47 protein-coding genes and 1 pseudogene (1 of these 48 running past the window's edge) are annotated in these 57,671 nt (G+C 41.4%); 13 read left to right on the forward strand and 35 right to left on the reverse strand.

What is annotated here, in order from left to right:
- Window positions 1-43: 43 nt before the first annotated feature.
- The 8 genes and pseudogenes from FIB07_09480 to FIB07_09515 form a co-directional block, all read right to left on the reverse strand.
- Complete coding sequence (locus tag FIB07_09480; protein ID NJD53083.1) at window positions 44-769, reverse strand: hypothetical protein; 726 nt, start codon at window positions 767-769, stop codon at window positions 44-46.
- Window positions 770-1,198: 429 nt separating this feature from the next.
- Window positions 1,199-2,467, reverse strand: a complete 1,269-nt coding sequence (gene thiC, locus FIB07_09485; GenBank protein NJD53084.1) for a phosphomethylpyrimidine synthase ThiC — start codon at window positions 2,465-2,467, stop codon at window positions 1,199-1,201.
- A gap of 323 nt (window positions 2,468-2,790) precedes the next feature.
- Window positions 2,791-4,260: pseudogene (locus tag FIB07_09490) on the reverse strand (ATP-binding protein).
- A gap of 67 nt (window positions 4,261-4,327) precedes the next feature.
- Window positions 4,328-5,497 carry a citrate (Si)-synthase gene (locus FIB07_09495; GenBank protein ID NJD53085.1) on the reverse strand — a complete coding sequence of 390 codons (1,170 nt, stop codon included), beginning with the start codon at window positions 5,495-5,497 and terminating at the stop codon, window positions 4,328-4,330.
- A 74-nt stretch (window positions 5,498-5,571) separates the two neighbouring features.
- Window positions 5,572-6,381 carry a flavodoxin gene (locus FIB07_09500; GenBank protein NJD53086.1) on the reverse strand — a complete coding sequence of 270 codons (810 nt, stop codon included), beginning with the start codon at window positions 6,379-6,381 and terminating at the stop codon, window positions 5,572-5,574.
- Window positions 6,353-6,580 carry a DUF2769 domain-containing protein gene (locus FIB07_09505; GenBank protein ID NJD53087.1) on the reverse strand — a complete coding sequence of 76 codons (228 nt, stop codon included), beginning with the start codon at window positions 6,578-6,580 and terminating at the stop codon, window positions 6,353-6,355. The genes FIB07_09500 and FIB07_09505 overlap by 29 nt, the downstream gene beginning before the upstream one ends.
- A gap of 108 nt (window positions 6,581-6,688) precedes the next feature.
- Window positions 6,689-8,065 (reverse strand): B12-binding domain-containing radical SAM protein, encoded by a 1,377-nt coding sequence (locus FIB07_09510; GenBank protein NJD53088.1) that lies wholly within the window; start codon window positions 8,063-8,065, stop codon window positions 6,689-6,691.
- Window positions 8,062-8,964: a hypothetical protein gene (locus tag FIB07_09515; protein NJD53089.1), complete on the reverse strand. Its 903-nt coding sequence runs from the start codon at window positions 8,962-8,964 to the stop codon at window positions 8,062-8,064. The genes FIB07_09510 and FIB07_09515 overlap by 4 nt, the downstream gene beginning before the upstream one ends.
- A gap of 110 nt (window positions 8,965-9,074) precedes the next feature.
- Between FIB07_09515 and FIB07_09520 the strand changes: the two genes are divergently transcribed.
- The 7 genes from FIB07_09520 (at window position 9,075) to FIB07_09550 (ending at window position 15,562) form a co-directional block, all read left to right on the forward strand.
- Window positions 9,075-10,331: a 3-isopropylmalate dehydratase large subunit gene (locus FIB07_09520; protein ID NJD53090.1), complete on the forward strand. Its 1,257-nt coding sequence runs from the start codon at window positions 9,075-9,077 to the stop codon at window positions 10,329-10,331.
- A complete protein-coding gene (locus tag FIB07_09525; protein ID NJD53091.1) occupies window positions 10,332-10,820 on the forward strand; it encodes a 3-isopropylmalate dehydratase small subunit in 489 nt (162 codons plus the stop codon).
- Between the two features lie 207 nt (window positions 10,821-11,027).
- Entirely contained in the window at window positions 11,028-11,927 is a 900-nt protein-coding gene (locus tag FIB07_09530) for an STAS domain-containing protein (protein ID NJD53092.1), read from the forward strand.
- 6 nt (window positions 11,928-11,933) lie between these two features.
- Complete coding sequence (locus tag FIB07_09535; GenBank protein NJD53093.1) at window positions 11,934-12,305, forward strand: STAS domain-containing protein; 372 nt, start codon at window positions 11,934-11,936, stop codon at window positions 12,303-12,305.
- Window positions 12,298-12,711 (forward strand): anti-sigma regulatory factor, encoded by a 414-nt coding sequence (locus tag FIB07_09540; GenBank protein ID NJD53094.1) that lies wholly within the window; start codon window positions 12,298-12,300, stop codon window positions 12,709-12,711. Before FIB07_09535 ends, FIB07_09540 begins: the two co-directional genes overlap by 8 nt.
- Window positions 12,701-13,342 (forward strand): stage II sporulation protein E (SpoIIE), encoded by a 642-nt coding sequence (locus FIB07_09545; GenBank protein ID NJD53095.1) that lies wholly within the window; start codon window positions 12,701-12,703, stop codon window positions 13,340-13,342. The genes FIB07_09540 and FIB07_09545 overlap by 11 nt, the downstream gene beginning before the upstream one ends.
- 6 nt (window positions 13,343-13,348) lie before the next feature.
- A complete protein-coding gene (locus FIB07_09550) occupies window positions 13,349-15,562 on the forward strand; it encodes a PAS domain S-box protein (GenBank protein ID NJD53096.1) in 2,214 nt (737 codons plus the stop codon).
- On the opposite strand, the gene FIB07_09555 is transcribed toward FIB07_09550, so the two are convergent.
- The 12 genes from FIB07_09555 to FIB07_09610 all read right to left on the reverse strand — a co-directional run bounded on the left by FIB07_09555 (window position 15,551) and on the right by FIB07_09610 (window position 26,191).
- Complete coding sequence (locus FIB07_09555) at window positions 15,551-16,771, reverse strand: FAD-binding oxidoreductase (GenBank protein ID NJD53097.1); 1,221 nt, start codon at window positions 16,769-16,771, stop codon at window positions 15,551-15,553. The two genes, FIB07_09550 and FIB07_09555, sit on opposite strands and share 12 nt — an antisense overlap.
- A 27-nt stretch (window positions 16,772-16,798) precedes the next feature.
- A complete protein-coding gene (locus FIB07_09560; protein ID NJD53098.1) occupies window positions 16,799-17,422 on the reverse strand; it encodes a pentapeptide repeat-containing protein in 624 nt (207 codons plus the stop codon).
- 4 nt (window positions 17,423-17,426) lie between these two features.
- Window positions 17,427-17,891 (reverse strand): PspC domain-containing protein, encoded by a 465-nt coding sequence (locus FIB07_09565; GenBank protein ID NJD53099.1) that lies wholly within the window; start codon window positions 17,889-17,891, stop codon window positions 17,427-17,429.
- 98 nt (window positions 17,892-17,989) lie between these two features.
- Complete coding sequence (locus tag FIB07_09570) at window positions 17,990-18,376, reverse strand: flavodoxin family protein (protein NJD53100.1); 387 nt, start codon at window positions 18,374-18,376, stop codon at window positions 17,990-17,992.
- Window positions 18,373-19,716, reverse strand: coding sequence for a PAS domain S-box protein (locus FIB07_09575; GenBank protein ID NJD53101.1), 1,344 nt, complete (start codon window positions 19,714-19,716; stop codon window positions 18,373-18,375). Before FIB07_09575 ends, FIB07_09570 begins: the two co-directional genes overlap by 4 nt.
- A gap of 43 nt (window positions 19,717-19,759) precedes the next feature.
- On the reverse strand, window positions 19,760-21,196 hold the full coding sequence (gene tgtA / locus FIB07_09580) for a tRNA guanosine(15) transglycosylase TgtA (protein NJD53102.1): 1,437 nt from the start codon (window positions 21,194-21,196) through the stop codon (window positions 19,760-19,762).
- A 68-nt stretch (window positions 21,197-21,264) separates the two neighbouring features.
- Window positions 21,265-21,837: a hypothetical protein gene (locus FIB07_09585; protein NJD53103.1), complete on the reverse strand. Its 573-nt coding sequence runs from the start codon at window positions 21,835-21,837 to the stop codon at window positions 21,265-21,267.
- Window positions 21,837-22,535: a hypothetical protein gene (locus FIB07_09590; GenBank protein NJD53104.1), complete on the reverse strand. Its 699-nt coding sequence runs from the start codon at window positions 22,533-22,535 to the stop codon at window positions 21,837-21,839. The genes FIB07_09585 and FIB07_09590 overlap by 1 nt, the downstream gene beginning before the upstream one ends.
- Window positions 22,536-22,636: 101 nt before the next feature.
- Complete coding sequence (locus FIB07_09595) at window positions 22,637-23,575, reverse strand: ribose 1,5-bisphosphate isomerase (GenBank protein ID NJD53105.1); 939 nt, start codon at window positions 23,573-23,575, stop codon at window positions 22,637-22,639.
- Window positions 23,575-25,029 carry a cobyric acid synthase gene (locus FIB07_09600; protein ID NJD53106.1) on the reverse strand — a complete coding sequence of 485 codons (1,455 nt, stop codon included), beginning with the start codon at window positions 25,027-25,029 and terminating at the stop codon, window positions 23,575-23,577. Before FIB07_09600 ends, FIB07_09595 begins: the two co-directional genes overlap by 1 nt.
- A complete protein-coding gene (locus FIB07_09605) occupies window positions 25,026-25,541 on the reverse strand; it encodes a hypothetical protein (GenBank protein NJD53107.1) in 516 nt (171 codons plus the stop codon). Before FIB07_09605 ends, FIB07_09600 begins: the two co-directional genes overlap by 4 nt.
- Window positions 25,542-25,564: 23 nt before the next feature.
- On the reverse strand, window positions 25,565-26,191 hold the full coding sequence (locus FIB07_09610; protein ID NJD53108.1) for an orotate phosphoribosyltransferase-like protein: 627 nt from the start codon (window positions 26,189-26,191) through the stop codon (window positions 25,565-25,567).
- Window positions 26,192-26,705: 514 nt separating this feature from the next.
- On the opposite strand from FIB07_09610, the gene FIB07_09615 reads away from it, so the two are divergent.
- Window positions 26,706-28,322, forward strand: a complete 1,617-nt coding sequence (locus FIB07_09615; protein NJD53109.1) for a thermosome subunit — start codon at window positions 26,706-26,708, stop codon at window positions 28,320-28,322.
- Between the two features lie 50 nt (window positions 28,323-28,372).
- Here FIB07_09615 and FIB07_09620 read toward each other — a convergent pair whose 3' ends face one another.
- The 4 genes from FIB07_09620 to FIB07_09635 all read right to left on the reverse strand — a co-directional run bounded on the left by FIB07_09620 (window position 28,373) and on the right by FIB07_09635 (window position 39,404).
- Entirely contained in the window at window positions 28,373-28,819 is a 447-nt protein-coding gene (locus FIB07_09620) for an ester cyclase (GenBank protein ID NJD53110.1), read from the reverse strand.
- 55 nt (window positions 28,820-28,874) lie between these two features.
- Window positions 28,875-29,555 (reverse strand): DUF1614 domain-containing protein, encoded by a 681-nt coding sequence (locus FIB07_09625; GenBank protein ID NJD53111.1) that lies wholly within the window; start codon window positions 29,553-29,555, stop codon window positions 28,875-28,877.
- 25 nt (window positions 29,556-29,580) lie between these two features.
- The gene (locus FIB07_09630; GenBank protein ID NJD53112.1) at window positions 29,581-30,912 is read right to left on the reverse strand and encodes an NAD(P)/FAD-dependent oxidoreductase; all 1,332 of its coding nucleotides are present in this window, start codon (window positions 30,910-30,912) and stop codon (window positions 29,581-29,583) included.
- Between the two features lie 314 nt (window positions 30,913-31,226).
- Window positions 31,227-39,404: a hypothetical protein gene (locus FIB07_09635; protein ID NJD53113.1), complete on the reverse strand. Its 8,178-nt coding sequence runs from the start codon at window positions 39,402-39,404 to the stop codon at window positions 31,227-31,229.
- Between the two features lie 465 nt (window positions 39,405-39,869).
- Between FIB07_09635 and FIB07_09640 the strand changes: the two genes are divergently transcribed.
- Window positions 39,870-40,391 carry a hypothetical protein gene (locus FIB07_09640; protein NJD53114.1) on the forward strand — a complete coding sequence of 174 codons (522 nt, stop codon included), beginning with the start codon at window positions 39,870-39,872 and terminating at the stop codon, window positions 40,389-40,391.
- 69 nt (window positions 40,392-40,460) lie between these two features.
- On the opposite strand, the gene FIB07_09645 is transcribed toward FIB07_09640, so the two are convergent.
- The 6 genes from FIB07_09645 to uvrB form a co-directional block, all read right to left on the reverse strand.
- Window positions 40,461-41,555 carry a hypothetical protein gene (locus FIB07_09645; protein NJD53115.1) on the reverse strand — a complete coding sequence of 365 codons (1,095 nt, stop codon included), beginning with the start codon at window positions 41,553-41,555 and terminating at the stop codon, window positions 40,461-40,463.
- 13 nt (window positions 41,556-41,568) lie between these two features.
- Window positions 41,569-42,549, reverse strand: a complete 981-nt coding sequence (locus FIB07_09650; GenBank protein ID NJD53116.1) for a hypothetical protein — start codon at window positions 42,547-42,549, stop codon at window positions 41,569-41,571.
- A gap of 172 nt (window positions 42,550-42,721) precedes the next feature.
- Entirely contained in the window at window positions 42,722-43,918 is a 1,197-nt protein-coding gene (thrC, locus tag FIB07_09655; GenBank protein ID NJD53117.1) for a threonine synthase, read from the reverse strand.
- Window positions 43,919-44,014: 96 nt separating this feature from the next.
- Window positions 44,015-44,506: a hypothetical protein gene (locus FIB07_09660; GenBank protein NJD53118.1), complete on the reverse strand. Its 492-nt coding sequence runs from the start codon at window positions 44,504-44,506 to the stop codon at window positions 44,015-44,017.
- A gap of 1 nt (window position 44,507) precedes the next feature.
- Window positions 44,508-45,887 (reverse strand): recombinase RecF, encoded by a 1,380-nt coding sequence (locus FIB07_09665; protein ID NJD53119.1) that lies wholly within the window; start codon window positions 45,885-45,887, stop codon window positions 44,508-44,510.
- 82 nt (window positions 45,888-45,969) lie between these two features.
- Window positions 45,970-47,901, reverse strand: coding sequence for an excinuclease ABC subunit UvrB (uvrB, locus tag FIB07_09670; GenBank protein ID NJD53120.1), 1,932 nt, complete (start codon window positions 47,899-47,901; stop codon window positions 45,970-45,972).
- Window positions 47,902-47,984: 83 nt separating this feature from the next.
- Here uvrB and FIB07_09675 point away from each other — a divergent pair, with 83 nt between their 5' ends.
- A complete protein-coding gene (locus FIB07_09675; GenBank protein ID NJD53121.1) occupies window positions 47,985-49,424 on the forward strand; it encodes an amino acid permease in 1,440 nt (479 codons plus the stop codon).
- Between the two features lie 150 nt (window positions 49,425-49,574).
- On the opposite strand, the gene FIB07_09680 is transcribed toward FIB07_09675, so the two are convergent.
- Window positions 49,575-52,424: a hypothetical protein gene (locus FIB07_09680; protein NJD53122.1), complete on the reverse strand. Its 2,850-nt coding sequence runs from the start codon at window positions 52,422-52,424 to the stop codon at window positions 49,575-49,577.
- A gap of 288 nt (window positions 52,425-52,712) precedes the next feature.
- On the opposite strand from FIB07_09680, the gene FIB07_09685 reads away from it, so the two are divergent.
- Window positions 52,713-52,892: a hypothetical protein gene (locus FIB07_09685; GenBank protein NJD53123.1), complete on the forward strand. Its 180-nt coding sequence runs from the start codon at window positions 52,713-52,715 to the stop codon at window positions 52,890-52,892.
- Between the two features lie 114 nt (window positions 52,893-53,006).
- On the opposite strand, the gene FIB07_09690 is transcribed toward FIB07_09685, so the two are convergent.
- The gene (locus tag FIB07_09690) at window positions 53,007-54,662 is read right to left on the reverse strand and encodes a glutamate--tRNA ligase (protein ID NJD53124.1); all 1,656 of its coding nucleotides are present in this window, start codon (window positions 54,660-54,662) and stop codon (window positions 53,007-53,009) included.
- Between the two features lie 564 nt (window positions 54,663-55,226).
- On the opposite strand from FIB07_09690, the gene FIB07_09695 reads away from it, so the two are divergent.
- Entirely contained in the window at window positions 55,227-55,523 is a 297-nt protein-coding gene (locus FIB07_09695; protein NJD53125.1) for a photosystem reaction center subunit H, read from the forward strand.
- A 33-nt stretch (window positions 55,524-55,556) separates the two neighbouring features.
- Window positions 55,557-56,282, forward strand: a complete 726-nt coding sequence (locus FIB07_09700; GenBank protein ID NJD53126.1) for a tRNA 5'-guanylyltransferase — start codon at window positions 55,557-55,559, stop codon at window positions 56,280-56,282.
- 3 nt (window positions 56,283-56,285) lie between these two features.
- Here the strand turns inward: FIB07_09700 and FIB07_09705 are convergent, their stop codons facing one another.
- The 3 genes in view from FIB07_09705 to FIB07_09715 are tightly spaced (at most 29 nt apart) and all read right to left on the reverse strand, a layout consistent with a single transcriptional unit that may run on beyond the window.
- A complete protein-coding gene (locus FIB07_09705) occupies window positions 56,286-56,954 on the reverse strand; it encodes a ribonuclease HII (GenBank protein NJD53127.1) in 669 nt (222 codons plus the stop codon).
- An 8-nt stretch (window positions 56,955-56,962) separates the two neighbouring features.
- The gene (locus tag FIB07_09710; GenBank protein NJD53128.1) at window positions 56,963-57,490 is read right to left on the reverse strand and encodes a cysteine hydrolase; all 528 of its coding nucleotides are present in this window, start codon (window positions 57,488-57,490) and stop codon (window positions 56,963-56,965) included.
- Between the two features lie 29 nt (window positions 57,491-57,519).
- Window positions 57,520-57,671: the final stretch of a TIGR03663 family protein gene (locus FIB07_09715; GenBank protein NJD53129.1), read on the reverse strand. The gene runs 1,846 nt beyond the window's last position; 152 of the gene's 1,998 nt are visible here — the last part of the coding sequence; its start codon lies off the right edge, out of view; its stop codon occupies window positions 57,520-57,522.

Below are 57,671 nucleotides of genomic sequence, written 5' to 3' on the forward strand. Positions count from 1 at the left end.
GAATTTTAAAAAACGATAAGCATAGGACTAACCGTTTGTTAGGCTAACACACATATGGGCAATAGATAGCGGATTTTCGATCATCTTTGAAAGGTGAGTCAAACTTATTTATGGGAACCGCAAATGTCAGTTCATCTGCGGAAACATAGGGGCGTGCTGAAACATCGAACATCCCGATAATCCCTTTCGAGCTATCTGAATCCTTTTCAAGATAGGGGTTCTGGATAATAGAAGCGCATCCTGCGCCAAATGGCGCAATAACCCCATTGGGCTCGGATTCATCAAATCCACACAGGGTGAAAAGTCCTGACATGACATCAGGTCTTGCAAAGAAGATTACCACTTCGGGATTATCCGATTCTTCAAGCATATCCCATCTCTTAAAAACAATGTACTTTGCAGGCGCCCTGAAAACAGGCTGCTTATTCATCAGTTCCTTTACGAGTTCGGGGGATTTCTTGTACCGTTCGCCTTCCATTTCCCCGGGAATGCCGCATGAGAGGAAATATTCGAAGCTGGGCATTATCGTTTCAGAAAAACCAAGATATCTTTTTCCGCCGAAGCATCCAATGGACCCGATGTCGAAACAATAAGATTCACCTTTTCTTACATTCTGCAATGCACCAATAACGCATCTCGGGACAGTACCGGGTTTAACGAGCCTGGCATGACCCTCTTCCCCGGTATAATAAAATGCCATGGGAAGTTCTGCGTTATCGAAATATTTCTTCCAGAGTTGAATGAAGTTATTTTTGAAATTTATATCCATGAATTATTGCTCCTGTGTGTACTTAATTTCAATTATGTATCTCAATCATATACAATAATGCTTACGAACGATAAATTAAATGCATAAGTACGTGGCGTCATCATGAAAAATCCGAGAAGCACATCCATTAAAACAAGGATTGAAACTTAAAAATATAAACAAGCGGCTGCTGTGGCGGCGGCACAAAAGATATGTTGATTGTGTTGATGGTCATAGTAGTTTTAGCAATAAAATATTTTACAAGAGGATGAAAAAGAATCTCATCATTTTTTTGGATAAATCCTCAGGAAGATTTATATATAAAAAATTATTATATTCAATAAGACTTTTTAAAGTCAGGAGGCAAAAACTAATGGCAAAAAAAATGACAAAAGGAAAACCAAAACCCAAGAAATAATTAATTTGATTTAATTTCTTTTTTTTATATTCTTATTTTTTTCCCATGACATCTCTCATCATCTTGATCGAGCACAATTCCCCGCACATGCTACAGGTATCAACATTCTTGCTTCTTGCATGGATCGCTTTTGCTTTATCAGGGTCTATTGCATTTCCGAACTGACCGCTCCAGTCAAGATCGCGCCGCGAAAGTGCCATCTTGCGGTCATGGGCGCGCGCCCGTTCCCTTACCCCTTCTTTTGTAAGGTCGGCAGCATGCGCCGCAATTCTTGTCACGATCGTTCCTTCTTTTATATCCTCAACATCTGGCAGGGCAAGATGCTCGGCAGGCGTGGTCATGCACAGGAAATCCGCTCCATGCATTCCTGCAACCGTCCCGCCTATGGCTGCGGTAATATGGTCATATCCGGGCGCGATATCAGTGACAAGAGGACCAAGAAGATATATCGGTGCATTTCCGGTCAGGTGCTTCATTGCAGTTACTGAAAGTCCGATCTCATCAACAGGAACATGTCCCGGACCTTCAACAATAGTCTGGACACCCGCTGCCCGTGCTCTTTTAACGAGTTCGCCAAGGATTATGAACTCCTCAAATTTCGCCCTGTCCGATGCATCGTTTATGCAGCCAGGGCGCATGCCATCTCCAAGGCTTATGGTCAATTCATATTCCCTTGCCATCTCAAGCAGGTAATCATATTCAGAATAAAAAGGGTTCTCCCTGTTATTATGTTCCATCCATGATATCGTAAAAGCCCCTCCGCGGCTCACTACATCAAGTATCCTGTCGCTGTTTTTCAGGCGCTGGAATGAGGATAATGTCACCCCTGCATGTATCGTGATAAAATCAATCCCGTCTTCTGCATGTTTCCTTACTGCATTGAACATATCATCAGAAGTCATATTTTCGATACTATTGCCAGCAGCCTGGTATATCGGGACAGAGCCGACAGGAACGCTCACCGAATCCATGATACGCCTGCGGATCAGATCAAGGTTTCCACCCGTAGATAAGTCCATAATGGTATCTGCACCGTATTTTTCAGCTGTCCTGGCTTTTTCAACTTCAGCTTCGATATCAACATTATCCCTGGATGTACCCACATTGGCGTTGATCTTTGTCCGCATCATTTTACCTATGCCGATAGGATGAGATCTGCTCTTCAGATTCCGCGGGATGACAATTAACCCCTGCGCAATGAGTTTTCTTACAATCCCGGCATCAACCCCCTCTTTTGCAGCTACGCTTTTTATCTCTTTTGTTACTATCCCGGAGTGTGCCATTTCCATTAAAGTTGTCATTTCTTCCTCGATCCGAACATTTTGCGATACAGGCTTGTTTCGCGTTTTCCCTTTTTTCGTTCTATTTGCTCTTTGATCTCTTCATGCTGCCGGGGCTGTTCAGGTTTTTTTAGTTCTGGTTTTGATTCTGGTTTTGGTCCTGCTTTTAGTTCTGGTTTTGGTTCTGGTTTTGATTCGATAATTGTTTTAGCTTTATCAATAATAGCCCTGGGAGATTCGAGAATATTCCTTGCATTGTCAATTATTTTCCGGGAATTAATAATCGATTTCTCATCAATTCCTGTCGGTACTACTCTTGTCTCCGGAATTTGATCAAGATGGTCTTTGACGACAGGAACACTTGCTCCACCGTGCTTGCTTTTTCGTGTTCGTATATCCACAAGGATGGGGCGCTCAATGTAGGTGCTTACGATCATCGCCACACCGGGTGAAAGACTTTTGATATCATCTTCAACATCAGAACCTATGCCTTCAAGCCCTTTGCTGATGGCTTTCAAGTCGTTGGGATTTGTCACTTTCATTATGATCTGGGTATTGCACTGCGAAAGGATATTCTTGTCAACACGCGCAGGACGCTGCGAAACAACCATGAGACCAAGCCCGAATTTTCGCCCTTCGGAAGCGATCGTCCGAAGAATATCGGTGCTGACGGTTCTCTCAAATCCTTTTTCGGGGCAGAAATTATGCGCTTCTTCAATTACAAGCATGCACGGGGGAACTGTATTGAGTTTTCTTGCATCGAAAATATCGGCACATAATTTCGCCACGATCATGGCCTGGAGGTCGGGATTAACGCCTTTCATATCGATTATCGAAGCCCGTCCGTCCTGCACAAGTTCATTTATCGTAGTTGGCTTATCTGCAAGAATCCCGGTTTCCCGAAGCGTTTCAAGCTTATTGATCACATTCCACTTGGCTTTGCTCTTATTCTGGCCAACCTCAAATATAATGTCGTCAATAGTATAATTCTGTTTTTCGACTTTTAGTTTTGAGACCGCTTCGAACAATATGCCTGTCTCGTTCTGTGATCGTTCATCCGAGAAAAACTGCGATAATTCCTTAATACTAAGATTAATTCCGTTTAACCTGAAAAGAGAATCCGCAGCAGGATTGAGTACCTTATTCGCTGGCGTATAAACTGTTACCTGCGATGCATACCCTTTTGGGGTTAACCCATAGCGTTCAAAAGATGAAGGTTTATCATCATTCGGGAGTTTAAGGGTTGCATATTCCCCGTGAGGGTCGATTATCAGAAGCGGAACGCCCTTATCAAGAAGCTCTTCAAGAATTACGCCCCCTGTATAGGATTTCCCAGCTCCTGTTTTTGCAAGGATGCTGCAATGTTTCTGCACAAGATTATTTGCATCAAGATTTACCCGGACGGTTTGCCCGTCAAGAAGCCCGATATAAACATCCCCGCGCATAAGACCCAGGGTCTGTTTAATCAGGACATCATCTGCCTTGAATATTTTATCACCAGGGCTGAAAGGTGATTTGGGGACGCGTAGCACGCCGTCTTTATCCCGCACACCTATTACAGTAGCATCAGCGATAATATGTTCATCCATATCGCCTATTTTTGATGTGCCCTCAGCAGCGTCCACAGCTTCTTCCACCGAGAAATCCTCGCTTGAACTTGTGATCGTTGAGACCTGGGCAAGCGCCCAGCCATCAGATTCATGCCAGACCTTGATATAGTCAGCTCTCCTTGTTGCCAGGCTGTCAGAAACAGCAAACCTGAAACCTGTTGAACTTGTCTTTCCGAATATTACGCCGATTGAGTCCTTCGCCATTGTGCACTGAAATTAATTCAGGAGAGTATTATACTTTCGATAAGGCAGCTTTTGTAATGTAATTTTCCTACTCACGTTCTCCTGCAGGCGCGTATTTACATCCTTCAAGTCCGCAGTATCTCCCGACATAATCAGCTTCAGGCCTGTAAATGACAGCTTTTGGCTGCGCCTCGGCAAATATCTCTTCGATAATGTGCGCGCACCATCCGGAGATTCTTGAAAATGCAAAAACCGGGGTAAAGAGGTCCGGATCAATTCCCATAACGCAGTAAATGGAAGGACTATAAAAATCCACATTCGGATATATTTCCTTTCCTTTGCGATTCTTAAATTCCGTCCGGACTACATTTTCAATTTTCCTGGATAATTCAAACCATTTTGTATTTCCTGTCCTTTGCGCGAGTTTTTCCGAAATATCGGAAAGTATCTTTGCACGGGGGTCCCATGTCTTATAAACCGCATGCCCCATACCCATGATCTTTTCTCCCGCATCCAGTTTTGAATTTATCCACCTCTCTACTCTTTCGGTTTTATCAATATCAAAAAGCATTTTCATTACCTGGGCATTGGCGCCGCCGTGAAGTTCTCCTGAAAGCGCAGCCAGCGCCGCGCCAGTACATGCGTACATATGCGCCCGTGTCGAAGCCACAACCCTGGCAGCGAAAGTAGAGGCATTAAAAGAGTGTTCCGCATGAAGCACAAGACATATATCAAAATCCTTTGCAGTCTGCATATCAGGTATTTCCCCATTAAGCATATACAGGAAGTTTGCAGCAGATCCCAGTTTTTCATCCGGTTTTCTGATTTCAAGATTTTTCCTTATCCTGTCCCAGTATGCAACAATGGTTGGCATTTTGGCGATTAGCTTTAAGGAGGTTTTTACCTGTGATCCTTTTGTATTCAGTCTTGCCGCATCATCGAAATCTGCAAGCATCGGTATCACTGATTGGAGAACATCCATGGGATGGGCAGTCTTTTTCCTCTTTTTCATGTGCCTGACAATCCCTGCAGGAAGGTTCCTTTCAGAAGCGAGCATTTCTGTAAATATTTCTAATTCTTTCCTGTTAGGAAGGTTCTCATAAAGCATTAAATAGGCCGTTTCCTCATAAGTTGAGTTCTCAGCAAGTACTTCTATATCATATCCACGATAGATCAATCTGCCATTTTCCCCATCTACCGCGCTTATTCTTGTATCAGCGACCGGAACGCCTCTTAGTCCGGTATCCTTGGTTTCCAGCATTATATAACCCCGCTTTTTAGAAGGGTTCGGCAGCTAATAAGTTTTTTGGACAAATAGGCGTCTATCGTACATCATTCACAGACAGGAATTATCCTGTCTTTCAGTTTTGTTTCAAGATCCTGGTTCATTGTTTCAATAACATTGCTGATAATACCCTCGACATCTTTTTTTAATCTTTTGTCATTTTTAAAAAAATCATTGTCTGTCTTTGAATTATATTGTGCACCATGCGTTGCATATATGAATCCGAACGGAGCAAGGATATAACCCATTTGTTGAAAGTAAAGAAAAATGTCCATTGCTGTTTTCACTCCTCCATCCTCATGGCCATTGACTAAGATCCCGACAACTTTCCCTGTAGTTAAGCCTTCTTTTTTCAGCAAATAAAGGTTTTGAAGGCATGTCAGCCTGTCCAGGAAATCCTTTAATCGCGCAGACATATTATTCCAGTTAATGGGAGAACCGATAATCACTGCCCTGGAATCAACAATCATCTCATGGAGTGCAGGCGCATCATCAAGCTGGTTCCTGCACGGGTATGTGCATGCTGAATCCCTCATACTGTAGCAGCACCAGCAGTGCTGGATATCCAATTCGTTCAAATTCAACCGCCTGTAATTCACTTCTTTTCTTTTAAGGGCTTTTTCCGCCAGATCCACTAAAAGGCCAGTATTGTGACCCCTGTGAGAACTTCCGTTTATCAATAATACTTCAAACTTTTCTCCATCATATTTGAGTTTTTGTTTATCCTTTAGTTCCGAATATTCTTTAAAAGAACTGCTGCACTGGGGACATTCGTCAGGAGGTTCGTTTCCCGTATGAATATAACCGCATACGCTGCATTTCCAGGTTTTACTTTTTTGCAAGCTGATCCTCTTCATTTCCACGGATGCAATAGAAAACATGTTTAAATCCCATTTTATCATGAACCGGACAGCCTGGGCACAGACATCCTTTTTCCACTTTAATACACTTGCTTTTTCCTGTTGTTGAAAGACAAAATGCTATTTCTTCTTTGCATTCGATATAAGTGGGACATCCCCTGCACATGCATAGCTTTACGGCTGCTTTTTTATCCATATTAAACCTCTTATAAAGATTTCAATATTGATTCTATTGATTTCGACATATTTGTATATTTGGGTTGGAATGACAAAAATATATTTTCACAGTAATGGTATAAACCGTCTAATCCATTAGTCTGAATATAATGTTGGTCAATATCTCGAAGGGTTTAGTAACTAGGAATGAATACTTCCCCGATCTCTTCGCCATCTCGAACTGCATTTCTCCCTTTAATATCGCGAACTTCATTTTTGTCTCGGAGAAGTCTGTATCGAAGGTAAGGACATGATCCGAGATCAGGCTGTCCGGGGCTTCCCATTCCTTTTTTATCCTGCTTTTTACCCTCTCATAAAGGGCAGTTCCAGGCAGAGGATAAGGCATGGTGAAAGAGAGGTAATCAAGAGGAAGAGAGACAGCAAAACGAAGTGTATCAAGCACAGTATCATCGTCTTCTCCTGGATAGCAGAGAATGAAAAAAGCCCCGGTCCGAAGACCGGCTTCATGGGCTGCATAAACTGCCCTGCGTGCTTTTTCCAGCGTGATCTTCTTGTTCATAAGTTTTAACACCGAATCGTTGCCAGACTCTATACCGAAGTATATCTTATCACATCCTGCGTCCTTCATAGCATTAGAGAGTTCTTTATCGATCGAATCGACTCTTCCCAGGCATTCCCATTTGAATCGAATACCCCTTTTCCTGATCTCGTCACATATCTTGAGCACACGTTCCCTGTTGAGCGTGAATACGTCATCAGCGAAGTGAATGCGATCGTATCCGAAGGAAAGAGCCTGTTCGACCTCATCCACTACATTTGCAGGGGATCTTTCTCGATAAGAAATCCCAAAGACAGCATTACTGCAGAACTCGCAACTAAAGGGACAGCCCCTGGTTGTGAATACGGTGGTCGTAGCATGCCCGAACCTTTTCTTCCAGTAGTCAATGTATCTGTCATTTGGAAACAAATCCCTTGCTGGAAAAGCAATTCTATCCAGGTCAGGTTCTAATTTGCGCGGTGCTGTGAAAACTATTTCACCTTGCGTCCCTCCCGACCAGCCATTATTCCCTCTGCGGTATACGATTCCCTGTATGGACTCAGGATCACAACCGTTCTCATATACCCTGAGCAGTTCTAACATAGCATATTCCCCTTCTCCCTTCACAACAACATCAAAGTCTTTCACGAATGAGCCAGGATCACAGGAAGGAAGCGGACCTCCGGCAATAAGAAGATCACAGCTATCCCGTAAGTGTCTTGCGAACCAGATGCTATCATTGCGCATGGTCACCATGCTGTATATCCCTACAACATCCGCTTTAATACTCATGGCTTTCTTTAGGGCATCGTCCCTTTTCATAAAGGTACAATCAAGGAAATCTACATGGTACCCTGCGTTCCTGAGGGATGCTGCCACATATCCTAACCCAAGTGGAGGAAAGCGAAAACTCGTCCTTTTGTGCGGCTGATTGAAATAAGGGTATATGAGGAGAACGCAGGTCATTTCGGCGCTCCAATCCGGATATCGTAATCAAAACAAATAATGCCCTGAGATAACAAATAGGCGAATCCGGACCAGGCCAGGCGTTCCTCTACAAGCTCCCGTCCCCTGAACATCCTGGCTCCCTTTACTTGGTTAAGTGTGAAAGCTATGTTATCGCAAGAATCAACGAGTGATGCCTCATCCGCAAATATCTCATCCCATGTCCCTATTGCATTTCCCCTGAGGAATAACCCGTTTGAATCGCGGTAGCTGTCAAAGTTGTTTGCGCCCAGTTCGTTCATGATATTTACCTCTGTGCATCTTTCTTTTTTCACATTGTTTATATCCACACTAACATGAATCGTGCCCTTTTTGATATTGATTGTATTAACAACACTTGCAATACCTTTAGATGCAACCTTTTCGAATCTGGTCTTTATATCACAGGTACGCCTTAATGAATTAGAAGATCGTACGAGGAATCCTCTCAACAGTGGATATTCCCGGTGCAACCAGGAGAAATATTCCTTTGTTTTGTAAAAAACTTTGCTGTCTATCCTCTTGCAGCTTTTCACGGCCATTCTCTCTACTAAGTTCATATCATAATCGATCTTAACCACTATTATATCACTATCTTTTTCAGCAGTTACGCACTTATTTCCCGGAAAAATAGTCTCATGCCCGAACTTGAGTACAGGTACTCCGAATCCAATACCCTCTTCAGATAGATCTCTATTTTCATGAAAAAGCACAAGTCCCTTCTGTATCCTGCTGGCAGGATAGTCTCCATGTTCAATTCCAGTATCATTGATATGGAGACATAATCCTTTTGTTATTTCGATTCCCACCCCTGCGGGGATGTCGCTGGTCATCAAGAAATTATCAAAGGGTTCTTTCATATCTGCCGTGGTCACTTCCATAACAATGTCTTCCAAGATTTTTTAAGTTAACTGGATTCTCATTCAACACAGCACAAAAGGAAAAGCTATTTAATCATTGGTGAATGGATATTAAGCGGAGGTTAGAAAACATGGCAGGTAAAACCCTTTCAGAGAAGATAATTGGGAATCATTGCGGTAAAGCTGTAAATGCAGGGGAAACCGTTATCGTTAATGTTGATCTGAGCTACGTGCAGGATGGCACAGGCCCTCTTACTATACGAAGAATGAAAGAGATGGGGATAGAAGTGGCGTATAACCCGAAAAAGACCATATTTTTCCTTGACCATGCTTCTCCAAGCCCAAGGATGGAGTTGAGCAACGATCATGAATTCATGAGGGATTTTGCAAGGAAGTCAGGCATAATATTATCCAATGTAGGAAATGGCATATCACATCATAATTCCCTGGAAAAATATGCCTGCCCGGGTGATGTAATTGTCGGGGCTGATTCCCATACATGCACGAACGGGGCCCTGGGCGCATTCGGGACAGGAATGGGAAGTACTGATGTGGCAGCAGCAATAGCCCTCGGAAAGACCTGGATGAGGGTACCTGAAACGTATCTCGTTGAAGTGAACGGGAGACTGCAAAAAGGAGTATATTCCAAAGATATAATTCTCTATCTCATAGGCACTATCGGCAGCAACGGGGCTACTTATAAAGCGCTGGAGTTTACGGGTGATACGATTAATGATATGAGTACTGCAGGCCGGAGCACAATGGCAAATATGTCAGTCGAAGCCGGAGCTAAAGCCGGTATTTTTCCACCTGATGAGGAGACCCGGAATTTCCTGAAAGCCATGGGCAGGGAAGAGGCATTCAGGGAATTGAAGTCTGATGAGGATGCTGTTTTTGAAAAGAAAATACAGATTAAAGCAGATGAGCTTGAACCTTTAATCGCAGTTCCGCATCTTGTTGATAATGTCAAAAAAATCAGCGAGATCGGAAAAGTCAAAGTCCATGAGGTTTTTATAGGTACTTCATGTAACGGTCGCCTTGAAGACCTCCATATTGCCGCATCGATACTGAAAGGCCATACGATCAATCCCGATACGAGGGCCATTGTGACTCCGGCTTCAAGGAGGGTTTATATTGAAGCATTAAAAGATGGGACAATTGAAACATTTATGGAAGCAGGCGCACTGGTTACAGGTGCGGGATGCGGGGCATGCGATGGCGTACATATGGGTATCCTGGGAGATGGAGAGGTTTGCCTGGCCACGCAGCCCCGGAATTTTAAGGGAAGGATGGGAGATCCGGACTCTTTTATTTATCTTGGTAATCCGGCTGTTGCCGCAGCTACAGCCCTGGCAGGAGAAATATCCGACCCCAGAGAGGTGATGTAAATGGGAAAAGCATGGAAATTCGGAGACAGCATCAGCACGGATGTAATTGCTCCCGGCAGGTATTTCCATCTGCGCTCTAATCTTCCTGAACTTTCAAAGCATGTGCTGGAACCGGCACGACCTGAGTTCGCCCTGGAGGTGAAGAAAGGAGATTTCGTTGTCGCAGGGGAAAATTTCGGCCTGGGTTCAAGCAGGGAACATGCCCCTATGATAATAAAAATTGCGGGCGTAAAAGCAGTTCTGGCAAAGAGTTTTGCAAGGATATTTTACAGGAACTGCATAAATATAGGACTTCCAGCCATAACCTGCAATACGGATGAAATAGGGGAGGGGGATGAGCTTGAGCTGGATATGGAAAAGGGTTTGTTAAGGAATAAAACAAAAGGGATCGAATTGGAATTTCCACAGCTCCCTCCTGTCATGAACAGGATATTGCGGGAAGGCGGCCTTGTTGCTTATATAAAAGCGCATAAAAGCCTGGAAATTTGATCAATTCCTGACTGTATTTATTTTCTTATTCATTTCTTATTTATTTCTTATCAGTTCGATGCAATATTATACCAAACTGTAATGTGGCGACTTCTGTCGTAAAGTATTTATTCAATCTATATCCTTAACATTTAGTCATGGCCCTGAGTAATGTGACCTGGGCTTTAACAAAACCGCATTATGAATTTTATTATGAAGGGAGAAGTAATGAAAAAGAAAAAGACAAACGGACAAGCCAATAAACCGAACGATAAATTGCGGCAGGAGTTAGTGGATCATTTCCGTGAAAAGCGGGAACTTCTGAGGCAGCAATGGGTAGAGCAGATGATTACCAAGGGATTGCTCGCGGGTCTGAACCAGGAAGAGATTGAGACCGAATCGATCACGATCTATGATACCTGTATCGTCTGCCTGGAAACAGGAGAATATGACGGCGCCCAGACCTATGCCATACGCATGGCCGAACGCGGCGTGCTGCGGGGAATGACGAGCGAACAAATAATCGGCGGTTTGCTCACTCTTCGCGATGTGTATGGACGCAGCCTGTTTGAGCGATATCAGCAGGATATGGAGAGATTATCATCAGCACTGGATATCTACGAACCTGTTGCCAATAAGATTCTTTCCATCGTTGCACTCGCTTTTGTCGAAGAGCGTGAAAAAATAGTCCGCCAGCAGCAAGAGGCTATCCAGGAACTCTCAACTCCGGTATTGCAGGTTCGTGACCAGATGCTCATCCTGCCGATCATCGGAGTGATCGATACGCATCGTGCCCGCCAGTTAACCGAGCAATTATTGCGCACCATCCGCACCAGCCGGGCCAAGGTCGTAGTTATGGATATTACCGGTGTGCCGGGAGTGGATTCTAAAGTGGCTAATCATCTGGTGCAGACGGTGGATGCATCGCAGCTTATGGGTGCAACAGTCATCGTTACAGGTATATCACCTGAGATTGCCCAGACCCTTGTCACTCTTGGTGTGGACCTGACCAAAATGAACACCGTAGGCGACCTGCAAGGCGGGATTGAAGAAGCAGACCGGTTATTAGGCTACAAGGTTGTCAGGATAGATCCGGGAACTGGCTTTATTCGTAACGAAAAGGTGTAACGAAAAATGTCGGTTCCAATTCTTAAACAGGGTGATTACCTGATCGCTTCTGTTCAATCAGAGTTGAGCGATGCCGATTTGCTGAAATTACGGGATGACCTGGTAAATCGTGTAGGCGAGTTCCGTTCACGCGGAGTCATAGTGGATGTCACTATCCTGGATGTAATGGACTCGTTCGCGACCCGGACCCTGCGTTCCATGTCGCATATGATCATGCTGCGCGGTGCAAAAACAGTCATTGTCGGGATACAACCTGAGGTTGCATTTTCGATGGTGCAGCTGGGCCTGAAGCTGGAAAATGTAGCGACAGCGCTGGATCTGGAAGAGGGAATGGCACTCCTTGACCGTCAAACAAAAGGAGATACCAGGCGTGGCTGATGAAAATTGCATACCTATCAATTCCGAGATAGATATAGTGACAGCTCGCAAGAAGGGGCGGGAAATGGCCTCACAGTTAGGCTTCTCATCAACAGAATTGACCCTTATCGCCACTGCCATATCCGAGATAGCGCGTAACATCGTGGAATATGCCAGGAAGGGTAAAATCTCCCTGAGCATCGGCAAGCAGGGTGATAAACGAGGTATCATTGTAATCGGCTGCGATGAAGGACCAGGCATTCCCAATATTAAGCTGGCTATGCAGGATGGCTATTCGACAGGGAAAAGTCTGGGGCTGGGCCTTCCCGGAGCGAAGCGGTTGATGGATGAGTTTGAAATCGTTTCTGAAGTCGGGAAGGGAACAAAAGTAACTATGAAGAAATGGGTGCAAAGCCATGCCCGGTGAAGTGACCGATCCACTCGGGTTGATTGAATGGGGTTCTTCCATGATGCCATTTCCAGGACAGAATGTCTCAGGCGATAGTTTATTGATCAAATCGTTTAAAAGCGGCATCCTCATAGCTGTCGTGGACGGGTTAGGACATGGCTATGAAGCTGCTGCAGCTTCCAGGATTGCAATTGAAACGCTTGATACCAATACTAATACCAATACCGGTGCTAATGAACAAATTACCGCGATGGTCAGGCGCTGCCATGAGGCTTTGAAGGGAACACGCGGAGTGGTGATGAGCATTGCATTCCTGGATTTACCTGATAAGAAGATTACATGGCTTGGTGTTGGTAATATCGAGGGTATGCTGCTGCGGCAGGATACAAATTCAGTTATCACGCACGAGAGATTGCTGTTACGCGGCGGAGCATTAGGTTATCAACTCCCGCCACTAAAGGAAGCCGTTATCCCGTTTATACCGGATGATACGTTGATTTTTGTTACAGATGGTATTAAAAGCAGTTTTGAAACCGATATAAACTTGAGTGAAAAGCCGCAACAAATTGCTGATAATATCATGGCACGGTTTGCCAGAGGTACAGATGATGCACTGGTTCTTGTTGTGCGGTATGCAGATAAGAAATAACAATATATGCAAATAAGAGACAACACTGCGGATGAATTAAAAAAGCAATACATATCAGCGCTCCAGGATTACCTTGAAGAAGGAGAGGAAAAGTCTCTGGAACATGCGTATGAGCTTGGTCGAAAAGCAATAGCCGACGGGAAAGGTATCCTGGATATGGCAGCGGTTCACCAGGATGCGCTGGTTACGGTCCTGCCGCAGACAATAAAAAGAGGAGAGATAAAAGAAATTTTAAAAAAAGCAGCGCAGTTCTTCTCTGAGAGCATTGCACCGTTTGAAATGACCTTTCGCGGGTTCCAGGATTCTATTACTGAATTATATAACCTGAATAAAATTTTGGAACAATCAGAGATGAAATTCCGCTCAGTGGTACAGGCAGCAAATGATGCGATCATTTCAGGTAAGAGCAATGGAGACATCATTTCATGGAACAAATGCGCAGAAACCATATTTGGCTATTTCGAAGGGGAAGTAATTGATAAACCGCTAATCATCCTGATACCTGAACGGCTCAGGTATACCCTTTCCAGAAGACTGGAACGATTAATGTCGGCAGGTGAATCCGAATACAACAAAAAAATGTTCGAATCTTACGGGCGCAAGAAAGATAGAAGTGAATTTCCAATTGAGATTTCTATTGCAGCCTGGAAAACAGAAGAAGGAACATTTTACACCTGTATCATCCGCGATATCACTGAACGTAAGAGAGCGCAGGAGAAAATACGCGAACGTGCATCGCTTCTTAATATAACGCACGACGCTATTGTGGTCAGGGACTTAGAACACAGGCTTACCGACTGGAATAAAGGTGCGGAGAAATTATATGGCTGGACCGAAGATGAAATCAAAGGAAAAAATGCAAATGAGCTTCTCTATAAGGAAGAATCGCCAGGTCTTATGGAAGCCAGAAAGACCGTTATTGAAAGGGGCAAATGGACAGGCGAGCTTCGCCAGGTAACAAAAGATGGTAAAGAGATCGTTGTGGATAGCCGCTGGGTACTTACTTACGATCGTGAAGGTGCACCAAAATCTATTCTTATCATCAATACTGATATAACCGAGAAAAAGAAGCTTGAAGCGCAGTTCCTGCGGGCTCAGCGTATGGACAGCCTGGGTACGCTTGCAGGAGGAATAGCGCACGATCTTAACAATATACTGACGCCAATAATGCTCTCGCTGCAAATATTAAAAGAAGAACGCCTGGAAGGGGATAAGCTAAAAATGTTCGATATACTCGAAAGGAATACAATGCGCGGAGCTGATTTGATAAAACAGGTGCTATTATTTGCGCGGGGAGCAGAGGGGGAACGCAGGACTATTCAGGTAACATATCTTATCTCAGAAATTGGGAAAGTTACAAAAGAGACGTTCCCAAAATCTATCGAAGTAAGGTTCAATATATGCACCGGGCTGTGGGAAGTCACCGGAGATGCCACACAACTATATCAGGTTCTCATGAACCTGTGTGTGAATGCACGGGATGCGATGCCAGAAGGTGGAATCCTGACCATATCTGCTGAAAATCTTTTCATTGATGAAAACCATAAGCGGATGAATATCGAGGCTAAAATCGGTCCTTACATTGTAATTACTGTCACTGATACCGGGACAGGAATCCCTCCTGAAATACTGGATAAGGTTTTTGAACCGTTCTTCACTACAAAAGCGCGCGGTAAAGGCACCGGTCTTGGTCTTTCAACGTCTATCGGGATCATAAAAAGCCATTCGGGATTTATAGAAGTAAACAGCGAAGTTGGAAAAGGAACAGCATTTAAGGTATATTTGCCATCTGCTGCAACAACAGGAACGCAAAAAATAGAAGCACAGGAGCTTAACCCGCATACTGGAAATGGGAAAGTGATTCTTGTAGTTGATGATGAAGTTTCAATTCGTGAAGTTACAAGGATGATTTTAGAAACAAATGGATACAGGGTAATCACGGCCGCTGATGGAGCTGAAGCTATCTCATTGTATAAGGAGAAAGGAACGGAAATCAAAATTGTTCTTATGGATATGGCAATGCCAGTTATGGATGGCTATTCATGCATTCGGGCGCTTCTTAAAATTAACCCGGAAGTCAAGATAATAGCAGTAAGTGGTTTAATAGAAAAAGGGAATTTTTCGAAAGTTGCAAAACAGGTAAATACTTTTTTAAAGAAGCCTTACAGTGCTGAAGAATTATTGAAAACCATAAAAGATATCTCAGGATCAAATTATTAAATCTTCCTTTTCAACATCCCTATCTCGCAATGAAAGTCCGGATACCTTGAACTTTGACCCGTCCGCAAGAAGTGCTTCCTCGTGACCCTGCATCCGTGCGGCTGCAATCCGGCCGATGGCATCGGCTTTCATTATACCGCTTCCTGAAGTCCCGCTGGCCCATGTAAGGTTTGCTACAGACTCAATAACAGGGGTCATATCAGGCCAGTGGTAATCATAATATCCTGCCCATTTAAGGGACAATGTAAAATCCAGTCCCGGGAAATAGTGGCCTAAGACAGGCTCTATTGCGTTCCGGAAATAAAGAGGATCAGGTTCCGGGTCTGACATCAGGAAGGGCTGGCCCAGGTCATCAGCGCAGCCAACTATTATAATATTTTTATCAAGTACTGGTTTTATATAAACCCCGCCTGCCGGAAGTATTATTGCAGGTCTTATTGTTGATATTGAATCCACAAATCCGGCATTGTTTTTTAACTTTAAAGCGAAGAGCTGCCGCTTTTTGGGAAATATGCCTGAAGCGATACCAACAGGTGCAAGCAGTTCATGCGTCCAGGCGCCGGTCGCTATGATGAACTCTTTTGCATAATAGGTATTTCCTTTCCGATCTATGATCCCATCAATAAAAACGTCATCCCAGGGTGCATAGCAGCTGTTTTGTCCTGTTATAATAAACTCTTTAATGTCTGTATTGAAATTTATTTCTCCTCCCATGGATTTAAAAAGAGATGCATAGTGCTGTGCAAGTGCCGTTGCAGAAAGAGAACCGCATAGATGGCAGAAAATCCCGGAATTAACATCAGGGAAATGACCTTTTGCCTGATAGTTTATACTGAGAATGCCTGCAATTCTGTCCCTGTCCAGGATTTCAAATTTATTCTTTTCAGGATCAAGCTTCTGGATGGCTTTCTGGGAGGCATTCCATTGTTCTTTCGAGAACAACCAGAGATAACCTATCGGATCAATCTGGATTTTTGAGCCCAGTTCAAGATAATAGCTGATAGAGCTACCCGCAAGCACCCGGTTTGTACGAGATGAAAAAAAGTTCCTGAACAGAGCCGCACTCCTGGCTGTATTTCCTGCACCTGCTGTGTGATTCCTGTCAATGAGCAGGATCTTACTGCCAGGTAGCGCTTTTTTCAAGTAGCAGGCAGTTGCGCTCCCTATGACGCCAGCACCGATGATTATAAAATCAAAGTTCATGATCATAAACCCCTGTACGTGGATGCGTGCGGATTACCAGCACGGTCCATTTCTCGAGTCAGGGCATATCGTGGATTTAGAGGTTCTCGCAAATCCATAATTCGCACCTTCCATCCTGGCGCCTGTCATGTTTGCGCCATCAAGATTGGCGAAATTTAGATTAGCGCCATCAAGATTCGCATAGCTCAGGTCTGAATATTTCAGGTCGGCAAAATTCATATTTGCGCCATCCAGGCTTGAATTACTAAAATTTGCATTTTGCATGCTTGCAAAATTCATATTTGCGCCATTTAACATTGAATTACTAAAGTCTGAATTATCAAGATCGGCAAAGTCAAAATTATTATCCCCGGGATGGCTATTATTAAATATAGACCACCTCAGGCTCTTTTCCAGTGCATCCGGTGCAGGGTAACCATTCCAGGCCAAAAAAATGGTTCCGGTGATCAACAAAATACTAAGAATTACCGCTAATACATACATAATACCGGATTCGGAACGCCTGGCGAGTATCTGGATGCCAGACAATATGAGTATTACAGGCCAGTATTGCCATAAGCTGCCCCATATCTCCCATGGAAGTGATCCCAGGTTATTGAACAACAGGATAAAGCCAATGGTCAGAAGAAGAAGTGGCCCCACGTATCCCGGTTTCATATTATCAGCTCCAACGCTTTATCAGCAACCACACTCCAACAAGAATAATAATTATCGGCCAGAGAATATCTCTATCAATCCATGGTATCAAATGAAGATTTTCAAGAAGGAAATAGATACCAAGCAGAATAAGGATTATACCGAACCAGACTGCACGCTTTGAATGTTTTTCTTCGGTTTTCCTTGAAAAAGCCTGCCCCAATCCTTCGCCAGTTTCTTTTACACGTTCACCTATTTCCTGTACATTCTCCTGGATAGTTTCTTTTGGCGGCTGGCCGGCTTGCTCAGCGTTTGGCATTATTATGACTAATATTATGTATAGCAGCAAACCGATGCCATTTAAAAATACAAGCACGACGAAGATAAGCCTGACAATGACTGAATCAATCCCGAAATACTCGGCAATTCCGCCGCATACACCATCAATGACCTTGTCTGTTTTGCTTTTTGTAATGCGTTCCCCATGCATATTAATGATACCTCCTTAACAAATTAAATAACGATAGTATCTTCATTCAAGATAAAAGTTTTTACATCAGCTCGATGAACTCCTGAACCTGACATGATTTATTCATCTACAACAATCTTTTTCATCAACCATGCCATATTTTCTCCGAGATTCTTCATTGTCCGGATTCCCTCTTCATCTGTCCGGACATCCCCGATCTGTCTTCCAAGACCCATGTTCCAGTAACTCGCACCCGGAACGATCATCTGGCTGATATGAAAGAAATGATTGATCGAGTCAAATCCATGGATCGCACCGCCTCTTCGATGCCCATCTTTTTTGTCTAAACATTTATAACAGGCTGTGCATCCCCGGATTTTTTCTCCTGAAAGTTCTATCAGTTCTGTTTCTATCCCGGCTTTCTCCAATTCATTCAACACATATTTAATAAGAATTGCAGTATTTCCTTGCTTTCTGGCGCTTCCATTAATTGCTATTACTTTCATTTTATCTTTTCCTCTATTCTTATCGTTTCAAGTTGTGCTATCCTCTTTTTAAGTTCGATCATCTTGAGTTCACGCCCCACAAAGAGCCGGTTAATGCGTTCAATCTCTACTGTTTTCTTTTCGAGTTCCGCAGTTCGCTCCTTTACCATATCCTCAAGATGTTCGCGGTATTTTTTTAGTTCTTCTTCCACTTTCTTACGCCCGGTCAGATCAAGACCGAAGGTCCAGTTCTGTTCGCCCGTCGAAATGAAACTCCATGAGATGTATTTCTTTGAACCATCTTTGCAGGTAACGACAACTTCCATCGGTTCTATTTCCGATTTTGTTTCGATCGCCTGCCTGATCTTAGTTTGCCATTCTTCTTCGACCCTTGCGCGGTATTTTTCGTCAGGATAAGCCAGATTACACCATTTTTCCGCAGTTGGAACATCTTCTAATGTATAACCAAATAATTTAGTGAATGTGGGGTTTATGTATTCGGCTTTTTGCTTTATTCCAACTGACATGCATATAGCCAGAGGTGATGTTTCAGCCATAGCCCTGAACTTTTCCTCGCTCTCGCGCAGCATTTCTTCCCCACGCTGGATATCGGTGATATCTCTTCCTGTAGATAGTGCCCCGGTTACATTTCCATTTGAATCTTTGAGAACACGGCACCACCATGCTAAAAGACGCCGTTCGCCATCTTTTCGTCTCTGCCAGCTCCCAACATAAATAACATCTTCTCTTCCAGCAAATAAAGGCTGTACTATGTTGTAAGTTTTTTGTTCACCTTCAAAATAGAAAGAAGCTTCTTTTCCGATAACATCATCACCAAAGAATTCAAAACCAGCTTTGTTTGCCCATGTGTATATTTTGTTAATATCAACTTCCATAATAATATCCGGGACAGCAGACAGTATTGCTTCATAACGTAAAGATAAGGATCGCAGTGCCTCCCCGGTAATTTTCTGTTTTAGCCTTCCTGCCGCTTCTTCAAGTTCCCGCTCAATAGCAGGATTCAGGCGCCTCAGGTCGTCCTTCCTGACATAATCCTGTGCCCCTGCTTTCATAGCATCAACCGCCATATCTTCCCCGATCCTGCCTGAAACGAGGATAAAAGGCACATCGATCTCTTTTTTTTTCAATAATTCCAAAGCGGAAAGTCCGCTAAATCGAGGCATGACATAATCAGAGATAATGAGATCCCATTTCTTTGAATCAAGAGCTGTGCTCATAGCATCAGCATTATCAACACGCTCATATTCTGGTTGATAGCCTCCCCGCTTTAATTCTCTTATCAGGAGCAGAGCATCGTTCTGCGAATCCTCGACTATCAGAACCCGGAGTTGTTTGCTCATATTTTATCTTTTTTATTAATTGAAGTTATAGAACTATAAAGTTTTATTTATCATTTATTTCCTTTATTAAAGGGTGTTCAGGCAGATCATCCAAAAGAATTGTAAATTCAGAATCCGGGTTTAGTTCGATCAAATGAAGCGTATTTTGAAGGGCAACAGTCAGTGATTCATAATCCGGATCATTCATCACTTCTGCATTGAAAGGAAATGTTTCTTTGAGTTCTAATGGATATGGGCCAAAAGGGGGCTTGAAATCAAACACCCAGTCAAATTCAGCCTCATTTTCAAGTCTTTTATTCCTGACAAGGACCTTTCCATTAATATTCAGATTTTTGAGTTTATTCCTGTGCCTCAAAACCTCAGGCCTCAGGGACGATTCCGGTCCGCTGTAAAAGAATGTTGACCTTGATAAAGGCTGGGTTGTTTCGATCCATCCTGAGTGTTGTGATAGCGCCCTCTTCAGCCCGGATAATAATTGAGGGTGCGCCCTGCATCTATTTTCCACAAGTTCCCACAGGCTTCCTTCCTGTATCGCCTGTTTTACAACTCGTATTTCCTCAAAGGTCACATAAAGATTATGGCGCGCCAGCAGCTCTTCACGCTTTTCGCTTTCAAACAATTCCCGGGCACTCAGGGAACTGCATACCGGGCAGGAACAGGGCAGGTACTGGAGATTTTCAATATGATACGTACCCCGCGCTGTCATGTATCTCCCATCCTTTGCGTAGAGGGCATAAGATGCGGAATCAAAAAGATCACAGCCTAAAGCCACGGCAAGAGACAACATCATTGGATGCCCGGCTCCGAAAAGATGCACCGGGGCTGCTGGTGATAGTCCTTTTTTAGAAGCAACAATAACATCCACAAGTTCAGAAAACCGATATGATTCCATAAGAGGTACAACTGCCCCAAGAGGATAAACATCAAAATCAAGCAAGCTTAACTCGCGCGCACATCTCTCCCTCAGGTCAGCAAAATTAGAACCCTGGACAGGCGCAGCAAGAAGCATATCCTTTCTTGATCCTAAAGCCTCTTTTTCCCGGGCTATTGTTTGTTCAAGTTCAGACTCGGCACGAATTCGTGAAACGTCCGGAGGTGTAGGAATATCAAGAGGTACGCCAATATCTGAGCCAATATCTTGCTGGAATTCGACTATCTGTTTATTATTTACTTCTACTTCCCCGTATATCGATAACTGGTATGAGCCTGAGTCTGTCATTATAGGGCCATCAAACCCGATAAGCGAATGTAAGCCTTCCTTCAGTGCGCGTTCCCTCAGTTCCGCATTTCGGTAAATTATATATGAGTTTGTTATGATGATCCGGGCGCCGAATTTTTGAAGTTCTGATGGCTTGATCGTCTGGATATTGGGATTTACTACAGGCATGATCGTGGGTGTCTCGATGATCCCGTGACGGGTTTCTATCCGTCCGATACGACCGGCACAGTCCTTCTGGAGAATTTCGAAGATTGGAGGCATTATAGCCTGATATTGGAATGAGGAGTATATTAGGATGAGGTATTAAAATCCAATATTTTTTCCAGATATCAGGAAATATACGAGGCCAGGTCAAAATCATATTCCTTTTCTTTCCCGTTTGCCTTTACCCCTATGTGCATTACCGGATCATCGTTTTTACTTACTACCGGAAAACATATCCCTGTTTTTTTATTGGCATTTGGGAAAAGCTTGAAGAAATTTTCAGTATCGCATTGACTATTTAATTGTTTAGTATTATATAACCCACCGTATTTATCAAGTTGTTTTCCATCTTTTGTGACAATAGTCCTTCCTGTAATTTCAAAAGTTACACTGTCATTCTGATTATTCTTAATATCGAGATTAACGAGTGTACAGGGCGATTTAGCATCAAGGGAAATATCAAAACAGTCTTTCAGTATCCTGGCCTCGCTGAGGTTGATATCATAGTTTGGCGGTTTGAGGTTTTTATCCATGAAGTCGTTATAAACCCTGATGATTTCCAGATAGGCATCAGTGTATAATTTCGAGATTTTATCCACTATTCCATTAACACCTGATTTTTCAACAACTGATCCGATGCTTCCTGAACTGAGCACTAATAAGATAGAAACAAAGAGAAGAATGCGGATATATTTCATTATTTCACCGGCACTGATTCTGCTTTTACCGCTTTTTTCTTTCGGACTCTTTTTTTCCCTGGCTTTTCAGTTTCCCCGATCAACGGTTTAGCTGGTGAAACTATGGATTTCTTAATCGTTGAACCTGATTTCTTCGTGGAGATCTTTCTTCGTCTCTTTTTTTCTTCTTCGATCCCTGTCAACGTGTCTTCAAGCTTAAGCCCCGAAACATCTTCCGTCATTGTTACTGTTACATTAATGTCTTCTTTTGCATCAGTTTTTGTGATATCTGGTTCTGTTTTCGGAATTTCATCTTTGGTTTTACTCTCCTCCTGGATATTATTTTTTATCTCGTGTATTTTATTATCCACGTCCGGAGAGATTTTTAAATCTCTTTTCTGCCTTCGGATTTTCTCTTCAATACTGATTGTTTCCCGGTCCGGTTCTGTTATACCAGCATCTGTTGCAGGTTTCATCAAATCCTTGATCTGATGAATATCTACGTTATTCAATCCGGGATTTTCAAACCTGAATTCCGGAGAGATCTCAGCGATATCCTTATATTCAATTTTTTCTTGTTCTTGTTCTGATTCTTGTTCCTGCTCTTGTTCTTGATATTGTTTTTTTTCATGGGATTTCCTGAGCAATACAAATAGATAAATCGCAATAATAAAAAGAAAAACAATAATGATGAAAAGCGCGATTTCAGCTGTACTCATGGCATCTCCATGATATATATGATTATAATGATCATATTTAATTCTTTTGATTACAAAATATCATAGGATTATACAATAAATATTATACAGTATCATATAATTTATTTATCCCCCTGATCCATATCACCTAATTTCCAGCCCAGGTATTCCTTTATTATAATATATGCCATTTCAGGAGGGATCGCCCCGACCTCCGTACATATAAGATCGATATATTCGCGCGGCGTTACATCAAAAGCAGGATTTTTCACAGATACGTTTGAGAATTCCCGTAATTTTTCATCTGCTATTACTTCAGAACTGTTTCGTTCTTCTATCTCAATAAGCTCACCCAATAATGATTTTGGGCTGAATTTATAGGTCTCGGCTGCAATTATTACATTTTTCCTTGCTTCATGCGCAGCAAGGGCAAGCTGGGATGTGCCTATTTTATTTATAACTGAACCATTAGCCGTAACGGCATCTGCGCCCATCACCACAAGGTCAGCTTCCTTCATGAAATACCGGACAGCAGAGTCTACTATTAATGATGTTTTTATCCCGGTTTCATCAAGCTGCCTGATGGTCAGGTGTCCCTGCCATCTCGGACGGGATTCCGTAGCTATGACAGTGATATTTTTCCCATGCTTATGTGCGGCAGCCATTATTGAAATTGCGGCACTGGAGTTGCAGTGCGTCATTATCGTGTCGCCATCCCGTATCCTGTGTGCGCCGATTTCGCCAATTTTTAGCACGGCAGTTTCCGAATTTAGGATAAATCCATCTGCAAGTTCTTTGATATTTGCTTTTGCTTCATCGATGCTGTTGCCTTTATATTTCATCACAGCACGGACAGCATTTGGCAGTGATACTGCTGTGGGGCGCGTACTGATAAGAAGCCAGGCAGCTTCAGTCATCTTTTTATTGAATTCTTCAAGATTTTGTGTTCGGATGCGCTTGCTATAATCGCGAAGTTCGGCTGCCGCTGCCCGTGCGATTCTTCCTGCGCCCCTTATTTCCATATTCTTTATCTTTTTTGCTGTTTCTGAAAGCTGTTTCATTATTCCTCCAGCATCCGGTAAATCAAATCCATATTCACATGTGACCTGATAATTGCTGCAAGCTCCTCAATGCCATCTGCGCGGATTTTATTTTCATATATCAATCCTTTTTGATTATATAAATAACTGAGGAAAGAATTCCGGAAATTATCGTTCTCAAACAGCCCGTGAAGATAGGTGCCAATGATAATCCCATTCTCACTCACGCTTCCGTCATCCCCGAAAGCGGGCTTTCCTCCTTCTGTTTCACCCATATGGATCTCATATCCTGTAACGCGCTGGTCTTTTATTGGTCCAAGTATCGGTCCGTTTCCCGTAACTGGTTTTTCAACCTGGCGGGTTTGTTTTTCATATTTCCCAAACCGCGTAGAAACATTAAGGAGTCCAAGTCCCTTTATAGAACATGCGCCGCCTGATCCTTCTATACCACTGTCTGTTATTTCGTTGCCAAGCATCTGGTAACCCCCGCATATACCTATAATTGGAATCCCTTTTTTGGCCTCAGCGATGATCCTCTGTCCCACTTTGCCTGATAAAAGGACTTTCACATCATCCATTGTGTTTTTTGTTCCCGGTAATATGATGGCATCTGATCCGGAGAGTTCTTCACCGGGTTCAACATATTCAATATCGGCACAATGTTCAAGAGGCTCAAAATCAGTAAAATTTGATATATGGGGTAATCGTATCACTGATATCTTAACCGGATTGCCGTTATGGGTTTTGTCTCTAATGGAAACAGAATCCTCTGATGGTATCTTCAGGTTGGTATAAGGAATTACGCCCAGGACAGGGAGTCCGGTGATTTCTTCAAGCTGTTTTATTCCAGGAGTAAGTAGCTTTATATCTCCCCTGAATTTGTTTATGATAAGACCGGCAACAAGGGGTTTGATATCAGCAGGGAGCAATTGCAGGGTTCCGTAAATACTTGCAAAAACCCCGCCCCGCTCGATATCCCCGACCAGTATTATCGGAGGCTTGACCAGTCTTGCCATACCCGTGTTCACGATATCCCGGTGATACAGGTTTATTTCAGCGGCCCCTCCTGCTCCTTCTATTATTATTAATTCGTGCTGATCGCATAGACGCCCGAAAGCCCCGGAAACAATCGACATGACATCATCTATCGAATCGTAATAATCCCCTGCTTCCTTATCGGCTACAGGCTTTCCAAGGATTATCACCTGTGACATGTGATCTCCTTTAGGCTTCAGTAACACCGGATTCATGTCTGCTGTTGGTTCGATCCCTGCTGCTTTTGCCTGGATTGCCTGTGCTATCCCGATTTCGCTGCCATCATGCGTTATCCATGAATTAAGGCTCATATTCTGCGCCTTAAATGGGACAACGGAATATCTTTTTGAGAGGATCCTGCAGAAGGCTGTTACAAGTATGCTTTTTCCCACATGTGATCCCGTACCCACGATCATGAGGCTTTTTGTATTTTTTTTCATTTATTTTCCTTTTCGAATATCCTGCCCCTGTAAGCTTTCCAGATACCTGCTGCCAATATAAATACAAGGGAACCAGTCCCCACGCTGTCTGAAATATAACCATAAGCGGTCTTCCAGTTCTCACCATAACTGCCAAAACCATAATCAAATGTCCATAATAATTGATTTGTCTTGCTCATTTCAAGGCTTGCATCAATAAAGGCTATTTCATTGTACACCGGATAAAAAAGTACTACTCCGCCGTCGAACATATCAAGAATAACATGAGATGCAAAATATACGGCAGCTATTAAGAATATTGCCCGCATTTTCTTAATTGACAGACCAATAAAAAATAGTATTGCAGGAATAAAAATATTATGTAAAAGCGCCCTGTGTTCAGCCGCAAAAGTGTCAATATCAGGCAAAACCGCAAGTGGTAACAGCAAAAGGATATATTTATAATCCTCTTTCCTGCCCACCATTATAAGGGCAAGAAAAGGAATTATTAAATGTATAGCCCAATTTGGCATTTTAGAATATTTTCCTTATCTATTCATTCGGTTTTGTCAACTCTTGTAACTCGCAGCAATGCATTAAGAGGAACGCCTGAAATCTCATCAAGTCCTTTTTTATCAATAAGTACCGCTATCGCTACTGGTTTTGCCCCAAGGTTCTCAAGAACTGCTATGGCTTCTGTAAGAGTCGTTCCTGATGTTACAACATCGTCAATAAGTACGCAATTCTTTCCTGTAACCTTTGCAAAGTTCTGGCTTACTGTTCCGCCTGTTTCCTTTGATTCCGGCTCCCATTTCTGTTTATTCGGATGGTATGTAGCAAATTCAACCCCTAATTCATCCGCTATCAGGTTAGCAAGAGGTATACCGGAAAGTGCAACGCCCACTATTACATCAATATCGTTTTCTGTCTTGCTCAGGCATTCAATGACCATATCGGTCAATGAGCTGGCGATGAATCTCTGCCTGTTTGAGCTTCTTCCGATGTTGCTCCAGTCAATATAAATATCCTTGGGAGCTGCGGTGGCATCACCCTTTTTGGAATGGACAAGAAGCCATGTTGCTGTTTCACGGGATACATTTAATTCATCAGCGATCTGGCCTGTCAAGAGCCCGCCAGCCTGGAGTTCTACAGCTTTCTGGATTAATTCATCGATTGTTTTCATAAAGATTTCACCGGAGGTGATAATAATACTTTTTCTTTGTATTTAATAGATTGTCTGGCAACCCCCGAATTTATAAAATATATCCTGCCACTCCAATTTATATTATTTTTTGATCTGGGATATGATTTTTTTACCGGGAATTTTATAAGCCCACCTATTGAAACTATTTATATAGTATATTTTATCATGGCTGCTATTTTCAACGTATTGTATATCTCCTTCATGTACTTCGCCTGACTCAAGTTTAAATCTGACAACATCCCCAATAGTGTATTTCATATATTCACCCCACAAGGATAATCAAACATGATGATTTCCTGTTCCATAAAATGTAATATTTTATAATAACATAAAACTTTTGGTCTATCAGGATTAGGATTTTTAGGCGGATACAATTTGGTATGCGAAATCTTTTTATAGAACTATAAACATGAAACAACGGAACGTCAAGGGTAAATCCATTATTGGAACCAGGGACGCATTTCATTTAATTATCTGATACAGGAGAATATCTATGCAAGGTCAAACCGGCGGACAGCCGATCATTATTTTAAAACAGGGAACAGAAGAAACAAGAGGAGACGAAGCAAAGAGAAGCAATATAATAGCAGCGCGCGCTGTGGCTGAAGCCGTGCGGACAACTCTTGGTCCAAAGGGATTGGATAAGATGATTACAGATCCTGCCGGACTTGTAATTATCACAAACGATGGCGCCACTATCCTTGATGAGATGAAAATAAAACATCCGGCCGCAAAACTTGTCGCTGAAGTTGCAAAGACACAGGATGATGAAGTCGGCGATGGTACGACAACAGCAGCGGTTTTGACAGGTGAATTCTTAAAAGGCGCCCAGGAGCTCATGGAAATAGGGGTTCATCCGACAACTATTATCCACGGGTACAATCTTGCATCCCACAAATCAAAAGAAATCCTCTCTGACGTAGCTGTTCATTCTACAGATGAACACCTGAAAAAAATAGCCGAGACTGCACTTACCGGAAAAGGCGTTGAATTCTCAAGAGAAAAATTAGCTAATCTTGTAGTAACGGCTGTAAAATCAATAGTAAAAACAGAAAATGGAAAGAAGACCGTTAATATAAAGGACATCTCTATTGAGCGCCGCGGGGAAGGTAGCGTTGAGGACAGCGAATTGATCGAAGGTATTATACTTGATAAGACAAAAACCCACCAGAGCATGCCTTCAAGAATAGAGAATGCAAAGATCGCGATCCTTGCCACACCGATTGAAGTCAGGAAGACTGAGACAAAATCCGAGATATCCATTGAATCCATAGGGCAGACCCGGATGTTCCTCGAACAGGAAGAAAATCTTGTAAGAGCTGCGGCTGATAAGGTAATAAAAAGCGGCGCTAATGTCGTTTTCTGTCAGAAAGGCGTTGATGACATGGCCAGGTATTTCCTTGCAAAAGCAGGTATTTTTGTATCCCACAGGATAAAAAAGAACGACCTTATAAAATTATCAAGAGCAACCGGAGGAAAGATCATTACAAGCCTTGATGAAATAAAACCCAATACTCTTGGGGAAGCAGGACTTGTTGAAGAGAAAATGGTAGGCAACGGAGAAATGATATTCATCACTGGCTGCAAGAATCCTGATACCAATTCAATATTGTTGCGCGGCGGCTCGGAGCATGTTGTGACAAGCCTCGCCAGGGCTATGCATGACGCCCTCAGGGTCGTTGGTGTAGCAATCGAAGATGAGAAAATACTCGCTGGCGGCGGTTCACCTGAGATAGAACTTGCACTTCGCCTCAGGGAATATGCTTCAACACTTGAAGGCAGGGAACAGCTTGCGGTCAATAAATTTGCCCTGGCGCTTGAGATAATACCCAAGACACTTGCCGAAAATGCGGGGCTTGATGCTATTGACATGCTTGTTGAGCTTCGAAGCTCGCATGAACATGGAAATAAAACCGTTGGCCTTGATGTATTTGAGGGTAAACCTGTAAATATGCTCGATATCGGGGTTATCGAACCGCTTCGTGTTAAGACCCAGGCGATAAGTTCGGCAACAGAAGCAGCTTCTATGATATTACGCATCGACGATGTGATAGCATCTGCAAAGGATGCAAACCCAAAGAAAAAACCTGATATGAGTGATCTGGATTAGATAGGTGGGTAATCAATCCTGATATTTCAAATGCCCTGCTGTCATCATGTTTAGCTCAGGCCAATCTGCTTCATCATTCCCACAAGGTCATAGAAGAGTCTCTCCTCGACGATCTCTCCGTCCTTCCAGTGGGCGACCGTGCAAAATTCAAGCCGGAATTTCTTGTTCGTGGGCAGGATCGTTTTGCCGTCAGGCCCCTTCATTGGTCCCTTCATTGTACCTGTAAAATCGGCTACTGTGCACGTATAGTCGCCCTGGCCGAAAAAAATCTTATATGGGTTGTTCACAAGGTGGTTATCAGGAAACGTCTTGAAAAATTCCACCGCTTCATCGTGATGCGCCTTTCTCCCTCTTGTTGGCTCTGGCTGCCCGGGCCAGTACACAACAGTATCCTGGGCATGACGTTTCTTGAACGTCTCCCAGTCCTGGGAATTCCATGCGTCATCTAACGTTTTCATCAGTTGTAGGTTTTCCTCTACACTCTTTTGTTGTACCATGATTTATCACTCCCATTTTATATCGTAGCTTATGCGGAATAAAGATTACGCTAAACTAAGCCAACAGCACGGAAATTATACCTGTCAGGAATATTCCGTCAAAAGTTCCAGCTCCTCCGATCGAAGCTATTGGAGTTCCAAGATATGGTATCTTTTTCAAGTTTAAAAGGTCAGCACCGATAAGACTTCCGAGCGTGCCTGAAATATAGGCAAATACAGGCGCACTTTGAGGCGCAATTATCAGGGCTAAAACTGCTGCCATGATTGGAGGTATCAGTGCAGGAACAGCTATCCCAAGCCCCTTCACAGGTCTTGCTATCATATGTATAAGAACAGTCATAAAAAATACCCCTATTACCAGATCAATCGGGTTTACAACCGGGATTAGAAAAATCGATATTAATACTGGAATCACACAACCTCCGAGGTTAATTGCAATTATTGTCTGCCGTTCTTCTATCTCAAGAAGAGGAAGAATATACCTCAATCCATAAAAATCAACAATCCCACCCGAAATTACCGGTTCCTGCGACTTGATTACATTGATGGGAATATTTACATGGCTACCAATCAATGAAAAGAATAAGAGGAGAATTGAATATTCCGGCGGAAAGCCGAGTTTCGTAAAAGCAAGACCAATAAGGTTGATTGTAACCAGGAAAAAAACCACTCCGAGGATAAATAATAATAGGAATATAAAGAAATCTGTCGTTCTTCTGTAAACGATACGTGACATATTATACCTCTGAATTCTTGTTTTTTCATATTGATTTTAGCATTTCAAGCACGGAATATCCTGCGCGTGTTATACCCATGCTTCGCATGTCGGTATCTGTTCCCACAACATACAAATCCTTAACCGGGGTTTTGATCGAAGGGAAACAATTGAGAGAAACAGATGCCTTCTCCGGAGCCATTATCTGTGTATGCATCATCTCGATATTTTTCTCTACTGCAGGCACTATAGAATATATTGTGTTGAGAAGCTTTTCCTCAGAATCATGGCATTTTTTCGGGTCTATTATCGTACTGACTCCCACAAGACCTTTATTTCGCGGCGCAATCTCTGGCACAGGCATGAGCCAGTAGAACAATTCTTTTTCAGCATCGCAGACATCGCAAAACACTTCCGAACCATTATAATTGAACTCCCTCAGAGGTTTCTTAAGTCCGAGCCATATTGTCATTGCCGTTGCCTGCTCAAGTTCCTTCACCTGCTGGCTCCATTCTGCTGGCATCTCGATAATACCGGGCAGCCTTTTTACTTCCCCTGAGTAGATGATTTTATCCGCAAAATAATCGGCTTCCGGAGTTGAAACACAAAAACCTTTTTCGATTTGTTCGATCCGCCGGACTTCTTCTTCTGTATGATATATCACGTTTTTCGGAAACGATGAGATAACTCCGTCTGTTATTGACTGTATGCCGCCCAGGGGATAACCCTGCGAGCGGTATCCTGAATTGTAAAAAAGGTTTGCCATTTCAGCGATACGCCTGATTATTCCTTTTTTACCGCCTGAGCTGAATCCGCATCCTTCAACAAGCCGGGATACCGATGTTTTTTCCATTGAAAGTCCGCTTAGCAGATAAGAAAGCGCATTCACAAACTGCATCGTTCTTTTGCTGAGCTGATGCTTTGATATGACATCGTATACCGCCTTTTGTCTATCCCCAAAAACGGCGCGTGAGACTACGGTTTTCAGAAGATCTCCTGCAAGGATCATCCTGTCTTTTGCAGGAAGAGCGCTCATATTCAAGAATCCGGGGAGCGTTGATGGAAATTTTTCCAATCCGTCTTTTTTGCGAAGATAGTAGTCATTATGCTGCCTGAATGCGGGAAACTTTCCGGGATCGAAATAGCGCTTCAATTGCTTTAGCGGGCCGTAAATAAGTTCTGTTATTGCATGGACCCCGGTATCAACACGCCACCCCGGACAGTTCGCAGGTTCATACGTCCTGCAGTTTCCACCAAGAATGCCTGCTTTTTCAAGAAGAAGGATATTGTTTCCTTTCTTTCCCAGGGCCAGCGCAGACATCAGGCCGGAAATTCCTCCACCTACAACAATCGCATCATATGCTTTATAATTATTCATAAGGCACCCCCAAATAACTTTATTATAATAATTCAATTTTAGATTTGATATTCCACTCTTGAATTAAATTTAATGTATGCTTCTTAAAGTATAAATAGATTTGTTGAAAATGCAATTATTGAAAGCACCGATTTAATTTATTTAATTAATATAATATATATTAATTAGTAGATCAATGAAATTTACATGTCACTAATAGAAAGCAAGGTATGCGGACTTGAATTAGTATAAGTTAAATGCGTGAAAAAAAGAAAAGAGGGAACATGACTACCATGTAATTGGCAGCCGCGCTTCTCTTTTGCATTTTCCAGGATTTAACCAGTGATATTGAAGTTGTTATTGCCCGAATCAGTAATCGCAGGATTAATTGTGCTGTTAATCCGGATCATATAGTCACTTCCCGGCAGCTGTGTTGCCGGAATTAACCAGGGATGTGAACCATCATTAAGGGTGCTTGCTACGATCAATCTGTTAAAAACCCCAGCTTTCAGGAGTTCTATCTTAACATACGTCCCTGGACTCTCAGTAGAGGTCCATTTGATGGTTTGGGTCATCCCCCTTCTCCAATTCTCTCCTCCATTTGGAGTTGCTACAGTAATTGAGGGAACAGGGATTGTGAAATTGCCATCGCTGATGTCATTGTTTGATGCGTTAATGGTACTTGTGATCTTCACTTTATAATCACTTCCCGGCGCCTGTGCAGAAGGAATTAGCCATGGATGTGAACCATCATTAAGGGTGCTTGATATGATCACCTGGTTTGGCTTCCCTGGTTTCAGGAGTTCTATCTTAACATACGATCCAGGGCTCTCAGTAGACATCCAGTTTATAATTTTAGTTGTTCCTCTTATCCAGTTCTCTCCGTCATTCGGAGAAACGACAGTGATGGATGGAGCCATGATCGTGAAGTTGTTATCGCTTATGTCGCTGACCGAGGCATTTGTGGTGCTTGTGATCTTCACTTTATAATCACTTCCTGGAGCCAGTGCAGCCGGGATGGGCCATGGATAGGAGCCATCATTCAATGTATATGTTGTGATGGCACTCTTTAAAGCTCCGGCTTTGAAAAGTTCGATCTTGACATATGATCCGGGGCTCTCAGTAGAGGTCCAGTTTATAATTTTAGTTGTACCTCTTCTCAAGTTCTCTCCGCCATTTGGAGAAATTACGGTGAAGGAAGGGGTCAGGATCGTAAAGTTGTTATCGCTTATGTCGTTGTACGCTGGACTGGTCGTGCTTGTAATCCTAACTTTATAATCACTTCCCGGAGAAAGTGTTGGCGGGATCATCCAGGGGTGAGAGCCGTCATTCGGGGTGCTTGATATGATTATAATCTTTGGCACTCCTGATTTTAGAAGTTCTATCTTGACATACCCCCCAGGATTGTTAGCTGAGCTCCAGTTTATGATTTCAGTTGCTCCCCTTCTTAAGTTCTCTCCACCATTCGGGGAAGCTACTGTGATCGATGGGGTGAGGATGGTGAAGTTGTTATCGCTGGTGTCATTGACTGCGGGATTTGTAGTGCTCGTAATCTTCACTTTATAGTCACTTCCTGGAGCCTGTGCCGCCGGGATAGACCATGGATGCGAACCGTCATTCAGGGTGCTTGATACGATCACCTGGTTTGGCTTACCTGGTTTCAGGAGTTCTATCTTTACGTACGATCCGGGGCTTTCAGTAGAAGTCCAGTTTATTATTCTGGTTGTTCCTCTTGTCCAGTTCTCTCCTCCATTTGGAGAAACGACTGTGATGGACGGAGTCATAATCGTGAAGTAGTTATCGCTGGTGTCAGTTATTATAGGATTGGTCGTGCAAGTGATCCTAACCATATAATCATTTCCCGGAGGCTGTGTCGGCAGGATCAGCCAGGGATGGAAACCGTCATTCAAGGTGCTTGCTACAATCAACTGGATCGGCTTACCTGGTTTCAGAAGTTCTATCTTCACATAAGCACAGGGTTTGTTAATTGGATCCCATATTATGGGTGGAGTTGTACCTCGTCTCCAGTTCTCGCCACCATTGGGAGAGACTACTTTGATCCCTGTCTCAGGAGGTTTGTAAGTAAGCGGCAGGTAGTCTGAATTGTTACTATTGAATGAATATTTTGAATCGCAAATTCCATCCCTATCAATATCCGGGCAGGTCTGGCTGAAACCATTGCCTGATGGATTTGCCCAGAAGTTTCCTCCAAGAACAAAGCCACCAATTATGTTTATGCCAGGTTTTTTAGTGGTGTTCCAAGTATTTACATAATTTGTTCCAGTGAAAAGAAAATTGTTGGTATTATTGAAATAGTTGTTATAGATAATGTTTTTACTTGATGAATAAAGCTCTAATCCGTAATTATTTAAAATAAAAGTGTTATTTGTCAGAGTATTATCATTTGAAGAGTATATCGTGACGCCTCTTTCAGAATAATTTTGTAAATTGTTGGTTGAGAATTTGCTGTCCGTGATCGAGTTATTAGGAGACTGTCTCAGATAGATACCCCATCCACTTTGCTTAACTGTTATATTTTGGATTCGAGAATTGCTGGTTGACCAGAAATAGACCCCTTTATCCATATTAGAAATTTCCATGTCTTTGAAAGTCACGTTATTGCATAAAATACAATAGAATGTGCTTGCTTTCATTGAACTGCCATATACGGTGTCCTTTCCATTTATTATATAATATACATGTCTTCCATTAGCGAGGTTTGTTGTATCTATATTATTTCCATCAAAATGAGATGTAAGATTGCCGCCCACTCCAAAGTTAAAGCTGTTGTTTTCCATAATGTTGTCGGAAGCCGTGGTGTTAAAGGCATAGACGAAGAACATTCCATAGTTACTGTTGTAAACTTTGTTGCCTTTGATGATATTATCTGTGGAAGTGTCATAGACTCTGATTCCAAAGGAGGTGCTATTGGATATGTTGTTGCTGGTTATTTTGTTGAAGTTGGAAGAATTGAGGAAGATTCCTTGACTGTTTGAGGTGGCATTGTTATCTCTGACCGTGTTATTATTTGAAATAACATTGATCCCTGCCTCTGTATTAGAACCAGCCCCTGTCACAGTAAAGCCTTCAAGCCTGATCCCATCCGCAGAAAGCGTGATCGCACTTCCGCTGCCTCTGGCATCCACAACAGGCATCCCGATACCGCGCAAATTTAACTGCTTGGTTACGTTCATGTTCTCGAAATAAGTGCCACTATCTACTTGTATCTCATTGCCTGGGTTGGCATCATTGATAGCCGCTTGGATAGTGATGTAGTGTTTACTCTTGTTGATGTTATGGACTGGTTTTCTTATGGAAAGCGGCAAGTAATCAATATTGACACTATCGAGTGTATAAACCGAATCGCATATATCATCTCTATTGCTGTCTTCGCATGTTTGGCTCAAGCCTATGCCCTCTGGGTTTGCCCAGAAGTTGCCTCCGAGATTGGTGCCTCCAATGATGTTAGTGCTGGATTGCCTGGTGGTGTTCCAAGTGTTAATATTTGAATCCCAGAATTCAACATTATTGAGGTTGTTGAAAATGTTATTGAATATCGTGTTGTTGTTGCTGGAATACGACATCAGGATGCCTGTGCCACCCCAGTAGTCGCCGTTGTCAGATGCATTGTTGCCACTGAGCCTGTTGTTGCTGGAAGAGGACATTAAGATGCCGGCGTAGTTATTTAAGTTTGCATTGTTACCAATCAGTGTACTGTTATCTGATGATGTGAAAGAAATGCCTATGCCGCCATAGTAACCGTTGTTCGATGCATTATTGCCGATCAGGGTGTTGCTGCTTGACAAGGAAAGAGAGATGCCTGTGCCGCCATAGTAACCGTTGTTCGACGCATTATTGCCGATCAAGGTGTTGCTGCTTGACGAGGAAAGAGAGATGCCTGTGCCTCCCCACCATTCACCGTTGTTTGAGCTAGCATTGTTGCTGATGAGCGTATTATTGCTTGAAGAATAAAGATATATTCCAGAATCATCGTTGTTCCAAGTTGCATTATTGCCGACCAATATGTTGTTGCTGGATGAAAACAGGGAGATGCCACCACGGTTGTTAGAAACAGTTATATTCTGTATTTTTGAGTAAGTAGTATTCCAGAAAAATATTCCCTTCATATTATTTTTCAAGTTAAGGTTTCTTAACGTTACATTTACACAACTTATACAATAGAAATTTCCTACAGTTGTATCAGAATCATAAACTGTGTTTTTCGCGCCTTTTATGTAATATATAGATTTTCCATCCACCAGATTGGTTGTATCGATCTGATTGTCAAAATCTGAATACGAACTTCCGCCTAATCCAAAATTGTAATTATTCTCGTTCATTATATTGTTTACAAGTATGCTCTTGCTGGAATATGACAAAGAGATGCCTGTGCCCTTATAGTCACCGTTGTTTGACGCATTGTTGCCGACGAGCATGGTTTGGCTGGAAGAGGATAGGGAGATGCCTGTTCCGACGCCGCAGTAGTTGCAGCCGTAGTCATCATAATAATAGTTCAAGTTTGCAGTGTTGTCGATCAGAGTGTTGTTGCTGGAAGAGGACAAAGAGATGCCGAAGCCATAGCCTTCGCCTGGATCAGCGTAACCATTGTTCGAGTTTGCATTATTGCTGATTAGCGTGTTGTTGCTGGAAGAAGAAAGAAAAATACCGTAACCATAGCCTTCGCCGTATTCGTATGTTCTTCCCCAGTTCGAGTTTGCATTATTGTTGATCAGCGTGTTGTTACTGGAAAAGGACAGAGAGATGCCGTAGCCGTAGCTATAGGCATAGTAATCATAGTAGTAGTCGCCAGCATCCCAGCCACCGTTACCCGATGCATTATTGCCTATCAGAGTATTGTTGCTGGAAGAAGATAGAGAGATGCCTGTGCCAACGGAATATTCACCGTTGTCCGATGCAGTATTGCCTATCAGAGTATTGTTGCTGGAAGAAGATAGAGAGATGCCTGTGCTGCCTCCGTACTTGTTGTCCGAAGCATCGTTGCCGCTAAGGGTGTTATTGCTGGAAGAGAAAAGAGAAATGCCGACGTCGTAGTTCAAATTTGCACTGTTGCTGCTGAGATTGCTGTTATTGGAAGAATACAGATAGATGCCATACCAATTGTTCGAGGCGTCGTTATCGATCAACGTGTTGTTGATGGAAGAAGACATAGATATACCATAGACATTGTTAGAGATAGTTACATTTTGTATTTTTAACTGAGTAGTATTCCATATAAATATTCCATTCAAATTATTTTTCATATCAAGGTTTTTCAGAGTTAAATTCATGCAACTTATACAATATAAGGTTCCTACATTTGCATAAGAATCATAAACTATGTCTTTTGCACCTTTTATGTAGTATACGGATTTCCCATCCACCAGATTGGTTGTATCGATCTGATTGTCAAAATATAGGTATGAATCTCCTTCTACCCCAAAATTGTAGCTATTTCCGTTCATTACATTGTTTATAAGCACGTTCTTGTTGGAAGAGTATAGGGAGATTCCGTAGCCGTTGTGTGAAGCATTATTGCTGCTCAACGTGTTATTGCTGGAAGAAGATAGATAGATGCCGTAGCTGTTGTGTGAAGCATTGTTGCTGCTCAACGTGTTATTGCTGGAAGAAGATAGATAGATGCCTATGCTGCCCCACCAGTAGTCGTTCGATGCGTTGTTGCCTGTCAGTGTGTTATTATTTGAAGTAACCTTGATACCTGCCTCTGTACTGCCCCCCCCGATCACAGTAAATCCATCAAGTATGCTTCCATTCGCAGAAAGCGTGATCGAGCTCCCGCTCCTTCTGGCATCCACTACAGGCATGCCAACTCCACGAAGGATTAACCGCTTATTGACATTAACATTCTCGTAATAGGTACGGCTAGCCACACGTATCTCATCGCCTGGGTGGGCGTCGTTGATAGCTGCTTGGATGGTAGTATAGTTAGTGCCCTTGTTGATGTTATGAATTGAGCCTCTTGTGGAAAACGGAAGGTAATCGATATTGGTACTATCAAGAGCATAAGCAAAATCGCATATGCCGTCTAAATTGCCATCGTCACAATTTTGGCTGATGCCTGAGCCATCTGGTTTTGCCCAGAAGTTACCGCCAAGGTATAAACCCCCGATGATGTTAGTTCGTGATTGCTTCGTAATGTTCCAGTTATTAATATTGGGATTAATGATTTTAACATTTTCAGTATTGTTGAAAATGTTGTCGTAGATTACATTGTTCTTGGAAGAGACCAGAACCATGCCTAAGGCGTTAGACGATACATTATTACCTCTCAACGTGTTGTTATTTGAAATTATTTTGATCCCTGCCTCCGGATAAAAGGCTCCCCGTGTTGCAGTAAATCCTTCAAGAATAATTCCATCTTCAGAAAGCGTGAAAGCACTTCCGCTACCCCTTGCATCCACAACAGGACTTCCAAATCCACGCAGGGTCAATTGCTTATTAATTTGTACATTCTCATAGTAGGTTCCGTTTTTCACTGAAATTAGGCTTCCCGGATTTGCTCCATCGACAGCTGCCTGGATAGTCGTATAATCACAGCCAGTGGGGCAAACTGTGCGGTAAGTGATAGCTTTTTGAATATTCAAACGTCCCCCTGTCACAGTCTTTCCATTCAAAGAGGGGAGAGGATCAACACTATTCATTAAGATATTCTTGATTTCAAGATGGGTAAGCGATGGGTTTAATGCTTTTAATAATGCAGATGCTCCTGAGACATGAGGTGCGGCCATCGAAGTTCCGCTATATGAAGAATATGAATTACCAGGGACTGAACTGAGAATATCAACACCTGGCGCCCCGATATCGATGGTCAGAGGTCCATAATTCGAAAAAGAGGCCAGATTATCATTCTTATCTGTTGCAGCTATTGATATGACATTCGGGACATCATAGCCAGAAGGATAATTTGGATATTGATCTGTATTTTCTGCCCAATTTCCCGAGGCTGCCACAAAAAGAATCCCGGCATTATCAGCAGCTTGAATAGCCGCTTCTAATGCTGATGAGTATTCTCCTCCTCCCCAGCTGTTGCTCATTATATCAACACCCATCATAGTTGCATAGTTTATTGCGTCAATCGCATCTGAAGTCCAACCATAACCATCATCACCCAAAAATTTCACGGCCATAATATTAGTATTCCATAAGACACCTGCAACACCTTTGCCGTTATTGCCAACTCCCCCAATTGTTCCAGAGACATGGGTTCCATGAGAATTCCCATCCATGGGGTCATTGTCGTCATACGCAAAGTCCCAGCCATAATAATCATCTGCAAAACCGTTATTATCATCGTCTATTCCATTATCTGGTATTTCTCCTATATTGGTCCACATATTAGCTGCAAGGTCTTCGTGTGTATAATCAACACCGGTATCAATTACTGCAACGATCACTTCTTTATTTCCCGTGGAAATATCCCATGCTTGCGGTGCATCTATGTCTGCATCAGGTGTGCCTCCGGTCTGGCCTGTATTATTCATAGCCCATAGTTCATTAAAACGCAAATCGTTTGGAGTTTTTAATGCCTTTACTATGTAATTTGGCTCTGCATCCTCGAATTTATCGGAGAGGGAGAGACTTTCCATAGTTTTTTCAAGTTTTGATTCATCAACTTGAATAAGATTATATCTGATACTAGGATAATCTTTTATGAAAGTAATATTTTGCGATTTATAGAAAGTTTCAAAATCTTTTTTTTGTAATTTCGTAGTATATTTAACGAGTAATTCCCCAGGTTTATGTTTAGATTTTAATGAAGTGACATCAAACCTACTTCTTGATTTATTTGATTTTAAAATATTATTATAATTAGCCCTTGGTTTCAAAGAGCCCAAAGGTTGGGTCTGGACTGCGCCCTTTTTTGAAGAAATATTAAGTACTGATGGCATTTGTGGCTCTGGGACAAAATACGCATTACCTATAATTCGCCCTGATTGGTTATTATTTCTTGAGAAAAGACCAGTTTGTGCCAATTTTCCGGTAAAATTTTTGTAAATGTTGAGTTTGTTATTGTTCGTCTTCACAATGAATTCATCGGTTCTAACGTTATTGATCGTTAGATATACCCTGGTTTTGTCATCGTTAAGTTTTAGCAAAAGAGAATTATTTCCAGTAGATACTTTTATGGTCATGCCACCATCGGTCTTTCCAATTGTTGCTGTTTTAATCCACTCGATATGAAATATACTCCTCAAAAGTGTTATTAGTCTGACAGTATCGTTTCCTGGAATATCATCCCAGCTAAATAAATATATATTTTTATTATTGTTAAGGTTATTCAATCGACCAGGATGAATATCTCCCATTGTGATATTGGGTAGGGGTCTAAATGTTATCGTATCTCTAAGACTTTCTATATGGCTAATGTTCTTTAACCTTGTTGGAAAGTCCGATGAATTTGGAAAGATATGGGATTCCTGGGCTGCGGACGGATAAACAAGAACAATCGTGAGAATAAATAATAAAAGTATGTTACTATTTCTTAAAAACGTCATACTATCACTCCCTCGCCGCCACTATCCACAACAGGCACCGCCCCCTGCTCTCTATCAACAATTCAAGAGCAATCGTTCCAATCGCTATCAAGAGGATATGTCCTCTCCACACATAATTACCAGATACCATTTTCCATACCTACCTTGATTTACAGTCCGCTCTTTCGAGCATGACCACCAATATTAACCTTATCCATCCGATGAAAGTATATAAAACTTTCGTTATAATATTATACTGATTATATTAATCATTATGCTCATGTTCGAAATCATTAACTTGATTTAAAGAAAGATCTGGGATGAACCAATTCAGAAGCCTTGCCCTACCTTCCTTCCTTTCCCAACCGGGGCGAGCGCCTCAACCCCAGGTGGGAAAATGCGCGACCATAAACTATTTAACCTCCACCTTCATTATAGCATTGTTCGTAGTCAGACGAATGATTCCAAACAGGAAAAATAATAAAAATGACCTTAGAAAATTTCAAACCAAAGAAAGACTTCAATACCCGTCTTGAAAACACAAAGAGCCTGCCAGACATATTTGAAGTGGTGAAAGCTGCAGTCTGGGAATGCCAGAGAAAAAGCCGTGGAGGCCTGATGCTGGGACTTGCCAACCTCGGAAACCATCCGGAGGGATTTTTCGGTGCATTCTATCCGGTCGGTTCAAATGTCATTGTGATGAATAAGATCCCTCTTGAGAGAATAAAAGAGACAAGGCTTGAACTTTACAAACCTTATGCTTTCCATGTTCTTCTCCATGAATACCTGCACACGCTGGGCTATATGGACGAAAGCGGCGTAAGACAGATGGCGCATAAGATCACAAAAGAGGTATTCGGCGAAGAACATCTTGCAACCAGGATCGCTGCAAACACGGCGCACTTCTTCCATAATCTTGTTTATCCGGGCGCAACATGGCAGCCTGATGATACGAAAATGGAGCTTGTGGATGGTTTTGACAGGGGAAGTGCGAGTTATATTTGTTAATCCCAGGTTACTGATAAAAAAAAATAAGAAATCATACTATAGCATTATTTTTCTATAATATGACTCTAACTATTTTGCCATTTTGGCAGCTTTTCCTGTGGCATGGCAATCCGAACAGAATTTTGGTTGGTGGCAATCACTGCAAACTTTACCTATTAATACCTGTGACTTATGAGTACTCAACCAATTGGCTGGATGTTCGCTCTTATGACAGTTGGCACATAGATTTTCCTTTATCTTGGGTGCATGCTGCACATCCGAATGACAGTTATAACAGGCGATCTTATTATTTGTTACATGATTCTTATGTACAAAATTAAAATCATCATATTTTTCTATCCTTTCTGAACTATAATGGCACGAATTGCATTTATCCTTGGAAACAATGTCATTTGCGCTCTTTGATATATCAGTATGGCATGTCAGGCAATCAGCTCCACGACTCAAATGGCTTGTATGATCAAAGTTTGTGTAATTCCTGGGAGTACCTTTTGGAGGGCCGTGGCATGATGGACAGCCGGATACCGAAGTATTGCCTGGAACATCTCTGAAGTGGCAGGTAAAACATGTAGATGTTGTTACCACTATGTGCCCTTTATCTTTCTGTTCCATGTTTGGATGACATTGGGCACATGATGGATCTGATACCGACTGATGTTCTTTCATTCCGATAACGAGCATGGAATGGCAACTTGTGCAGGTTAATTGTATACCTCTATTTGGTTTTAGCAAATGGTTCTTATGACTGAAATTAACTCCTGTGAATGGAACTTCGGTTGAAAAAATACGATCTTCATGACATATGAGGCAGTTTTTATCCATGACTTTAGCGTATAAATTATCTTTGTATTCTTCCACCGTGGTCTCATAGCTGTAGAATTGCATCAGCCCGTTTATTTTACCTTTTACATGGCCTATTATACCCGGTTCATAATGACATTCCACACATTTTACTGTAGTGTGGGATGAGGTTCTCCATGAATCGTAATATGGTCTCATTATATGGCAATTCTTACCGCAAAATGCGGGATTTTCAGTGATCTCCAGCATCTTTACTGAAATTACCAATGTAACTGAAAGAAAAACGATCAATACAATAATAATAGGAATTTTATATTTTGAAATCCTGTGCTTAATAACATCTGTAAGTGATATTTTATCCATTTTAGGTCTCCCTTTACCGTTTCCACTTTCTAATAAGATACAATATTGTGAATATTCCCATAACAAGTACTATTCCTATTCCAGGAACAGAAGGTACTGTTTGTTCAGCTTCACTTATTTTACCTTGCGCTCTGTTGGCCGAATCGATCCCGATTTGGATTTGGTTGTCGAAATCTTTAAGATCAAAACTATGCCATAATGATGGAACCTCATTTAACACAGACTTTGCTTTATCAAGATCATTTCGAGCAGATGTTATATCTTTTCCTTTTGCCTTTGCTTCGGATATGGAATTTTCTGCCAGACGAATATCTTCTTTTAATTCATCTGCTTTTTCAAGCGCAGATTTTGCATCCCTGGGAACATCCGCTGATGCAATCTGGTCTTTTTGATTATGGCAAACACTGCAAAGAGAAGTGATTTCAGATGCCTTTAATACTTTAAAGCTATGAGGCTGATGGCAATTAACACAAGATGGAGCACGTTTTTCCGCGCTTAATCTTTGATAGTGCATTGTATTTTTAAAATGCTCTAATTCTGTTGAATGGCATTTTCCACATGTTTCAGGAATATTTTTATAATAAATCGGACTTTCCGGATTAGTAATGTTCCTCATGGAGGAATGAGCTCCTGCTTCAGTATTTACATCAGGATTGCCTCCATGGCACGCATCACAGGTCACAAAATAACTTGAATGACCCGAATCAGACCACTGCTGGAAATTATCTGAAGCTTTTTTCCTTATTATATCTTCATGGCATTCAAGCGAGCAGGATATATTTCTGTCAGTATGATTAGATCTGATATCATTGAACCTTATTTGCTCATCTGTAAAAGGTGATAAACTCTTATGACAATTTACACACGAATTATTAAAGGCCTCTAAATTTGCTGCTCCGGCAGGAGCAATCAAGAAAATAAAGACAATTATTATTAAACAAGCAAATCTAAAACTATACACGTAAGAATTTGGGTTTTTATCTTTTGAAGACATTTTTCCTTTTCACCGTTATTTATGATTCAATATCCTATCTCTTAATGCCAGAACTATGTACCCGTTTTTTATTCTGTATCTTGTGATGATGTGATGATTCCCTACAATAAAAAGTTTGCGATAATATTACGTCAATGATTTGGAGAATTTCTTTTGCCAGGTTCTTCCATCATCATCCCAGCCCATACATATCCTTTAATCCATGTCCCGTAGCAATACAAACAACTGTGCCTTCCAGCTTATTCTTTATATATCCGGCATATGCAACAGCGCCGCTGGGTTCAACAAAAATCCCGTTACAGGAAAGCAAATTACGTGCAGATAGCGCCTCATCGTCCGTAATTTTTATGGCAAAGCCTCCTGAATCCCTTATCGCCCGAAGGGCTGCCAGGCCATCTATCGGATCCCCGCATGCAATGGCTGTTGCTATTGTTTTGGGATTTTTTACAGGGATTATTTCTTTTAAGTTCTTTTCCCAGGCATCGGCCACTGGCGCACAATTTTCAACCTGTACGCCTATTATCCCCGGTATTTTATCGGTTATTCCAACAAGAGCAAGCTCGCGGAAGGCTTCATAAATGCTCCATATCAGTGTTCCGTTACCAACCGGCACTACAATATAATCGGGAACATGCCAGTACAACTGATCTGCTATTTCAAACCCTACTGTCTTTGTGCCTTCGCTGCGCCATGGATAATCTCCTGTCAGGAATGAATCGCTGTTTGACATCACAAATTCTTCGGCACGCCTCATGGCCACAGAATAATCCCCGGCAACAGGTATCGTTTCTGCACCATATGCTTTTATCTGCATGATCTTTTCTTTTCCCACGATATCGGGAATGAACACTTTGCATTCGAGGCCAGCAAAAGCCGCATACGCAGCCATGGAAGCACCCATGTTGCCAGTGGATGCAAGCGCTACTTTTTTCTTCTTGAACTCAAGTGTTTTTGTTATTTCAAGAGAGGAACCCCGATCTTTAAAAGAGCCTGTGGGGTTTGCAGCTTCGTATTTTATGAGCAAGCGTCCTTTTTTTGAGAGTCTCTTATTTTCAAGAAGAGGTGTTCCTCCTTCACCCATTGAAATGCACTTTGAAAGGTCTTTTACAGGCATGAAAGCCCAGTATTTCCAGTGGTTCGGGGGAGTACGCATGAATTCATCACGAAGAATTACTTTTTTTATGGATTTGTAATCATATTCAGCATCCACAGCCGAGCCGCACTCACACCGCGGAATTGGCAACCGCTCTATTTCATAGGGTTTATGCAGCCTTCCACACCTGAAACATCTAAAACCTGTAACGTAAACCATTAATATTAATTTATGCTCTTCTGAAATATTATCGTTTTGGAACTCTGGAAGCGGCATTGAAAGAAAAGATTCCTGCAATTAAGAAAGTAGAGGCGATTCCGGATAAGGATATGACAGATAAGTTCTGTTCGCATCCATAATAAGGCATGGATTTTACTTCTGGATCAAAGCCGCCAGAAAAGCATTAAAGGATTTGCAGTTATTTGTAAGTACCTTAAAATCCAATTCAGTGGCATACTTTGGAAGATTCCATTTTTCATAACCAGAATTATTTTTCAGCACTTCAGAAGGCTTTGAATGCGGCCATTTCAAATTTTTGCTGATGCATATCCATTCTTCAATTTCATACTCTGCAAGAATGATTTTGACTGGAGTTTTCAAGCTATGAGGCACATGGCGTTCTACATTTGCATATCTGTAGTCATAATTTTTTGGTTCATCAGAATCCAGTATGATGATTATCTTGTCACAGGAATTATCGAATGCCTTCAAAATCCTGTCAAGCTTTAAATTACATAAGGGACGCATGGGTTTTGTGGTTTTTACGGTTACATTTCCTACCAGATTCTTATTTTTAAGCAGAACAATTACGTTCTTTAAAAATGCCCCGCCATAATCGTCTTCGGAGATTATTTTAATGTTCATGCTACTGTTCGGTCTTTAATAGATCTCCGTAAATCCAGCCCTCGCTGAACGTTATACCCTTTTCTATTAAGAACTCCCTTATTTTATCAGGGTCTTTTATACGTTTAAATTTTGATTCTCCTTGTTCTATTTCGACAAGAATAATATTATTTAGCTCTGTCATATCAACTACAACAGGCGAATGGGTGGTTATTATTGCCTGTGTATCGCCTATTTTTATTGTATCCAAAATGAGTTCTAATGTTGAAGGATGCAGGGAATTCTCAATTTCATCGACTATAAGCAAAGGTGGTTTTAAGTAAATAGCTATCAGCAGCGCTAATAGCTTATAAAATCCATCGGAGGTGTTGGGTGGTAAAAGTTCAAAACCATCTTCAAAGAATTTTATCATGACCCTACCGTCATCAGTAATATGTGGACGCACATCTATTTTTGGAAAAATCATTGAAAAAGGATTGTATATCTCTTCAGGAATTTTTCCTTCTTTGAGATAAATGGTGTGATATACACTTGCAATATTGCTTCCATCTTCTTTGGGAATTTCTTCTCTTCTAAAAGGTTGAGGAACTTTCATTAGCCGAATATTGAGCGGATATAAAATCAATTGTTTGCTTAAAGTTGAAAGTATTGTTGTTGATGCATACGAAAAAAGTGGACCTTCTAAATGATAACCATCTTCTTTGTCATAGATAACCGGACATAATGTTGTAATTGACTCAGATTTTTCATCTTTTCCGAAACGTCTCGGAGCAACAATGTGGGATATCATATACAGGTTCAATGTTTTTTTTTCGGTAAGCCTACGCCCCTCCCATGACATATTTCTGATTGAATCGAAAAGCCTCTGTTCTATATCAACCCGAATTTTTTTCTCTTTTATTAATTGATTCTTCTCCTTTTTTAGTGTCTTTTTAGCTCCGTAGAATCCTCCATGCATTGATTTATATCCATTTAAGTTTCTAATAATAGTTTCTATAAAATCAGTATCATGAATGATCAATAGCCATTCGCCTTCTTTTTCAAACTTCACATATCCTTTAATATCTAAAACTTCTCGCAAAATCTGGAATTTCTGCCCAACTCCAGTAAAACTTGTCTCAAAATAGACATCATAACCTTCAATATCAAAAAGCAGCCCAATAATTATGGGCAATTCTTCCTTTCTCTGCCATACGACATTGTCATAACCCCACCATTCTAAAAATGGGAAACTCTCTTTATCTGCATAAATCTTTTTCAATAACCTGAATGCTTCAATTAAATTTGATTTCCCCGAAGCATTAGCCCCCACAACTACATTCATCTTTCCAATATCGATTTCACAATCATGAAGACTTTTGAAATTCTTAATAAAAACCTTCTTTAGAGACGATTTTACCATCAAAGCATAATTTAAAGAGCATACTATTTAAATTTTTGTAATAAAAAATAACAAAAACTATACTAAGAGAACCGATACAAACTCACATTTCCTTCCTCAGCTTCGCTATCCTGTCCCTTATCTTAGCTGCCTTCTCAAACTCCTGGCTCTTGGCAGCCCGATGCATCTCAGCTTCAAGCTCCACAATATAATTGAAAATCTCCTCTCTGGGCGGCGCCTCTTCGGTTACCGCGCGCGGCTCAACAGACTTCTGTATGGTCTGCGGCGTAATGTTATGCTCCTTATTATATTCAATCTGCATCGTCCGCCTTCTGTTTGTCTCATCTATCGCTCTTTGCATCGAACCAGTCATTGTGTCTGCATACATCACCACTTTCCCCTCAACATTTCTTGAAGTCCTGCCTATTGTCTGCAAAAGTGATCGGCCAGAACGCAAAAAACCTTCCTTGTCAGCATCAAGGACAGCAACAAGCGCGACTTCAGGCAGGTCAAGCCCTTCACGAAGCAGGTTGATCCCCACAAGCACATCGAACTCACCAAGGCGCAGCCCTCTGATTATCTCGATTCTCTCAAGCGTCTCTATCTCAGAATGCATGTATCGTGCTTTTATCCCGACTCCGAGAAGATATTCTGTAAGGTCTTCTGCCATTCTTTTTGTAAGAGTTGTAACAAGAATCCTGAATTTTTTTGCAGTCTTTGCGCGGATCTCCCCGATCAGGTCATCGATCTGTCCTGTTATGGGTTTAACAATGATCTCAGGATCAACAAGCCCCGTGGGGCGGATGATCTGCTCCACGACCTGTGCGCTCATTGCAATCTCATAATCAGCAGGCGTTGCCGAAACATACAGCGCCTGGTTCACCCTTTCACTGAATTCATCGAATGTGAGCGGGCGGTTATCGTATGCTGACGGCAGCCTGAAACCGTAATTCACCAGAGATTCTTTTCGCGCATGATCCCCCGCCTGCATACCGCGTATTTGCGGGATGGTAACATGCGATTCATCGATCACTATCAAAAAATCTTTCGGGAAATAATCCATAAGCGTGTACGCAGGCTCACCCTCTCTTCGGCCATCCATGTGGCGGCTGTAATTTTCTATTCCCTGGCAGTACCCGATCTCATGCATCATCTCGATATCGAATTTCGTTCTCTGCTCAAGACGCGCTGCTTCCAGTATTTTTCCAGTTCGCTTTAGTTCCTGTAATCTTCCTTTAAGTTCTTCCTCTATTGATTCGATAGCAACGTCGATCTTTTCCTGAGGCATAACGAAATGCTTGGCAGGATAGATGACAAGGGCGTCTTTTTCCATGATAATTTTTCCTGTCAGCGGGTCAAATTCCGAGATGCGTTCTATCTCATCACCGAACAATTCGATCCTGACACCGGTTGATGCATAAGACGGAAATACTTCGATCGTATCACCGCGCGCCCGGAATTTTCCAGTGCTGAAATCAAGGTCATTTCGTTCATATTGCATGTCCACAAGCCTTGAAAGTATTACCTTTCGCGGCGCTTCATCTCCTTTTTTAAGGAGAATGGACATATCACGCCATTCCTGCGGCGACCCGATGCCATAAATGCAGGAAACGCTTGCTACAACAATAACATCCTTCCGCTCGAACAGCGACCGGGTTGCTGAAAGGCGCATCCTGTTGATCTCCTCGTTTATGGAAGCGTCTTTTTCAATATAGGTATCAGTCTGGGGGATATAGGCTTCAGGCTGGTAGTAATCATAATAGCTTACAAAGTACTCAACTGCATTTTCGGGAAAAAAGGCTTTGAATTCGGAATAAAGCTGTGCTGCAAGGGTCTTGTTATGTGAAATGACAAGAGTCGGACGCTGGATATTCCGGATAACGTTGGCGACAGTGAAGGTTTTCCCCGAACCTGTCACACCAAGAAGTGTCTGGTGCTTCATACCCTGATTAAGACCCAGGATCAGTTTCTCTATGGCTTTTACCTGGTCGCCTTTTGGTTCAAATACTGATGTGAGTTTAAATGACAATGTTATCCCTTCAGCTTAGGTTTATTCAATTGTGATATAATTAATACTTCTTATTACATAGTATTCATCATAAAACAGGTGGCAAGGTCATGGGCTCGAATAAGAATACTGGTCATGCTAAAGACAGGTTCAGGGAAGATTTGACTTTCTTCGATTTAACTAATATTATTATCGGTTCGATTGTTGGGGCTGATATTTATATAGCATCTGCATTGACGGCCGGGATGATCGGGCCTTTTTCAATAATCGTCTGGATTATCGCAGGTATAATGGCCACAATAATAGCACTGGTTTTTGCTTACTGTAGTTATTATGTTCCGAAGGTGGGAGGACCTTTTGCTTTTGTTTCTTATGCTTTTGATGATTTTTTTGGTTTCCTTACAGGCTGGAGCATGTGGATTGCAGAAATCCTTGCATTACCGGTTTTTGCCATAGCGTTTGTACAATACCTGCAATATTTTCTTCCCCTGGATCCTGTCCAGCAAATTCTCGTAAAAGGACTGTTCGTGTTTGTTTTAACTTTTATAAATATAATTGGAGTTAAAGCTGCAGGAAAAGTCAATGACGTTTTGACAGTTGTTAAGCTAATCCCGCTAATTTTATTGGTCTTCGGGGGGATTTTCTTTTTCATATTTAACCCAAAAATCCTTGTTACAAATTATACACCGTTAGCCCCGCTTGGTTTGGATAATTTCGGGGCTGCCCTGGTGCTGGTATTCTGGGCATACGCCGGATTTGAACTGGGTACGCTGCCTGCAAGTGAAGTTAAGGACCCAAAAAGGACGATACCAAAAGCGATAGCAACCGGAATGATGATTGTCACGGCATTTTACCTATTTACTAATTTTGTCATTTATGGGGCAATCAAATGGTCTGCTTTAGCAGCGACTTCAACTCCCCTGGTTGATGTCGCATCAGTAATTTTTGGCGCGGTTGGAGCTTTAATTATGGCTACAGGGGCTTTATTATCAGTATCTGGGTCTGATGAAGCAAATATCCTCACCACCGCACGATTATCATATGCAATGTCTATTGATGGCTTATTTCCCGGGATATTTTCTAAAATCCACACAAGCTTCGGCACACCATATATGGCATTATTGATCCATGGGATTATTGCATTTACATTGTCCATTTTTTCCGGATTACACGGATTGATCTCGTTTTCTGTTTTTAATCTTGCATTCTCGTACCTGCTAACCTGTCTTGCCCTGATCATACTAAAAAAACGTACAGAAAAAGGTTTATATGGGCAAAATATTTTACCCTGGATCGGTATCGGGGTATGTCTATATCTTCTTTATTCCACATCCATATTCGATAAGGTTGTTGGTTCGGCGTTAATATTCTTCGGTATCTTCCTGTATGTGTTTTTTTCACCAAAAACGGATATACGCCATCTGAAAGAGTTATTTATTTCCGAAGAAAATATTTTTATACGGAGAATGGAAAGGAAAGAGCGGTTCTTGGCAAATTTTATAAGATTGCTGCGTAAAGCTTATAGAAAGTTTAGGCAATTTAGTGTTTGATGGTATCTAACAGGCGGCTGTCACAAATTCAGGTTTCCAAGCAATGATCAAATATTCAGACAAGCTCTAAGAAATATGTACCCTCTTCATGTTTCTTTTTCTTAATCTTGTCCTCTTTTCGCCGGACCACAGGATTTACGGATGCGGCTTCTAAAATCCGTATTTGTCCTTTCTCAGTCGGAATGCTTTCTCTCCTCCTTCCATTACGGAAGTGATTTCATTTCTAACTGCTTTTTTATCAATTGCACCTTCTTCTTTTAATATTCCTCTTGTTTGACTTGTTGAATCTTTGTAATCACAGCAAATTACTAATTCAGCATCTCCATTAACAACAAGATTTGCATTATGACTTGTAAACACTAATTGCCTTTTCTTTTTTGCATCCCAAATGTTTTTTATTATTTGGTCAATTGCTCTGTTGTCAATATCATCTTCAGGCTGGTCAATAAGAAGCGGAATTCCTGACTGATTTAATAAAACTGTCAAAAGTGCTGTTGCTTGTTGGCCTGCCGATGCTGCCGCAAATGGAATAACATCATCAAGTTTATTATTGTTTTTGTAATAAAATTCAGGATTAAATTCTAACTCATTTGTAGATAACCTCAACCAATCATCTGTTGAAATTTTACTACATATTTTTGATTTCTGTTCTTCGGTAAATTTACAAGATGTCAGAATTGGAGTTTCAGGAATTTTCAATGTTTTATCATCTGAAACTTTTAGTTCGACTAACAATCTAAATTCCTCTAAAACTGAAATGTATTCTTTAATTGGTTCTTTTGATTGTTTGATATGCTCAATTATTGCATCAATTTTTTCTTCTCTAATTCTTGTTCCTTCAAAAATATTTTTCAGTTGCGTTTTGAAAGGTTGGAAATTAATGCTCTTTGTTACTTCGGCTTTTATCAAATTATTTGATAATTGTGTAAACTGTTTTGCTTGTTCATTTAATAACGAAACCTTATCTGTATGAAATTTTACCCAATTTTGCCTTTGAATATTAAAATCATTTTCAAAATTTCCAATTTCTTTAATAAGTGATTTTTTGTCCGAAACTTCTTTATTAATTCCACTTATTTCCTTTTCAATTTGCTGAATTTCATGGAGCTGTTGTTTGCTTGATTGAGACTTGCTTTTTGCAATATCATAAGCAGCCTCAAAAGATTCTTTTTTCAATCTCCATTCATCCAACATTGCATTGAGTTTATTCAAATATTCAGCACTAAAAATATTTTTTAATGTTTTTGCTGCTGTATTTATCTCAACAAATTTTGCTTCAACTTCTGCCGAAATATTTTGAATTAATTGTTTGTTTTCAATTTCGTCAACTTTTCTTAATGGTTCAGGATATAATTCAAGAAGTTTAAGAAGCTCATCTGCTTTATTTTCAACTACACTTAATTCTTTTATAGAATTGTTTATTATGATTTGTTCTATTTCATATTTTGATTTCTTATTAATGGTCTCTTTGTCAGCATCTGAAATTCCTTTTAGAGATTTTCGGATATTGTCAACTTGTGTATTTAATGACTGGAATTGAAGATTGAAGTTTTTAATCTCCTGTTCAATTTCTTTTTTTCTTATCAACTGATTATATGAACTTTTAAGTTTTGTTCCAGTTTCACTAAGTTGATATTTCAATGTATCTAATTGGCTAAGAATAGGTTGTTCAATAAATCGTTTCAATTCCTCTGTCTTTACACCAACATCACTTAGCTGCTTTTGACTATATGATTGAATTGGAAGTAACTTACGAATATCTTCTTCTTTCACCTGCTGAAATTCATCTTCTCCGATTTTCAAAAGTATTTCTCGTCCAGAATTGCGCTTTACAACGTGAAGAATTCCATTCTTCTCCATTGTTATTCTTACTTCTCCATTTACATCAACCAAAGTTTTTTGAATTAATGCATTCCTTCTTTTTTCAATAACAGTTAGCTCATCATAATCAGCATTCTGAATTGTTTGGTCACATAATCCCCATCTCAAATATTCCAGTATTGTTGATTTTCCGGTTCCTCTTCCGCCTATTAGAGCAGTATATTGTTTGTTGAAATCTATATTGAATGTTCCTAAAAATTTGGAAGTTGTAACATCAATTGATTTAATATAAATTTGAGGTAATTCAGGTTCAGTCTGTGAAATTCTGGATTCTTTCGCCAAACAAGCTTGTCGTATTGCTTCTGCTGTTGGTTCTGCCCACTTAATCCATGTTGAATGTTGTCCGAATTCTCTGCCATCTTCAAAACGATTATCAGATGTTGAAATAACAGCAATGGATTTGTTTCCATAATGAACATCACCACCATTGATTTTGTTTTGATAACCCGATTCAGTTGAAATAGCTTTGTCAACATAGCCACCAACGCAAGGCATTTTTCTATAATGTTCTTGAAAACCTCGTCGCAAAATTGAATCCTGCCCATCTTTTCCGACATGAGGTAAAATAATATAGTGTCCACGACAATAAGCAAGTTCATCTAATTTTTTATGGAGATGCACTAAGTCGTTAATAATCGCTTGTGAGATTCTTTCGGTTTCTACTGTGGACTTTTCAAATTCATTTGTCGGTGTAATCCCCAAAAAATTAATAACATAATCAAGATTGGCGTCACTAAAACCAGCATCAAAAATTAATAAACATTGACTTGCAGGATTTGCAAGAGTTAATTCAATACCTGGAAATATGGTTATTATCTTTTCAAATTGAGAATCAGCAATAAATGCTCGGTTTTCTTCTTCTGCAACCTCTCTAATAAGCTTTGTTGAAACTACATCGTGATGGTCAGTTATAGCAATTGCATTGAGTCCGGCATTTCTGGCTTTAAGCAAATACTCTTTCGCAAACTGAATTCTGTCATCAGTTATTTGCTTTTTCGATTCAGCGGTTAATGTTTCAAGTGCATCTGGATTAACGCCAATTTGTTTTCCAGTCCAATTTCTATCTCTCGGACTATGAACTTGAAAATCGCACCTGTAAAAATGTGCTCCCTTATCCATAATAAAAACTCCTTTTGCGAAGCCCTATTTCGCATATGCATTCCTCTGGTCGAACTCTACAATCGTCAATCACTTTCTCCTCTTTTTATCTGTAAACTATTTGGATGACTTTAATCTTATCTGTGAAATGTTATGCTCATTTCATAAGGAGTTTATAGTTGTATGAAACCAGAATCCAAACTCGCTGATTTTCACAAGCATATGAAATTTTATACAATTAACAGCAGCAGATATTATTCATTTCAAGGCGGATAATCTTAAAATAGTGACATTATAAAACCACAGGATATGAAGAAAGGCAGCTGTATAATAGTAAGAAATAATGGAAAAGATAATATTCTTGGAATAGTTGAGCATTTAAAGATTTTAAGTACAATGGTAGAAATTCAAGTTCGATTACAAGAAATTAATGCTACAGAGGCGAAACATTTTAAAATTGATTTATATAGGAATGAGTTTGATTCATAGTATATGAGAAATACTTTTTCCAATCCCGACGGTCAATTATTGTATATGTGCCAAGGTGAGCGCATGGCAATCCATGGGATATTAATGGACGCTAAACTATAAGTATGCACTTTTTCACTTATGCGTATAATACGCCACTACCTCATCCCTGCTAACGCTATCGATCCTCACAAACCCGAACCTCTCAAACTGCACCACCTTATCAAGCTCTTTCTCGATCCCGCGCTCGCCAACTCCCGAATATTCACCATCAGGTGAAAGAACTCTCACCTTCAGGCCATCAAGGGGAGCCCAGTGGATTATGCGCGCTTTCTCCTTCTTCACTAAATCCATATCAGTGCCGATGAATCTGGCTGATAGCGGTGATAATCCTGTGATCTGGATATTATACAGGTCTTTCAATCGCAGCTTCTCACCTTCTTTCAGGTTTTCCACATCGCTCTGGCAGATCAGCACTTTTGTTCCCGCGGGGATCTCTCTTATCCCGCCCCGTGAAGGATGAAGAGGCGCATTTGCAATTTTTGGTTCTGCGCCCTCAATTTCAAGTTCAACAGGATCCCATACAAAAAAATACCTGTTCGCTATCGGGTCAACGATCTTCCTGTTCTCGGCATAGAGCGTATCAAGGCTGAGACTGATATCTGTTTCCCCAAGACCAAGTTCTATCATGAATTTCCTGAGAGCTTCCGGTCGTAGGCCGCGCCGCCTCAATGCCCTTATCGTGGGCACGCGCGGGTCATCCCATCCCGTGTATGTTCCGTCAGCTATCGCTTTCTTTAACCCGCTTGTGCTTAATTTCCCGAACTCGTGTATCTGCACGCGTCCCCAGTGCATGGTTTCGGGATATTTCCAGCCCATGTATTTATAAACATATCGCTGGCGCGTCTCACTGTCAGTGAGGTCTTTGCCCCGGATAATAAGAGTCGTGCCCAGGAGGTGGTCTTCCACGGCGCCCTCAAAATCAAGAAGCGGCCAGGCATTGTATTTATCCGCAACTTCGGGTCTTGGGTGCGGCGTCTTAACGATACGAAAGGCTACCCAGTCCCTTATTGCCGGGTCTTTATGTGCGATATCTGTCTTGATGCGAAGCACAGCTTCCTGCTCTTTAAATTCACCTGATAACATTTTTTTCCATAGGGCAAGATTCTCTTCCGCATCCTTTCCCCTGTGGAGGCAGGCTTTCTTTTCATCTTTTAGCGCCTTGAATTCTTCCTGCTCGCAGAAACAAACGTATGCCCCGCCTTTCTTAATAAGCTGTTCAGCCACTTCATAATACTTCGGGATCCTGTCAGAGGCGATTACAACTTCATCAGGATGCGCGCCAAGCCATTCACAGTCGTCAAGATACCAGATATATGCTTCAAGCATGGGGCGCTTGGTCGCAGGGTCTGTGTCATCAAAACGGATGACGAACTTGCCATTATATTTCTTCGTGTATTCCGAGTTAACAACGATACCGCGCGAACTCCCTATGGTAGGCGGACCATTCGGGTTTGGCGCGAACCTCATTACGAGCTGTCCTTTAATATCAAGCGGCGGAAGGCCTTTTTCTGGCTCTTTCTTTTCCCTGAGTTCTGCAATGAGTTCAGGGGCGATCCGGTTCAATTCCTGCTCCCATGTTTCTTGAGGCATTTCATTTCTTTCTCTGAGCACTTCCTCAATAAGAATATTTATTTCTTTAGCCTGAGACCGAAGTTCAGGAGCAACAGCCATAACCTTGCCCATAACAGCCCCCTTTTCTTCCTTTCGAGCTTTTACAAGATTCTTCATCAGGGTATCGATTTTGGCATAAAAGATGTTGTTTTCATTTGTAGTCCATTTTTCACAGTCGTCGAGGGTTGATGAACGATCAAACCTCAGAGCACCGTTCCCAGCGATTCCGTTTGCTACCGCTGTTCTTCCATTCTCATCTATTGCTTCCTCGTGCCCTTCAAGGTATTTTCGGAGAATCCAAAATTCACCAAAATCCTCTATGGTTGTTTTATCATATTCTCCTATTTTTGACTGCGGCATCATTCTATATTTAATAGCATTCTGCAGCGCGTATTTCTTAATAAGTATTTTAATATCATCAGTTGTTAACATTACAGCCTAATTCATCACATAAGAATATTAAACTTCTGCGAAAAAAGAATACTTTTCAATTTATTAAGGTTAAGTGAATCCAGATAAGGATAATCGACCACAGAGTACCCAGAGAGCACAGAGCTTTGCAGCTTTTCTCTGTGTACTCTGTGCTCTCTGTGGTTTTTCAAACCAGAATATAATAAAAGTCTCAAAAAAGTTTCAATAAAGTTTATATTGATACCATTCATATTCAGGTAAGGTGAAATAATGCAGGCTGAGGTTTCAACACTATTTGGATTAAATATTTACACCGAAAAAGGAGTATATATTGGAAAAGTAAACGATGTCGTGCTTGAAGTAAACGAGAAAAAAGCAACGGGTCTTGCTGCCACAAAATTAAATCCCAATATGTTTGATTCGGGAAGCAAAGGCGTAGTCGTCCCGTTCAGGTGGGTTGTAGCAGTTGCGGATGTTGTTCTTATAAGGCATGTCAAAGACCAGTTCAAGAAACCCGAAGAGGTTTCTGAAGAGTATGATATCCCCCAGGATGATGAGGAACAATAATAAATCTTGAATGATGATTTTTCAGAAAATGAAATGAAAGAGAGGGAAATATATTCCCACCTCCGGGTATTTCCTCCTTTTGCCGTAAGGATCGATGGCAGGGGTTTTCGTCGCGCGCTTGGGTTGCTGGGACTTTTAAAACCCTATGATGAAAGATTTGCCCATGCGATGGCGGACTCAATAGAGTTATTTTTTAAGGAAAGCGGCCTGAATCCACTTTTTGCTTTTACATTTTCAGATGAGATATCCTTCTTTTTCTATGAGATGCCCTATAATAACAGGATCGAGAAAATTGACTCCATTATCCCTGCATTTGTTTCCTCTGCGCTTACAATCCGGTTGAAGCTTGAAAAACCTGTTTCCTTTGATTCAAGGATTGTCATTCTTGGAAAAGAAGACATTTACAAATATCTCTTGTGGAGGCAGGCTGAAACCTGGAGAAATCATATGAGTTCCTACGGATATTACACGCTGTTAAAATCCGGAATGAGCGAAAATGAAGCTGCAATGAGCCTGAAAAATATGAAGGCAAGCCAGGTCCATGAGCTTGTATTCAGTCATGGGATCAATCTTGCAGAAACACCACGCTGGCAGCGATGCGGCATAATGGTTTACAGGGAATCCCATGAAAAAACCGGTTTTAATCCACTAAAACAAAAGGAAGTTAAAACAAAAAGGAGAAGAATAAAACAGGATTGGAATCTACCAATTTTCAAGACTGAAGAAGGAAGAAAGCTTATCAAAAGGCTTGTTTCATGATTTTTATAAATTGTAATCAAATAATCTTTTCTGGTTTCTATTGAATTTAAATAAAATATTTTTCGAAGTTTCCCACGAACTACGAGCAAAAGAAGGGAGAGAATCATGGTCATTCACCCATTGTTCAAGGAACCTGATAGTTTTTGCATCAGAAGGATAACCGCTTCCTATTTCCAGTCCCAGTTCGTTTTCGATTTGTTTTACAAGCAAGTCCCTCCGGACTTTTGCAAGTATAGAAGCAGCCGATACGATAGGGTATTTAATATCTGCTTTATGTTCTGAAGTGATCATTATTTCCCCTGGATATTTATATTTCATCCTGATATTTTTACCAAATCGTTTCGCAATTACATCCGCAGCATCTACAAAAGCATGATCAGGTCTTAATTCCTCAAGGACTTTTGTAAATGAGGCGACCATTATTTCATTCATAGTCATTATCTTCCTGAGCTCATCTATCCTGGAAGAGGTAATTTCAAGGATAAAATATTTTTCAGCCAGTTCCTTAATTTTCCCGGCCAGTGCTTCCCGCTTTTTCGCGGTCAGTTGTTTGGAATCCTTCACTCCGATCCTTGAAAGCTCGCCTATTTTTCTTTTATCAAGCAGTATTCCTGCTACGCACATAGGCCCAAGAACCGGGCCTTTTCCTGCTTCATCGACCCCGGAGATCATAAAAACCATTATAAAACCTTATCAGATGATGTAATTTCCGTACCATAAATATTTTTCATATATTTCAGGGAGTATTCATAAGACTCTTCATCTATCGTAGCAGTGCAGTCACGCGCGACTACTGTCTTATACCCTGAAAAATATGCATGAGCAACATTATTCTGCACGCAGATATCTGTGCTTACACCTATAAAGACCAGGGTGTCTGCACTCATTTTTTTTAAAATTTCGGGAAGTTGTGTATCCACAAAAGCGCTGTACCATTTTTTCTCTATCACTATATCATTTTTTTCAGGCCGAAGCTCCGGGATAAGTTCTGATCCCTTACTTCCTTTCATGGCATGTTCCCCCCAGATGCCCATCTCCTTATCTGTCGTACTATGCGCATCCCGTAGAAATATTACCGGGACTCCAAGTTCATGTGCTTTTTTTATAAGAGCAACAACATTCGGGATGATATTCCGGGCGCGGTCACTTCCAAGTTTCCCTGTGACGAAATCATTTATCATATCCACAACAATGAGAACTTTTACCATACTACCTCCAAATTTATATCCATATATTATTAATTGTCCTGGTATTTAGGTTTATAGAACAGCACTACCCTGTATTCTGAAGGTTCGCGGTCCATCTTCCTGTAAAGCAAATAATCAATGGTAATATCTGACTCTTTAAACCAGTACCATGACATCTTTGCACTGTCAAGCCGCTCATAAT

It is taken from the genome of Candidatus Methanoperedens sp., assembly GCA_012026795.1.
GTDB lineage: Archaea > Halobacteriota > Methanosarcinia > Methanosarcinales > Methanoperedenaceae > Methanoperedens.

Excerpts from the sequence above, each read along its gene's own strand:
- FIB07_09645 (NJD53115.1), bottom strand. The coding sequence starts at position 41,555 with ATGGATAAAATATCACTTACAGATGTTATTAAGCACAGGATTTCAAAA.
- FIB07_09555 (NJD53097.1), bottom strand. The coding sequence starts at position 16,771 with ATGATCATGAACTTTGATTTTATAATCATCGGTGCTGGCGTCATAGGG.
- FIB07_09665 (NJD53119.1), bottom strand. The coding sequence starts at position 45,887 with ATGGTAAAATCGTCTCTAAAGAAGGTTTTTATTAAGAATTTCAAAAGT.
- FIB07_09680 (NJD53122.1), bottom strand. The coding sequence starts at position 52,424 with ATGGATAAGGGAGCACATTTTTACAGGTGCGATTTTCAAGTTCATAGT.
- thrC (NJD53117.1), bottom strand. The coding sequence starts at position 43,918 with ATGCCGCTTCCAGAGTTCCAAAACGATAATATTTCAGAAGAGCATAAA.
- FIB07_09615 (NJD53109.1), top strand. The coding sequence starts at position 26,706 with ATGCAAGGTCAAACCGGCGGACAGCCGATCATTATTTTAAAACAGGGA.
- FIB07_09625 (NJD53111.1), bottom strand. The coding sequence starts at position 29,555 with ATGTCACGTATCGTTTACAGAAGAACGACAGATTTCTTTATATTCCTA.
- FIB07_09675 (NJD53121.1), top strand. The coding sequence starts at position 47,985 with ATGGGCTCGAATAAGAATACTGGTCATGCTAAAGACAGGTTCAGGGAA.
- FIB07_09630 (NJD53112.1), bottom strand. The coding sequence starts at position 30,912 with ATGAATAATTATAAAGCATATGATGCGATTGTTGTAGGTGGAGGAATT.
- FIB07_09500 (NJD53086.1), bottom strand. The coding sequence starts at position 6,381 with ATGAAGAGGATCAGCTTGCAAAAAAGTAAAACCTGGAAATGCAGCGTA.
- FIB07_09535 (NJD53093.1), top strand. The coding sequence starts at position 11,934 with ATGTCGGTTCCAATTCTTAAACAGGGTGATTACCTGATCGCTTCTGTT.
- FIB07_09705 (NJD53127.1), bottom strand. The coding sequence starts at position 56,954 with ATGATCTCCGGGGTCGATGAAGCAGGAAAAGGCCCGGTTCTTGGGCCT.
- FIB07_09560 (NJD53098.1), bottom strand. The coding sequence starts at position 17,422 with ATGAAACCGGGATACGTGGGGCCACTTCTTCTTCTGACCATTGGCTTT.
- FIB07_09700 (NJD53126.1), top strand. The coding sequence starts at position 55,557 with ATGAAAGAGAGGGAAATATATTCCCACCTCCGGGTATTTCCTCCTTTT.
- FIB07_09505 (NJD53087.1), bottom strand. The coding sequence starts at position 6,580 with ATGGATAAAAAAGCAGCCGTAAAGCTATGCATGTGCAGGGGATGTCCC.
- FIB07_09660 (NJD53118.1), bottom strand. The coding sequence starts at position 44,506 with ATGAACATTAAAATAATCTCCGAAGACGATTATGGCGGGGCATTTTTA.
- FIB07_09650 (NJD53116.1), bottom strand. The coding sequence starts at position 42,549 with ATGTCTTCAAAAGATAAAAACCCAAATTCTTACGTGTATAGTTTTAGA.
- FIB07_09515 (NJD53089.1), bottom strand. The coding sequence starts at position 8,964 with ATGGAAGTGACCACGGCAGATATGAAAGAACCCTTTGATAATTTCTTG.
- FIB07_09695 (NJD53125.1), top strand. The coding sequence starts at position 55,227 with ATGCAGGCTGAGGTTTCAACACTATTTGGATTAAATATTTACACCGAA.
- FIB07_09635 (NJD53113.1), bottom strand. The coding sequence starts at position 39,404 with ATGACGTTTTTAAGAAATAGTAACATACTTTTATTATTTATTCTCACG.
- FIB07_09525 (NJD53091.1), top strand. The coding sequence starts at position 10,332 with ATGGGAAAAGCATGGAAATTCGGAGACAGCATCAGCACGGATGTAATT.
- FIB07_09545 (NJD53095.1), top strand. The coding sequence starts at position 12,701 with ATGCCCGGTGAAGTGACCGATCCACTCGGGTTGATTGAATGGGGTTCT.
- FIB07_09530 (NJD53092.1), top strand. The coding sequence starts at position 11,028 with ATGAAAAAGAAAAAGACAAACGGACAAGCCAATAAACCGAACGATAAA.
- FIB07_09640 (NJD53114.1), top strand. The coding sequence starts at position 39,870 with ATGACCTTAGAAAATTTCAAACCAAAGAAAGACTTCAATACCCGTCTT.
- FIB07_09480 (NJD53083.1), bottom strand. The coding sequence starts at position 769 with ATGGATATAAATTTCAAAAATAACTTCATTCAACTCTGGAAGAAATAT.
- FIB07_09585 (NJD53103.1), bottom strand. The coding sequence starts at position 21,837 with ATGAAATATATCCGCATTCTTCTCTTTGTTTCTATCTTATTAGTGCTC.
- FIB07_09690 (NJD53124.1), bottom strand. The coding sequence starts at position 54,662 with ATGAAGAATCTTGTAAAAGCTCGAAAGGAAGAAAAGGGGGCTGTTATG.
- FIB07_09710 (NJD53128.1), bottom strand. The coding sequence starts at position 57,490 with ATGGTAAAAGTTCTCATTGTTGTGGATATGATAAATGATTTCGTCACA.
- FIB07_09575 (NJD53101.1), bottom strand. The coding sequence starts at position 19,716 with ATGAGCAAACAACTCCGGGTTCTGATAGTCGAGGATTCGCAGAACGAT.
- FIB07_09605 (NJD53107.1), bottom strand. The coding sequence starts at position 25,541 with ATGCCAAATTGGGCTATACATTTAATAATTCCTTTTCTTGCCCTTATA.
- FIB07_09685 (NJD53123.1), top strand. The coding sequence starts at position 52,713 with ATGAAGAAAGGCAGCTGTATAATAGTAAGAAATAATGGAAAAGATAAT.
- FIB07_09510 (NJD53088.1), bottom strand. The coding sequence starts at position 8,065 with ATGACCTGCGTTCTCCTCATATACCCTTATTTCAATCAGCCGCACAAA.
- FIB07_09620 (NJD53110.1), bottom strand. The coding sequence starts at position 28,819 with ATGGTACAACAAAAGAGTGTAGAGGAAAACCTACAACTGATGAAAACG.
- FIB07_09610 (NJD53108.1), bottom strand. The coding sequence starts at position 26,191 with ATGAAAACAATCGATGAATTAATCCAGAAAGCTGTAGAACTCCAGGCT.
- thiC (NJD53084.1), bottom strand. The coding sequence starts at position 2,467 with ATGACAACTTTAATGGAAATGGCACACTCCGGGATAGTAACAAAAGAG.
- tgtA (NJD53102.1), bottom strand. The coding sequence starts at position 21,196 with ATGCCTCCAATCTTCGAAATTCTCCAGAAGGACTGTGCCGGTCGTATC.
- FIB07_09570 (NJD53100.1), bottom strand. The coding sequence starts at position 18,376 with ATGAAAGTAATAGCAATTAATGGAAGCGCCAGAAAGCAAGGAAATACT.
- FIB07_09550 (NJD53096.1), top strand. The coding sequence starts at position 13,349 with ATGCAAATAAGAGACAACACTGCGGATGAATTAAAAAAGCAATACATA.
- FIB07_09590 (NJD53104.1), bottom strand. The coding sequence starts at position 22,535 with ATGAGTACAGCTGAAATCGCGCTTTTCATCATTATTGTTTTTCTTTTT.
- FIB07_09600 (NJD53106.1), bottom strand. The coding sequence starts at position 25,029 with ATGAAAAAAAATACAAAAAGCCTCATGATCGTGGGTACGGGATCACAT.
- FIB07_09565 (NJD53099.1), bottom strand. The coding sequence starts at position 17,891 with ATGCATGGGGAACGCATTACAAAAAGCAAAACAGACAAGGTCATTGAT.
- FIB07_09520 (NJD53090.1), top strand. The coding sequence starts at position 9,075 with ATGGCAGGTAAAACCCTTTCAGAGAAGATAATTGGGAATCATTGCGGT.
- FIB07_09595 (NJD53105.1), bottom strand. The coding sequence starts at position 23,575 with ATGAAACAGCTTTCAGAAACAGCAAAAAAGATAAAGAATATGGAAATA.